General features: G+C 61.8%; 57 protein-coding genes and 2 pseudogenes (2 of these 59 running past the window's edge). 20 read left to right on the top strand and 39 right to left on the bottom strand.

Going from position 1 to position 53,806, the window contains the following annotated elements; all coding sequences use genetic code 11:
* A protein-coding gene (gene pheT, locus CUJ84_RS23755) for a phenylalanine--tRNA ligase subunit beta (RefSeq protein WP_105007960.1) crosses the window boundary here: on the top strand, window positions 1–1,927 show its 3' portion. Its footprint begins 497 nt before the window's first position; the window shows 1,927 of its 2,424 coding nt (coding positions 498–2,424); its start codon lies off the left edge, out of view; its stop codon occupies window positions 1,925–1,927.
* Between the two features lie 54 nt (window positions 1,928–1,981).
* On the opposite strand, the gene CUJ84_RS23760 is transcribed toward pheT, so the two are convergent.
* A complete protein-coding gene (locus CUJ84_RS23760; protein ID WP_105007961.1) occupies window positions 1,982–2,341 on the bottom strand; it encodes a nuclear transport factor 2 family protein in 360 nt (119 codons plus the stop codon).
* 92 nt (window positions 2,342–2,433) lie between these two features.
* Window positions 2,434–3,429: an aldo/keto reductase gene (locus CUJ84_RS23765; RefSeq protein WP_105007962.1), complete on the bottom strand. Its 996-nt coding sequence runs from the start codon at window positions 3,427–3,429 to the stop codon at window positions 2,434–2,436.
* 238 nt (window positions 3,430–3,667) lie between these two features.
* Here CUJ84_RS23765 and CUJ84_RS23770 point away from each other — a divergent pair, with 238 nt between their 5' ends.
* Window positions 3,668–4,576, top strand: a complete 909-nt coding sequence (locus CUJ84_RS23770; RefSeq protein ID WP_105007963.1) for a LysR family transcriptional regulator — start codon at window positions 3,668–3,670, stop codon at window positions 4,574–4,576.
* Window positions 4,577–4,621: 45 nt separating this feature from the next.
* On the opposite strand, the gene CUJ84_RS23775 is transcribed toward CUJ84_RS23770, so the two are convergent.
* Window positions 4,622–5,119, bottom strand: coding sequence for a ferritin-like domain-containing protein (locus CUJ84_RS23775; RefSeq protein ID WP_105007964.1), 498 nt, complete (start codon window positions 5,117–5,119; stop codon window positions 4,622–4,624).
* Window positions 5,120–5,232: 113 nt separating this feature from the next.
* Here CUJ84_RS23775 and CUJ84_RS23780 point away from each other — a divergent pair.
* Window positions 5,233–5,887: pseudogene (locus CUJ84_RS23780) on the top strand (hypothetical protein).
* Here the strand turns inward: CUJ84_RS23780 and CUJ84_RS23785 are convergent.
* Window positions 5,877–6,320 carry a GNAT family N-acetyltransferase gene (locus CUJ84_RS23785; protein ID WP_105007966.1) on the bottom strand — a complete coding sequence of 148 codons (444 nt, stop codon included), beginning with the start codon at window positions 6,318–6,320 and terminating at the stop codon, window positions 5,877–5,879. The pseudogene CUJ84_RS23780 and the gene CUJ84_RS23785 overlap by 11 nt on opposite strands.
* A gap of 13 nt (window positions 6,321–6,333) precedes the next feature.
* Window positions 6,334–7,281, bottom strand: coding sequence for an aldo/keto reductase (locus tag CUJ84_RS23790; RefSeq protein ID WP_105007967.1), 948 nt, complete (start codon window positions 7,279–7,281; stop codon window positions 6,334–6,336).
* 180 nt (window positions 7,282–7,461) lie between these two features.
* Between CUJ84_RS23790 and CUJ84_RS23795 the strand changes: the two genes are divergently transcribed.
* Entirely contained in the window at window positions 7,462–8,448 is a 987-nt protein-coding gene (locus CUJ84_RS23795; protein ID WP_105007968.1) for a Gfo/Idh/MocA family protein, read from the top strand.
* 103 nt (window positions 8,449–8,551) lie between these two features.
* Here CUJ84_RS23795 and CUJ84_RS23800 read toward each other — a convergent pair whose 3' ends face one another.
* Together CUJ84_RS23800 and CUJ84_RS23805 are read right to left on the bottom strand one after the other, a co-directional pair.
* Window positions 8,552–8,929, bottom strand: coding sequence for a GtrA family protein (locus tag CUJ84_RS23800; RefSeq protein ID WP_105007969.1), 378 nt, complete (start codon window positions 8,927–8,929; stop codon window positions 8,552–8,554).
* On the bottom strand, window positions 8,926–9,933 hold the full coding sequence (locus tag CUJ84_RS23805) for a glycosyltransferase (RefSeq protein WP_018447922.1): 1,008 nt from the start codon (window positions 9,931–9,933) through the stop codon (window positions 8,926–8,928). Before CUJ84_RS23805 ends, CUJ84_RS23800 begins: the two co-directional genes overlap by 4 nt.
* Before the next feature lie 160 nt (window positions 9,934–10,093).
* Here CUJ84_RS23805 and CUJ84_RS23810 point away from each other — a divergent pair, with 160 nt between their 5' ends.
* On the top strand, window positions 10,094–11,941 hold the full coding sequence (locus CUJ84_RS23810; protein WP_105007970.1) for a hypothetical protein: 1,848 nt from the start codon (window positions 10,094–10,096) through the stop codon (window positions 11,939–11,941).
* 127 nt (window positions 11,942–12,068) lie between these two features.
* Here the strand turns inward: CUJ84_RS23810 and CUJ84_RS23815 are convergent, their stop codons facing one another.
* Entirely contained in the window at window positions 12,069–12,314 is a 246-nt protein-coding gene (locus CUJ84_RS23815; protein ID WP_018069953.1) for a hypothetical protein, read from the bottom strand.
* A gap of 341 nt (window positions 12,315–12,655) precedes the next feature.
* Between CUJ84_RS23815 and xseA the strand changes: the two genes are divergently transcribed.
* Both xseA and CUJ84_RS23825 read left to right on the top strand, forming a co-directional pair.
* Window positions 12,656–14,236: an exodeoxyribonuclease VII large subunit gene (xseA, locus tag CUJ84_RS23820; protein ID WP_105007971.1), complete on the top strand. Its 1,581-nt coding sequence runs from the start codon at window positions 12,656–12,658 to the stop codon at window positions 14,234–14,236.
* A 2-nt stretch (window positions 14,237–14,238) separates the two neighbouring features.
* The gene (locus CUJ84_RS23825) at window positions 14,239–14,832 is read left to right on the top strand and encodes an NAD(P)H-dependent oxidoreductase (RefSeq protein ID WP_105007972.1); all 594 of its coding nucleotides are present in this window, start codon (window positions 14,239–14,241) and stop codon (window positions 14,830–14,832) included.
* A gap of 3 nt (window positions 14,833–14,835) precedes the next feature.
* Here CUJ84_RS23825 and CUJ84_RS23830 read toward each other — a convergent pair whose 3' ends face one another.
* Entirely contained in the window at window positions 14,836–15,336 is a 501-nt protein-coding gene (locus CUJ84_RS23830; RefSeq protein WP_105007973.1) for a MarR family winged helix-turn-helix transcriptional regulator, read from the bottom strand.
* A gap of 81 nt (window positions 15,337–15,417) precedes the next feature.
* On the opposite strand from CUJ84_RS23830, the gene CUJ84_RS23835 reads away from it, so the two are divergent.
* Window positions 15,418–16,329, top strand: a complete 912-nt coding sequence (locus tag CUJ84_RS23835; RefSeq protein ID WP_105007974.1) for an EamA family transporter — start codon at window positions 15,418–15,420, stop codon at window positions 16,327–16,329.
* On the opposite strand, the gene CUJ84_RS23840 is transcribed toward CUJ84_RS23835, so the two are convergent.
* Both CUJ84_RS23840 and CUJ84_RS23845 read right to left on the bottom strand, forming a co-directional pair.
* Window positions 16,277–17,530, bottom strand: coding sequence for an aminopeptidase (locus tag CUJ84_RS23840; protein ID WP_105007975.1), 1,254 nt, complete (start codon window positions 17,528–17,530; stop codon window positions 16,277–16,279). The two genes, CUJ84_RS23835 and CUJ84_RS23840, sit on opposite strands and share 53 nt — an antisense overlap.
* Window positions 17,531–17,656: 126 nt before the next feature.
* Complete coding sequence (locus CUJ84_RS23845; RefSeq protein ID WP_105007976.1) at window positions 17,657–18,340, bottom strand: glutathione S-transferase family protein; 684 nt, start codon at window positions 18,338–18,340, stop codon at window positions 17,657–17,659.
* Window positions 18,341–18,423: 83 nt separating this feature from the next.
* Between CUJ84_RS23845 and CUJ84_RS23850 the strand changes: the two are divergent.
* Window positions 18,424–18,868: pseudogene (locus tag CUJ84_RS23850) on the top strand (MarR family winged helix-turn-helix transcriptional regulator).
* A gap of 63 nt (window positions 18,869–18,931) precedes the next feature.
* Here CUJ84_RS23850 and ybaK read toward each other — a convergent pair.
* The 4 genes from ybaK to CUJ84_RS23870 form a co-directional block, all read right to left on the bottom strand.
* Entirely contained in the window at window positions 18,932–19,405 is a 474-nt protein-coding gene (gene ybaK, locus CUJ84_RS23855; protein ID WP_105007977.1) for a Cys-tRNA(Pro) deacylase, read from the bottom strand.
* 35 nt (window positions 19,406–19,440) lie between these two features.
* On the bottom strand, window positions 19,441–19,791 hold the full coding sequence (locus tag CUJ84_RS23860) for an ArsC family reductase (RefSeq protein ID WP_105007978.1): 351 nt from the start codon (window positions 19,789–19,791) through the stop codon (window positions 19,441–19,443).
* Between the two features lie 119 nt (window positions 19,792–19,910).
* Window positions 19,911–20,972, bottom strand: coding sequence for a succinylglutamate desuccinylase/aspartoacylase domain-containing protein (locus CUJ84_RS23865; protein ID WP_105007979.1), 1,062 nt, complete (start codon window positions 20,970–20,972; stop codon window positions 19,911–19,913).
* 103 nt (window positions 20,973–21,075) lie between these two features.
* Window positions 21,076–21,675: a 2'-5' RNA ligase family protein gene (locus CUJ84_RS23870; RefSeq protein ID WP_105007980.1), complete on the bottom strand. Its 600-nt coding sequence runs from the start codon at window positions 21,673–21,675 to the stop codon at window positions 21,076–21,078.
* Window positions 21,676–21,955: 280 nt separating this feature from the next.
* On the opposite strand from CUJ84_RS23870, the gene CUJ84_RS23875 reads away from it, so the two are divergent.
* On the top strand, window positions 21,956–22,519 hold the full coding sequence (locus tag CUJ84_RS23875; RefSeq protein WP_105007981.1) for a methylated-DNA--[protein]-cysteine S-methyltransferase: 564 nt from the start codon (window positions 21,956–21,958) through the stop codon (window positions 22,517–22,519).
* Window positions 22,520–22,599: 80 nt separating this feature from the next.
* On the opposite strand, the gene CUJ84_RS23880 is transcribed toward CUJ84_RS23875, so the two are convergent.
* Both CUJ84_RS23880 and CUJ84_RS23885 read right to left on the bottom strand, forming a co-directional pair.
* The gene (locus CUJ84_RS23880) at window positions 22,600–23,334 is read right to left on the bottom strand and encodes an SDR family oxidoreductase (protein WP_105008292.1); all 735 of its coding nucleotides are present in this window, start codon (window positions 23,332–23,334) and stop codon (window positions 22,600–22,602) included.
* A gap of 144 nt (window positions 23,335–23,478) precedes the next feature.
* Window positions 23,479–23,850: an Atu4866 domain-containing protein gene (locus CUJ84_RS23885; RefSeq protein ID WP_105007982.1), complete on the bottom strand. Its 372-nt coding sequence runs from the start codon at window positions 23,848–23,850 to the stop codon at window positions 23,479–23,481.
* 128 nt (window positions 23,851–23,978) lie between these two features.
* Between CUJ84_RS23885 and CUJ84_RS23890 the strand changes: the two genes are divergently transcribed.
* Complete coding sequence (locus CUJ84_RS23890) at window positions 23,979–24,881, top strand: LysR family transcriptional regulator (RefSeq protein ID WP_105007983.1); 903 nt, start codon at window positions 23,979–23,981, stop codon at window positions 24,879–24,881.
* Here the strand turns inward: CUJ84_RS23890 and CUJ84_RS23895 are convergent.
* Window positions 24,848–25,387 carry a hypothetical protein gene (locus tag CUJ84_RS23895; RefSeq protein WP_105007984.1) on the bottom strand — a complete coding sequence of 180 codons (540 nt, stop codon included), beginning with the start codon at window positions 25,385–25,387 and terminating at the stop codon, window positions 24,848–24,850. The genes CUJ84_RS23890 and CUJ84_RS23895 overlap by 34 nt on opposite strands.
* A 78-nt stretch (window positions 25,388–25,465) precedes the next feature.
* Here CUJ84_RS23895 and CUJ84_RS23900 point away from each other — a divergent pair, with 78 nt between their 5' ends.
* The 3 genes from CUJ84_RS23900 (at window position 25,466) to CUJ84_RS23910 (ending at window position 28,099) form a co-directional block, all read left to right on the top strand.
* The gene (locus CUJ84_RS23900) at window positions 25,466–26,392 is read left to right on the top strand and encodes a LysR family transcriptional regulator (protein WP_105007985.1); all 927 of its coding nucleotides are present in this window, start codon (window positions 25,466–25,468) and stop codon (window positions 26,390–26,392) included.
* Between the two features lie 268 nt (window positions 26,393–26,660).
* Complete coding sequence (locus CUJ84_RS23905) at window positions 26,661–27,515, top strand: helix-turn-helix domain-containing protein (RefSeq protein ID WP_105007986.1); 855 nt, start codon at window positions 26,661–26,663, stop codon at window positions 27,513–27,515.
* 38 nt (window positions 27,516–27,553) lie between these two features.
* The gene (locus CUJ84_RS23910) at window positions 27,554–28,099 is read left to right on the top strand and encodes a YbhB/YbcL family Raf kinase inhibitor-like protein (protein ID WP_105007987.1); all 546 of its coding nucleotides are present in this window, start codon (window positions 27,554–27,556) and stop codon (window positions 28,097–28,099) included.
* 107 nt (window positions 28,100–28,206) lie between these two features.
* On the opposite strand, the gene CUJ84_RS23915 is transcribed toward CUJ84_RS23910, so the two are convergent.
* On the bottom strand, window positions 28,207–28,698 hold the full coding sequence (locus CUJ84_RS23915) for a GNAT family N-acetyltransferase (protein ID WP_105007988.1): 492 nt from the start codon (window positions 28,696–28,698) through the stop codon (window positions 28,207–28,209).
* Between the two features lie 541 nt (window positions 28,699–29,239).
* On the opposite strand from CUJ84_RS23915, the gene CUJ84_RS23925 reads away from it, so the two are divergent.
* Window positions 29,240–30,121 (top strand): AraC family transcriptional regulator, encoded by an 882-nt coding sequence (locus tag CUJ84_RS23925; RefSeq protein ID WP_105007989.1) that lies wholly within the window; start codon window positions 29,240–29,242, stop codon window positions 30,119–30,121.
* Between the two features lie 208 nt (window positions 30,122–30,329).
* A complete protein-coding gene (locus CUJ84_RS23930) occupies window positions 30,330–30,860 on the top strand; it encodes a dihydrofolate reductase family protein (RefSeq protein WP_105007990.1) in 531 nt (176 codons plus the stop codon).
* Window positions 30,861–30,939: 79 nt separating this feature from the next.
* Here CUJ84_RS23930 and CUJ84_RS23935 read toward each other — a convergent pair whose 3' ends face one another.
* Window positions 30,940–31,836 carry a LysR family transcriptional regulator gene (locus CUJ84_RS23935; RefSeq protein WP_105007991.1) on the bottom strand — a complete coding sequence of 299 codons (897 nt, stop codon included), beginning with the start codon at window positions 31,834–31,836 and terminating at the stop codon, window positions 30,940–30,942.
* Between the two features lie 276 nt (window positions 31,837–32,112).
* On the opposite strand from CUJ84_RS23935, the gene CUJ84_RS23940 reads away from it, so the two are divergent.
* Complete coding sequence (locus CUJ84_RS23940) at window positions 32,113–32,847, top strand: SDR family NAD(P)-dependent oxidoreductase (RefSeq protein ID WP_105007992.1); 735 nt, start codon at window positions 32,113–32,115, stop codon at window positions 32,845–32,847.
* A gap of 154 nt (window positions 32,848–33,001) precedes the next feature.
* On the top strand, window positions 33,002–33,601 hold the full coding sequence (locus tag CUJ84_RS23945; protein WP_105007993.1) for an NADPH-dependent F420 reductase: 600 nt from the start codon (window positions 33,002–33,004) through the stop codon (window positions 33,599–33,601).
* A gap of 246 nt (window positions 33,602–33,847) precedes the next feature.
* Here CUJ84_RS23945 and guaA read toward each other — a convergent pair whose 3' ends face one another.
* From guaA to CUJ84_RS23960, 3 genes are all read right to left on the bottom strand, one after another.
* Window positions 33,848–35,410 carry a glutamine-hydrolyzing GMP synthase gene (guaA, locus tag CUJ84_RS23950; RefSeq protein ID WP_105007994.1) on the bottom strand — a complete coding sequence of 521 codons (1,563 nt, stop codon included), beginning with the start codon at window positions 35,408–35,410 and terminating at the stop codon, window positions 33,848–33,850.
* 92 nt (window positions 35,411–35,502) lie between these two features.
* Window positions 35,503–36,141 carry a 5'-methylthioadenosine/S-adenosylhomocysteine nucleosidase gene (locus CUJ84_RS23955; RefSeq protein WP_105007995.1) on the bottom strand — a complete coding sequence of 213 codons (639 nt, stop codon included), beginning with the start codon at window positions 36,139–36,141 and terminating at the stop codon, window positions 35,503–35,505.
* Window positions 36,138–36,587: a PaaI family thioesterase gene (locus CUJ84_RS23960; protein WP_003544704.1), complete on the bottom strand. Its 450-nt coding sequence runs from the start codon at window positions 36,585–36,587 to the stop codon at window positions 36,138–36,140. Before CUJ84_RS23960 ends, CUJ84_RS23955 begins: the two co-directional genes overlap by 4 nt.
* 254 nt (window positions 36,588–36,841) lie before the next feature.
* On the opposite strand from CUJ84_RS23960, the gene CUJ84_RS23965 reads away from it, so the two are divergent.
* A complete protein-coding gene (locus CUJ84_RS23965; RefSeq protein ID WP_105007996.1) occupies window positions 36,842–37,918 on the top strand; it encodes a DUF2252 family protein in 1,077 nt (358 codons plus the stop codon).
* Between the two features lie 56 nt (window positions 37,919–37,974).
* On the opposite strand, the gene CUJ84_RS23970 is transcribed toward CUJ84_RS23965, so the two are convergent.
* The 9 genes from CUJ84_RS23970 to CUJ84_RS24010 form a co-directional block, all read right to left on the bottom strand.
* Entirely contained in the window at window positions 37,975–39,054 is a 1,080-nt protein-coding gene (locus tag CUJ84_RS23970) for a DUF1513 domain-containing protein (protein WP_105007997.1), read from the bottom strand.
* Window positions 39,055–39,058: 4 nt separating this feature from the next.
* Window positions 39,059–40,159, bottom strand: coding sequence for an imelysin family protein (locus CUJ84_RS23975; RefSeq protein ID WP_105007998.1), 1,101 nt, complete (start codon window positions 40,157–40,159; stop codon window positions 39,059–39,061).
* On the bottom strand, window positions 40,159–41,697 hold the full coding sequence (locus CUJ84_RS23980; RefSeq protein ID WP_105007999.1) for a di-heme oxidoredictase family protein: 1,539 nt from the start codon (window positions 41,695–41,697) through the stop codon (window positions 40,159–40,161). Before CUJ84_RS23980 ends, CUJ84_RS23975 begins: the two co-directional genes overlap by 1 nt.
* Before the next feature lie 47 nt (window positions 41,698–41,744).
* Entirely contained in the window at window positions 41,745–43,022 is a 1,278-nt protein-coding gene (locus CUJ84_RS23985) for an imelysin family protein (protein ID WP_105008000.1), read from the bottom strand.
* A 214-nt stretch (window positions 43,023–43,236) separates the two neighbouring features.
* A complete protein-coding gene (locus tag CUJ84_RS23990; protein WP_105008001.1) occupies window positions 43,237–44,526 on the bottom strand; it encodes an RsmB/NOP family class I SAM-dependent RNA methyltransferase in 1,290 nt (429 codons plus the stop codon).
* A 143-nt stretch (window positions 44,527–44,669) separates the two neighbouring features.
* Window positions 44,670–45,032 (bottom strand): septal ring lytic transglycosylase RlpA family protein, encoded by a 363-nt coding sequence (locus CUJ84_RS23995; RefSeq protein WP_011650128.1) that lies wholly within the window; start codon window positions 45,030–45,032, stop codon window positions 44,670–44,672.
* 406 nt (window positions 45,033–45,438) lie between these two features.
* On the bottom strand, window positions 45,439–46,311 hold the full coding sequence (locus CUJ84_RS24000; protein WP_105008002.1) for an SDR family oxidoreductase: 873 nt from the start codon (window positions 46,309–46,311) through the stop codon (window positions 45,439–45,441).
* Complete coding sequence (queG, locus tag CUJ84_RS24005; protein ID WP_105008003.1) at window positions 46,311–47,468, bottom strand: tRNA epoxyqueuosine(34) reductase QueG; 1,158 nt, start codon at window positions 47,466–47,468, stop codon at window positions 46,311–46,313. The genes CUJ84_RS24000 and queG overlap by 1 nt, the downstream gene beginning before the upstream one ends.
* Before the next feature lie 12 nt (window positions 47,469–47,480).
* Window positions 47,481–48,173: a glutathione S-transferase family protein gene (locus tag CUJ84_RS24010; RefSeq protein ID WP_003544722.1), complete on the bottom strand. Its 693-nt coding sequence runs from the start codon at window positions 48,171–48,173 to the stop codon at window positions 47,481–47,483.
* 232 nt (window positions 48,174–48,405) lie between these two features.
* Between CUJ84_RS24010 and CUJ84_RS24015 the strand changes: the two genes are divergently transcribed.
* Window positions 48,406–49,203, top strand: coding sequence for an undecaprenyl-diphosphate phosphatase (locus CUJ84_RS24015; protein ID WP_105008004.1), 798 nt, complete (start codon window positions 48,406–48,408; stop codon window positions 49,201–49,203).
* Window positions 49,204–49,448: 245 nt separating this feature from the next.
* On the opposite strand, the gene CUJ84_RS38400 is transcribed toward CUJ84_RS24015, so the two are convergent.
* The 7 genes from CUJ84_RS38400 to CUJ84_RS24045 form a co-directional block, all read right to left on the bottom strand.
* On the bottom strand, window positions 49,449–49,601 hold the full coding sequence (locus tag CUJ84_RS38400) for a hypothetical protein (protein ID WP_003544729.1): 153 nt from the start codon (window positions 49,599–49,601) through the stop codon (window positions 49,449–49,451).
* 285 nt (window positions 49,602–49,886) lie between these two features.
* Window positions 49,887–50,867 carry a complex I NDUFA9 subunit family protein gene (locus CUJ84_RS24020; protein WP_105008005.1) on the bottom strand — a complete coding sequence of 327 codons (981 nt, stop codon included), beginning with the start codon at window positions 50,865–50,867 and terminating at the stop codon, window positions 49,887–49,889.
* 113 nt (window positions 50,868–50,980) lie between these two features.
* A complete protein-coding gene (locus CUJ84_RS24025) occupies window positions 50,981–51,268 on the bottom strand; it encodes a DUF1330 domain-containing protein (protein WP_105008006.1) in 288 nt (95 codons plus the stop codon).
* A gap of 28 nt (window positions 51,269–51,296) precedes the next feature.
* On the bottom strand, window positions 51,297–52,004 hold the full coding sequence (gene pyrF, locus CUJ84_RS24030) for an orotidine-5'-phosphate decarboxylase (protein ID WP_105008007.1): 708 nt from the start codon (window positions 52,002–52,004) through the stop codon (window positions 51,297–51,299).
* A gap of 6 nt (window positions 52,005–52,010) precedes the next feature.
* On the bottom strand, window positions 52,011–52,592 hold the full coding sequence (locus CUJ84_RS24035; RefSeq protein ID WP_105008008.1) for a histidine phosphatase family protein: 582 nt from the start codon (window positions 52,590–52,592) through the stop codon (window positions 52,011–52,013).
* A 1-nt stretch (window position 52,593) separates the two neighbouring features.
* Window positions 52,594–53,193: a phospholipid N-methyltransferase PmtA gene (pmtA, locus tag CUJ84_RS24040; protein WP_105008009.1), complete on the bottom strand. Its 600-nt coding sequence runs from the start codon at window positions 53,191–53,193 to the stop codon at window positions 52,594–52,596.
* A 95-nt stretch (window positions 53,194–53,288) separates the two neighbouring features.
* Window positions 53,289–53,806, bottom strand: the 3' portion of a protein-coding gene (locus tag CUJ84_RS24045) for a DUF72 domain-containing protein (RefSeq protein WP_105008010.1). Its footprint extends 394 nt past the window's final position; only the last 518 of its 912 coding nucleotides appear in the window; its start codon lies off the right edge, out of view — the gene reads right to left on this strand; the stop codon is at window positions 53,289–53,291.

The following is a 53,806-nucleotide window of genomic DNA, read 5'->3' on the forward strand; positions in this document are numbered from 1 at the left end:
GCCGGATTGCACCTCGATCCACGGCATCGCCCGCGATCTCGCGGCCTCCGGCCTCGGCACGCTGAAGACGCGGCCCGCACCGTCCTTCGCCGTCGAAGGCGAGACGCCGGTGAAGCTGACGCTTAATCTCGACGATCCGAAGCTCTGCCCGGGCTTTGCGCTCCGCCTCGTGCGCGGCGTCAGGAACGGCCCGAGCCCGCGCTGGATGCAGCAGCGGCTGATCGCCATCGGCCTGCGCCCCATCAACGCGCTTGTTGATGTCACCAATTACATGACCTTCGATCAGGGGCGGCCGATCCACGTCTTCGACGCTGCCAAGATCAACGGCAACCTGACCGTCCGCCGCGCCGTCGAGGGCGAGACGGTGCTGGCGCTCGACCAGCGCGAATACAAGCTCTCGCCGAACAACGTCGTCATCTCCGATGAGGATGGCATCGAGTCGATCGGCGGCATCATGGGCGGCGAACATTCCGGCTGCGACGAGAATACCGTCGACGTGTTGATCGAATCCGCCCTCTGGGACCCGATGAACATCGCCAAATCAGGCCGCAGCCTCGGCATCATCACCGATGCCCGCTATCGCTTCGAACGCGGCGTCGATCCGGAATATATGGTCCCCGGTCTCGAACGCACGACGGAACTGGTGCTGGAACTTTGCGGCGGCAAGGCCGCCAAGGCCGAGATCGTCGGCTATCAGGGTTACGAACCGAAGATTGTCGATTTCCCCTATTCGGAGGTCAAGCGCCTGACGGGCCTCGACGTCTCGAATGAAGAAAGCGACACGATTCTGACGCGCCTCGGCTTCAAGGTCTCCGGTTCCGGCGAGCGCGTCTCCGTCGCCGTTCCCTCCTGGCGCCCCGATGTCGATGGCAAGGCCGATCTCGTCGAAGAGGTCATGCGCATTCACGGCGTCGACAATATCAAGCCGGCACCGCTCGAAAGCCATGCGGCCGTCAACGGCAAGATCCTGACGACGCTGCAGATCCGCACCCGCCTCGCCAAGCGGGCGCTGGCCGCGCGCGGCATGCTCGAAGCCGTCACCTGGTCCTTCATTCCGGAAGACCAGGCAAAGCTGTTCGGCGGCGGCTCGCCCGCTCTCAAGCTTGCCAACCCGATCGCCGCCGAAATGTCGGATATGCGCCCCTCGCTGCTGCCGGGCCTGCTGACCGCAGCCCAGCGCAATGCCGACAAGGGTTACGGCGACGTCGCCCTCTTCGAGGTCTCCGGCACCTATGAGAACGATCGGCCGGATGGTCAGCGCCGCGTGGCCGGCGGCATCCGCCGCGGCACAGCATCGCTTGCCGGCGCCGGTCGCGCCTGGTCGAACGTCGCCAAGGGCGGCGGCAAGCCGGTCGACGTCTTCGACGCCAAGGCCGACGCGCTCGCCGTCATCGAAGCCTGCGGCCTGCCGATGGGCAATATCCAGATCGAGCAGGGCGGGCCGGAATGGTATCATCCCGGCCGCTCCGGCACGATCAAGATGGGGCCGAAGGTCGTGCTCGGCTATTTCGGCGAATTCCATCCGCTGACGCTGGAAGCGCTTGATGTCTCCGGCGCGCTCTGCGGCTTCGAGGTCTATGTCGACGCCATGCCGGACGCCAAGCGCAAGGCGACGCGCACCAAGCCGGCGCTCGAACTGTCACCTTTCCAGGTGGTGCGGCGCGACTTCGCCTTCGTCGTCGACAAGACGGTGGAAGCCGGCGCCATCGTCAAGGCCGCCACAGGCGCCGACCGCAAGCTGGTGACCGGCGTCAACGTCTTCGACATCTTCGAGGGTGCATCGGTTGGCGAAGGCAAAAAGTCGGTGGCGATCGAGGTTCAGATCCAGCCGGTCGAGCGCACGCTGACGGACGAGGATTTCGAGGCACTGACGCAGAAGATCGTCGCCAGCGTCACGAAATTCACCGGCGGTGTCCTCAGAAGCTGAGTTTCACCCAGCGTCGTCAAATCATGGACCGGTCGCGAATAGCGGCCGGTCTTTTCACAGATGCAGATGGAAGAGTTTGCTGACGATCGTCCAGCGGCCGTCGATCTTCAGCAGCGAGAGATAATCGGTAAAGCGCATGCCGGCGAAATCGTCGGTGACCTTGACGCTTGCCGCATCGCCCTCGACGTCGACGCTCTGAATGTCCATGTAGGGCTGCGTGCCGGGCGGCGCCGGCTCCTCCGCCAGGATCGCGGCGATGAACTCGTCCCGCGTCAGCCATTCGACGGCATTTTCGTAATGGCCGATGATCGAGCTTTTCGGGTGAAAGGCCTTTTTCAAGGCTGCCTCATTGGCGAAGGCCATGCCTTCGACATAGAGATGAACCGTCTGTTCGACTGCCTGCCTGTCCGACATATTTTCATCCCGTTCTCCGAGATGGCGTTAGATAGTTTCGCCAGCCCCGAAGGCAAGCCCGGCCGGTTGTAGCCGACCGGGCTTTTCCAGGTTCAGATGTTCGTCATGGCAAGCGAGGCGTCCGAATAGCGCTTGCCGGCAACCTGCCCGGTCGGGATGACCTCTTCAAGCTTCGCAAGTTCCGCCGGGCTGAGCACGATATCGGCGGCCGCGGTGTTCTGTTCGAGATGATGGAGCTTGCGCGCACCCGGTATCGGCACGATATCGTCGCCCTGGCTCAACACCCAGGCCAGCGCCAGCTGTGCTGCCGTCACGCCTTTCTCGGCGGCAAGCCGCTCGAGCGTCGCGACGAGGGCGGCATTGGCGTCGAAATTTTCCGCCTGGAAACGTGGCACCTGCCGGCGGAAATCGTCCGCGTCGAGATCCTCCACCTTGCGGATCGCCCCGGTCAGGAAGCCGCGCCCAAGCGGGCTGTAGGGCACGAAGCCGATGCCGAGTTCACGGCATGTCGCAAGCACCTCCTCCTCGGGATCACGCGTCCAGAGCGAATATTCGCTCTGCAGGGCTGCGATCGGATGGACCGCATGCGCGCGGCGAATGGTGGCGCTGCCGGCTTCCGAAAGCCCGAGAGCGCGGACTTTCCCTTCCTTCACCAGTTCCGCCATGACGCCGACCGTCTCTTCGATCGGCACGTTGGGATCGACCCGGTGCTGGTAGAAGAGGTCGATGGTCTCGATGCCGAGGCGTTTCAGCGAGGCCTCGGCCACGACTCGCACATGCTCGGGGCGGCTGTCGACGCCGGCAATGGCGGCAGTACCCGGCTTGCTGGCATCGATCTTGAAGCCGAATTTGGTGGCGATCACCACGCGGTCGCGGAACGGCTTCAGCGCTTTGCCAAGAAGAACCTCGTTGGTAAAGGGACCATAGACTTCGGCGGTGTCGAAGAAGGTCACGCCGAGATCGATGGCGCGATGCAGTGTCTTGATCGATTCCGCATCGTCGCTGGCGCCATAGGCAAAGCTCATGCCCATGCAGCCAAGACCGACGGCAGAGACGGTCAGATCGTTTCCGAGTTTCCGGGTTTTCATGATGCGCTCCCTTTTGAGCTGTTTTGAACCGCCAGAGTATGATGCCGAAAAGTGTGAGCGGTTTTCGGACGACATCACGCTCTCTAACTATTTAATTCAGAACAGGATTCAGATTTTGGGCCGACCGGCCTGAAATCATCCTGTTCTGGGGTTGTTGCGGTACGGGCAGACCATATCGCTGCCGCATCAATCAGAAAATACATGCAGCTTCTAACAGGTTGTTCTATCATTTCGATCAATGAACAGAACACAGCTCTCGCAACTCGCCGTTCTCGCCGCCGTCTCGGAGCATCGCAGTTTCCGGGCGGCGGCGAAGGAACTCCTCGTCGCGCCCTCGGCCGTCAGCCATGCGATCTCCAGCCTCGAAGATAGTCTGGGGGTGCGGCTTCTGGCGCGCACCACCCGCAGCGTCGCGCCAACGGAGGAGGGCCGCCTGCTTCTCGAAAGACTTCGTCCCGCACTCGAGGAGATCGATATTGCCTTGGAGGCCGTCCGCGATACGCGCGGCAAGCCGGCTGGAAACCTGCGCATATCAGCGCCGCGCTTCGCCTCCGATCTGCTGCTCGCCCCGCGCCTCGGAGATTTTCTCAATCTCTATCCCGATATTACCCTGGAGATCGCCAATGAGGACGGCTTCACCGATATCGTCAAGGAGGGTTTCGATGCCGGTATCCGGCTGGAGGAGAGCCTGGAGGCCGATATGATCGCGGTCAGGATCTCGCCCAATCTGACGACGGTGATCGCCGCTTCGCCCGAATATTTCGAGCATCATCCAAAGCCCGAGCATCCGCGTGATCTCGTCCATCACCGCTGTATCAAGCGGCGCTTCACCAACGGCTCGATCTATCGCTGGGAATTCGAAAAGAACGGGCAGGAACTCGTCGTTTCGGTCGATGGGCCGCTGATCGTTAGCGAGGACCGGCTGGCCCTGCTTGCGGCGCTGAACGGCGCCGGCCTTGCCTATCTCTTCGACATGCGGGTCTATGACGAACTGGCGGGCGGCACACTTGTGCGGGTGCTGGAGGATTGGTGCGCGCCCTATTCCGGGCCGTTTCTTTATTATCCCACCCGGCGGCAGATGCGCCCGGCGCTACGAGCCTTCATCGATTTCTTTAGATACAGCGCCCAGGATACGGGCGGCCGGTAAGGAATGGGAACCGGGCCGCCCGTTCTCATTAGGGCGCCGTGTGCATCAGGCAGCCTTTGCCTTCTGGTTTGCCGCCGTGGTGGCAAGCTGGGAAAGGGTCTTGTCGGTGGCCGTTTCCTGCTGCAGCGTCTGGTCGAGAAGGCCGACAGCCTCCTTGAGACCGAGCGTTGCGGCCCAGGTCTTTAGCGTGCCGTAACGGGCGATTTCATAATGCTCGACGGCCTGGGCAGCGGAAATCAGGCCGGCATCGAGTGCTGATGTGCCTTTGAATTCCTCCATGATTTCCTCGCCCTCGGCGATGATGCCCTGGATCGCCTCGCAGGTCTTGCCCTGGGCGCGCTTGCCGATCAGTTCGAAAACCTGCTGCAGGCGCTCGACCTGGCCTTCGGTTTCCTCGCGGTGCTTTTCGAAGCCCTTCTTCAGTTCGGGGGATTGGGCGGCGCGCGCCATCTTCGGCAGGGCGCGCAATATCTGCCGTTCGGCAAAGTAGATGTCCTTGAGGGTGTCATAGAAGAGATCTTCCAACGTCTTTTCCTTGGCCATTTTCTCGATCCTTGTTCTGGGGAAAACCGCTAATGCGGCGACACATTAAGAAGAGAAGATCGCGCTAATTGTTCCCGATCGATTTCGGGTGGACTGGTAATCGGTGCTGGGCGATGATTCCTGCCGTCGATATGGGAGGAAGATAAAGTCATGCGAAAGCCGAATTCGATGAAGGGTCTGGAGGACCTTGGCCGCGTGCGGCTGTCGCAAAACTTCTTCCTTCGCGATTTCCTGCATTCCGAAATCGCCGATTTCTATCGCATCCCCAATATCCCCGAGGATCCCGATCTGGCGATCGAGGCGGGCAGGAGGCTCTGCGAGGAATTGCTGGAGCCGCTGGAGGCGACGTTCGGGCGTCTGCATATCCGTTCCGGCTATCGTTCGCCTGCGGTCAACAGGTTCGGCAATGAGAACAAGCTGAACTGTTCGACCAATGCCGCCACCGCCGCGCATCACATCTGGGATATGAGGGACGTTGACGGCTGCATGGGTGCTGCCGTCTGCATTGCCGTGCCGTGGATGGTCGACCATTACCACGATGAAAGCGACTGGCAGCGGCTCGCCTGGTGGATTCACGACCACCTGCCTTATGCCTCGCTCTGCTTCTTCCCGAAGCTCTGGGCCTTCAATATTCAGTGGCACGAACGGCCGAAGCGGGTGATCCAGAGTTATGTCAGCCCGCGCGGCATCCTCACCAAACCCGGCATGGCCAATTGGGAAGACGATCACGCCGCCTTTTACAAAGGATTTCCTGCGCTCAGAAGGTGATACGATAGCGGATGTGGCCGTCGCTTTCGACATAGCTGTCGTAAAGCGCTCGCGCGGTTCTGTTCTGCTCGCTCGTATGCCAGTAGAGCCGCGACCAGCCCTTGGCTCTGCAGGTCGAAACGAGATCGTCCATCAGCGCCCGCCCGACGCCTTTGCCGCGCCCATCGGCAGCGACGAACAGGTCTTCGAGATAGCAGTCCCTGCCGCGGATCCATGTACCCTCATGCGTGAGATAGAGGGCAAATCCCATCACCCTGCCGTCGCTTTCGGCGACACGCATCGCGATTGCCGACGCCGGATCGAAGACCCGGCGCCATGTGGAATCGGTGATATCGGCATCGACCGTGACGTCGTAAAAGGCGAGATAGGCGGCCCAGAGCTCGCGCCAGCGGGCTTCGTCTTCGGGGCGGGCATCGCGTATCGTAACAGTCATTGGGCTCTTTCTTTCAGGCGCCGGCTTCGTCGAGCAGCGCCATCGCCTCATCGGAAAGCGCAAGTGTCGCCGATTTCGCCAGGCTTTCAAGCTGCGAAAGGCTGGTCGCGCTGGCGATCGGCGCCGTCACGCCCTTCTTGCGCAGCAGCCAGGCGAGCGAAATTTCCGCAGGCTTGGCGCCTGTCTCGGCCGAAACCGTGTCGAGCGCGGCCAGGATGCGCAGGCCCTTGTCGTCGAGATATTTCGAAACCCGGCCCTCGCGCGCGCGGCCTTGCGTATCGGCCTTGCTGCGGTATTTGCCGGTGAGGAAGCCGGCGGCGAGGCTGAAATAGGTGATGACGCCGATGTCTTCCTTGACACAGAGATCGGCAAGCGGCCCCTCGAAGCTGGCGCGCTCATAGAGATTATATTCCGGCTGCAGCACATCGTAACGCGGCAATCCGGCCTTTTCGGCAGCGTCGAAGGAAGCCTGGAGGAGTTTCGCATCATAGTTCGAGCAGCCGATCGCGCGGATCTTGCCCTGCTGCTTCAGCTTGGCATAGGCGCCGAGCGTTTCCTCATGCGGCGTATCTTCATCCGGCCAGTGCGAGAGATAGACGTCGATATAGTCGGTCTGCAGCCGGCGCAGCGAATCCTCGACCGCCTTCAGGATATAGGTCTCCTTCAGCGTCTTTCCCTGTCCCATGTCGGAGCCGACCTTGGTGACGATCACGACCTTGTCGCGGGAGACCTTGGCTTGGCCTAGCCAACGCCCGATGATCTCCTCGGAATCGCCGCCCTTGTTGCCCGGAACCCACGAGGAATAGACATCGGCCGTATCGATCGTGTTCAGGCCCGCGTCGAAGAAGGCATCGAGAATGGCGAAGGATGTTTTTTCGTCGGCCGTCCAGCCGAAGACATTGCCGCCGATGACGATCGGCGCGACCGATAGACCTGTTTTTCCAAGCCGGCGCATTTCCATGACGCTCTCCAGAGGTGTGAAGGAATTGAAATTGCGGATACGGCAGAACGCCGCCCCGACAGAACCTAGCGCATTCCGGGCATCGGGGAAGGCAAACTTCCGTGATTTCCGACCGCGCCATTGCGCCGCAGCTAAGGCCTGAATATGGTTCGCCGAACTCAATTTCGGGAGGCTTGGATCATGCTGCGTTTCGGTATCATTTCAACGGCGAAGATCGGCCGCGACAATGTCGTTCCGGCGATCCAGGATGCGGAAAATTGCGTCGTCACGGCGATTGCCAGCCGTGATCTCACGCGCGCAAGGGAGATGGCCGACCGCTTCTCCGTGCCGCATGCCTTCGGCTCCTACGAGGAGATGCTGGCCTCCGACGTCATCGATGCCGTCTACATCCCACTGCCGACCTCGCAGCATATCGAATGGTCGATCAAGGCGGCAGATGCCGGCAAGCATGTACTTTGCGAAAAGCCGTTGGCGCTGAAGGCAGACGATATCGACGACGTGATCGCCGCCCGCGACCGCAACCGGGTGGTGGTCAGCGAAGCCTACATGATCACCTATTCGCCGGTCTGGCAGAAGGTGCGCTCGCTGATCGACGAGGGCGCGATCGGGTCGCTCCGGCATGTGCAGGGCGCCTTCACCTATTTCAACCGCGACCCCGCCAACATGCGCAATGTTCCCGAGCTTGGTGGTGGCGGCCTTCCCGATATCGGCGTCTATCCCGTCATGAGCACGCGTTTTTCCACCGGCAAGGAGCCGCTCTGGATCCAGGCGATCACCGAGCGCGATGCGGATTTCGGCACGGATATCTATTCGAGCGTCAAGGCCGATTTCGGGGATTTCCAGCTGAGCTTCTATATCTCGACGCAAATGGCCAACCGCCAGGTCATGGTCTTCCACGGCACCGAAGGCTACATCGAGGTCAAGTCGCCGTTCAACGCCAATCGCTGGGGCCCGGAAGAGATCGAGCTTGCCGACCGCAGCCACAGTGAATCGCGCATCTTCCGCTTCCAGGACAGCCGCCAGTACAAGCGGCAGGTCGAGGCTTTCGCCCGGGCGGTGACGAATGGCAAGGAAGAGATCGTCACGCTCGAAAATTCGAAGCTGAACCAGAAGGTGATCGACGCGATCTATCGGGCCAGCGAGAAGGACGGCTGGGAAGCCGTCTAGCGCATAATCCCGAAAATCGGAATCGATTTTCGGAAAGGATTATGCGCCACTTCAGAGGGTTAGAGCGTCCTTAGCGCGTCCCGTTGGACGCGCGGCGCTCTAGTCACTCGGCCCGGAAGACGAAGCGCGAATAGCCGAAAAAGCTGAAGATCATCGAGGCGAGGCTGGCGACCACCATGGCCGCAAGCGGCTGAAGCGCCGGCAGCGACAGCAGAAGGGCGGAATAGAGCCCATAATTGACGAGCGCTGCCGTCACCCCGACCGAGCCATAGCGGAAGCCTTCGGCGGCAAGCGAACGGCCGGTGCGATCGAAGGTGAAGCTCCGATTGAAAGCCCAGGTCGCGGCCATGGCGAAGGCGATCGCGATGAGCCGCGCCAGAAACGGCCCGAGCGGCGTCAGATGGAGCAGCGCCGACAGGATGCCGGCGTCGACCAGAAAGCCGATGCCGCCGGCAATGGCGAAGCGGATGAGCTTTCTCATGCCGCATCCGCCTTGCCGGGACGCGCGCGCGATACCGGCCCTGCGTCGCTGAGCGGCGCCTTCAACGCGCTCGGCCTCTCCAGGCCCATATAATGGATACGGAGCTGTTCGGCGCGGGCGCGCGCAACGGAATCAAGGATGACGCCGGCGGTGAACAGCATGAAGGAGATCATCATCAGCGCCGTCGACAGCACCCAGGTCGGCATGCGGCTGACGAGACCCGTCTCGAAATATTCCGCCAGCACCGGCGCCATGAAGCCGAGGCTTGCCAGCATGAAGGTGGCGCTGATCGCGCTGAAAAAGGCGAAGGGCCGGGTTTCCTTCATCAGCATCGCGAACATCCAGAGGATCTTGGCGCCGTCGCGGAACGTCGAAAGCTTGGAGTGTGAGCCTTCCGGCCGACGGCCGTAGTCGAGTTCGAGCTCGCTGACCGGCAGCTTCAACCGGGAGGCGTGCACGGACATCTCGGTTTCGATCTCGAAGCCGCCTGATACCGCCGGGAAACTCTTGACGAAGCGGCGCGAAAACGCGCGGTAGCCGGAAAAGATATCGGTGAAGTCGGGGCCGAAGATCATCCGGTAGAGCAGATTGAAAAGCCGGTTGCCGAGCGCATGGCCCTGACGGCCCGCATCGTCGTGCACGCCGCGGCGGGTGCCGACCACCATGTCGGCGCGCTCCGTCAGCAACGTGCGCACCAGCTCTTCGGCATCCTCCGGCGCATAGGTGCCGTCCCCGTCGGCGATGATGTAGATGTCGGCGTCGATATCGGCGAACATGCGGCGCACGACATGGCCCTTGCCCTGGCGCCGCTCGCGCACGACATGCGCGCCGGCAAGCATTGCCTGCAGCGCAGTGCCGTCGGTGGAATTGTTGTCGTAGACATGGATCGCAGCATCGGGCAGCGTCGCCCGGAAGCCCTGGACGACAGGGCCGATCGTCGCCGCTTCATTGTAGCAGGGAAGCAGGACGGCAATATTCAGATTATCGGTACGCGATCGGGCCATGACTCTACTCGTTACACTGAAAGCCGCGCTCAGCCTAAATCACGCGCCGTTAATAAGACCCTATGACGCAGGCAAAATCAGCGGCTGCCACAAACGGCTTTACACTTTCTTGATCGGCGGCGGCTAAGCTTCGCTATCTGGAAACGAACCGCTAACCACGATGAACGCTGTGCAGCCGATCACCCACGCATCATCCGCGATAGACGCCCATCGGGTCGGGCTACGCGACCTGCTGACGCGTCTCTGGCCTGTTGTCATCGCCTATAGCGTCATCCTTGCCGCCGCCATCCTCATCACCAAGCTTTCCGCTGCGACCGATTACGTCGGCCCCGACAATGACGACGGAATGCGTCTCGTCGAAGTTCGCGATTTTCTGGCTGGGCAGGGCTGGTTCGATCTGATGCAATACCGTCTCGGCCTCGATGTCGGCACGCTGATGCACTGGTCGCGGCTGATCGACCTGCCGATCGCCTCGCTGATCTGGTTCTTCGGCCTGTTTGCATCCCATGAGACGGCCGAGGCGCTGGCGCTCGCTGTCTGGCCGGTATCGCTCATCCTGCCCGCCATGCTCGCCATGGCGGTTGCCGGTCGGCGCATCGGCGGTGTTGCCGCCATGCACATCAGTCTCGGCTTGACCGGTCTTGCGATCTACACCGGAAACCGTTTCGCGCCGGGTGCCATCGATCATCACAATGCGCAGCTGGCTTTGGTCGCGACGATGATCGCGATGCTGCTGGATCCAGAGCGTCGTGCCTGGAGCTATGCCGTCGCCGGCATCGCGGCAGCGGTTGCCATCGCCATCGGCGCCGAGACGACACCTTTCGTCGCCGCCGTCTGCCTGACCATTGCCCTGCTCTGGGCATGGGAGGGTGAAGATTTCGCTGCCGCCGCGAGGACCTTCGGGCTGGCGCTGGCGATTGCGATCAGCATCCTCTTCTTCGCAACAGTGCCGCCCCGGCTTTATTCGATGGTCACCTGCGACAATCTCTCGCTCGGCTATTACAGCCTGGCGGCGATCGGTGGCGGGTTGTTGTTGTTTTCGGCGGTTTTTGCCAGCCACCTGCGCCGGCCCCTGCGCTTTGCCGCGCTCGCCGTCGTCGGCGCCGGTGTTTTCGGTTCGGCGATCGTGATCGCACCGCAATGCCTGAGCGATCCGCTGGCCAGTCTCGATCCGATGCTGGTCGAGCTCTGGCTGAGGAATGTATCGGAAGCGCAGTCGGTTTTCGTTCTCGGGCGCACCGATCCCTTCTCGATCGGTGGCTTCTATGCCGCCGGCCTGTTTGGTATCGCCGTCTGCATCTTCCGCATCGTTCAGCGTGACCGCGTGCAGATCCACCTGATCCTGCTCTTCCTGCTGATGACGAGCTGGGCAATCGCACTGGTCCAGGTGCGCGGTTCCACCTTCTCGAACCTGATCTCGATCCTGCCGCTTGCCCTGCTGATCATCGATATCAAGCGTATCTCCAACGGCGACAGCGAGAATGTCGCCGCCGCCTTCATCTATATCGTGACCGTGCTCGCCAGTGCTCCGGCCGCCTGGGCCGTTGGTGGCGGGCTTATCTCGCTGCAAATGGAGAATGCTGCCCAGAAGAAGGCAGCGAAGCCGGCAAAGGAAATTTCCTGCACATCGCAGGCGGCGCTGGCGCCGCTCGCCGGGCTTCCGGCCGGACTGGTCTCCGCCCCGTCGGAAATGGGGGTGCCGATCCTCCGCTTCACGCAGAACCGGGTTCTCTCCGCGCCCTATCATCGCAATCAGGGCGGCATGCTGACGGAACTGCATATCGGCATGGCGGAGCCGCAGGAGGCGGAAGCCTTCCTCAAGGGGACTGGCGTGATGGCGCTTGCCTTCTGCCCCGGCGATCTGCAGACACGCGAGATCGCCAAGCTGAAGCCGGATGGGCTCTATGCGCAGCTCGGCAAGGGGAATATCCCGCCCTATCTGGAACCGCTTCCGAAGGCGGCGGACGTGGGCGTGCAATTCTTTCGCTATCGGCCAGCAACGAATTGACGCCGGCCAATTTCAGGATGGAATAAAGCATGTCGAGCAAAACTGTGCAGCGGTTTGGCGATAACGACATACGTTTGAGATAGAGGCCTCAAGCGCGAGGAGCGATCTGAAAGATCGCGACGCGCTTTCAGTGCGAGACACGCGTGGCGCGACGAAGGCGCTGATTGGCATAGAGCCCGATCACGAAGAGCATAAGGCCGCCATTATAGCCGAGCACGGCATAGACGAATGCCAGAAGGGACACCGGGCCGGGCGAGGTTATCGCCGCCAGCGCGAATGTCATTCCGATCAACGCGGCGACCAACGCGATCACGCCAGCCGACCGCATTTGCCCGGCGCTGATGCCCAATGCTGCTGCTGTGAGAATAATCATTTCAGCACCTTCCCAGAGATAACGAGGGGAAGCATAGGAAGCGCCAACTAACAAAGATTTACCGGCGGTCCTCGCCGAAAAGCCTTTGTATTGCGGTGGTTAGCAATCCCTTTCGGATAAAACGCATATTCTAACTATCCGTTCCGTGACAAAACAGATTTACTCGATTTTGTTGTTAGTTCGTCCGGCTGCAACGAGTGCATGTGCAGGATGCCAGGAGATGAGCGCTCTTGATGCAAGGGCGACGAACCCCTCCCACAACGATTTCAACGGCTGGGAAAACCGATCCCAAAGCCCGTGCCACCCTTCCTGTTTCCAGCGGATGGACATAGAAAGAGGGGATGAGCAACGTCTTCGACGGCGATTCGCCGACCAACCTTGCCGAATATTCGGTTTCGGAACTTTCCGGCTCGATCAAGCGCACCGTCGAAACCGCCTTCGACCAGGTTCGCGTGCGCGGCGAGATCTCCGGTTACCGCGGGCCGCACTCCTCGGGCCATGCCTATTTCGCGCTGAAGGACGATCGCGCCCGCATCGATGCGGTCATCTGGAAGGGCACCTTCTCGCGGCTGAAGTTCCGCCCGGAAGAGGGCATGGAGGTCATCGCCACCGGCAAGGTCACCACCTTTCCGGGCTCCTCGAAATATCAGATCGTCATCGAGACGCTGGAGCCGGCCGGCGCCGGTGCGCTGATGGCGCTGATCGAAGAGCGCAAGCGCAAGCTCGGCGCCGAGGGCCTGTTCGATGCCGCCCGCAAGAGGCGGCTGCCCTTCATGCCGAGCGTCATCGGCGTCGTCACCTCGCCGACCGGCGCCGTGATCCGCGATATCCTTCACCGCATCTCCGATCGTTTCCCCGTGCATGTCCTCGTCTGGCCGGTGAAGGTTCAGGGTGAGGGGTCCGGTGAGGAGGTGGCGAACGCCATCCGCGGCTTCAACGCGCTGGAGCCGGCCGGCGCCATTCCGCGCCCGGACGTGCTGATCGTCGCGCGCGGTGGCGGCAGCCTGGAAGATCTCTGGAGCTTCAACGACGAAATCGTCGTGCGTGCTGCGGCCGAAAGCGCAATACCGCTGATCTCGGCCGTCGGTCATGAGACCGACTGGACGCTGATCGATTATGCCGCCGATGTCCGTGCTCCGACGCCGACAGGGGCTGCCGAAATGGCGGTGCCCGTCAAGGCGGAGCTCGAGGCGCAGGCCGCCGCTCTTGCCGCGCGCCTGCAGGGCTGCATGAACCGGCAGATGGATCAGCGCCGCCAGTCGGTGCGCGCGCTGATGCGGGCATTGCCGTCGCTCGATCAGCTTCTTGCCTTGCCGCGCCACCGTTTCGACGAGGCGGCGACCGGCCTCGGCCGCGGGCTGGAGCTCAACACCATCAACAAGCGCCGCGGCTTCGAGCGCGCCGGCTCGCATCTGCGCCCCGATCTGCTGTCCGGCCGCATCGCCGAGCGCCGCCAGACGCTGAACGAGCGCATGGCCCGGGCCGAACGCACGGTCGAGCGGTTGATCGACCGCTCGAAATCACGCGTTGACCGCGCCGAAGCAATCCTCGCCTCGCTGCCTGCCCGGTTGAAGACCCAGACCGACCGCGGTCGCGAACGCCTTGGCAATCTTTCGCGCCATGCCGATACGGCGATCCGCCACCAGCTGACCCGTGCGCGCGCCGAGCTTTCTTCGCAGGACCGCGTGCTGCAGTCGCTCTCCTATAAGAATGTGCTGAAGCGCGGCTACGCCGTCATTCGCGACGAGGATAACAGGCCGGTCTCGCAGGCTGCTCAACTCTCCGCCGGCATGGGCATCGCCATCGAATTCGCCGACGGTCGTGTCGGCGCCATGACCACGGAAGGTGGCGCACCGCCGGCCGGTGCCAAGAAGCGCAGCGTAAAATCCGCAGAGCCACCGAAGCAGGGAAGCCTGTTCTGACAATGCGGATCCTGCTGGTGCTTGCCCATCCGTTGCCGGAAAGTTTTGCCACCTCGGTGGCGCGGACGGCCCGCGACGCGCTAGAAGCCTCCGGCCATGTCGTCGATCTGCTCGATCTCTACCGAGAAGATTTCGATCCGCGTCTTTCGAAGGCCGAGCGCAGCGGCTATTTCGATGTGCCCTATGACACCTCAGCCGTCGCCGATATCGTTGTCCGCCTGAAGGCGGCCGACGGCCTGATCCTCGTCTTTCCGCAATGGTGGTTCAATTTCCCCGCCATCCTCAAGGGTTTTTTCGATCGTGTCTTCGCCCCCGGGGTCGCCTTCAGCCATGACGCCGCCGGCGGCCGTATCGTGCCGCAGCTTACCAATATCAGGCTGCTCTATGCGCTGACGACGACGGGCTCGCCGTGGTGGCTGGTGCGTCTCTATATGGGCGATCCGGTGCGCCGGCTCTTGAAGCGCGGCATCGCCGCCTTCTGCTCGAAGCGGCTGCATTTCAAGATGCTCAGCCTGCACGACATGGACCGCGCCACCGATGCAAAGCGGAAGCTGCATCTCGATCGCGTGCGCAAGCTGCTATCGGCAATTCGATAGGCGCTATTCGAAGTCCGCAAGAAACTTGCGCAGCAGCCTGTCGAGTTCCGCCTTGTCGGCCGCGCTCAAATTTTTCGACAGCCGGTGCTGATTGACGACATGCGCATCGACGGCGGTCTCCACCGTCGCAAGCCCTTTTTCCGTCAGCGCGATGAGCACGCTCCTGCGATCCTCCGGATTGAGGATACGTTCGACGTAGCCCGCCTTCTCCAACTGGTCGATGCGGTTCGTCATCGTGCCGGAACTGACCATGGTCATCTCCAGAAGCTCCCCCGGCGAAAGCCGGTGGGGGGCGCCGGCGCGGCGCAGCGTCGCCAACACGTCGAAGGCGGAGGACGAAAGCCCCTGCTTCATGAGCACGGTCTCCACTTCGCGGCCGAGATGGGTACTCAGGCGTTTCAGACGCCCGAGGATGCCCATCGGTTCGACGTCGAGGTCCGGCCGCTCCCGTCGCCATTGCGCCAGGATCTTGTCGACATGGTCCATCTTGCCGTCTTCGCTCATGCTCCATCGATATCATTCATTATCTTGACGTCAAGATAAAAAGGCGTAGAATGAATTTATCTTGAAATAGAGATTCTTGATATGAAGACAAATTCCCGTTACGCCGCCGATCTTGCGGCAACCGCGCTTGCACCCGCCGTCTGGGGCAGCACCTATATCGTCACCACCTCTTTCCTGCCGGCCGGATATCCGCTGACGGTGGCGATGCTGCGCGCCTTGCCGGCCGGTTTACTGCTTCTCTTCCTGGTTAGAAAGCTGCCTTTCGGCATCTGGTGGGCAAGGGCTTTCGTTCTCGGCGCGCTTAACTTCTCGTTCTTCTGGGCGATGCTCTTCGTCTCGGCCTACAGGCTGCCAGGCGGCGTTGCCGCAACGGTCGGCGCCGTGCAGCCGCTGATCGTTATCGCTTTGTCGCAGCTTTTTCTCGGCAAGCCGGTCCGGCCGCTTGCCGTACTGGCCGGTCTCGCCGGCATGGCCGGCGTCGGACTGCTGGTGCTGACGCCGACGGCGGGGCTCGATCCGATAGGTGTCGCTGCCGGTCTGGCCGGCGCGGTCTCGATGGCGTTCGGCACGGTGCTGACGCGCCGCTGGGCGCCGCCGGTCTCAAACCTCACCTTCACCGCCTGGCAATTGACGGCGGGCGGCATGCTGCTGGTGCCTTTTGCCTTTTTCTTGGAACCGGCGCTGCCGATGCCGACCGCCGCAAACATTGCCGGCATTGCCTATCTCGGGCTGATCGGCGCAGCCTTCACCTATCTGCTCTGGTTCCGTGGCCTGGCGCGCATCGAGCCCTCGGCGGTTGCCTCGCTTGGCTTCCTTAGCCCGCTGGTCGCGACCCTGCTCGGCTGGCTGGCGCTCGGCCAGAGCCTGACGCCGGTGCAGATCGGCGGTTTCGCTATGGTGCTTGCCAGTGTCTGGCTCAGTCAGCGCACGATGATGCCGGTCAGGCCCATTCGCCCTGCCGCATCACCGGAACCCGCGAACCATCCGGCTTGATGCCGTCGATATCGACCTTGTCGGAGCCGATCATCCAGTCGATATGGATCAGGCTGGAATTGCCGCCCTGCGCCTTGATCTGCTCCTGGCTCAGTGTTGCGCCATCGAGGAAACATTTGGAATAGCACTGGCCGAGCGCGATGTGGCACGAGGCGTTTTCGTCGAACAGCGTGTTGTAGAACAGGATGCCGCTGGCCGAGATCGGTGAGGAATGCGGCACCAGCGCCACTTCGCCGAGCCGGCGCGCGCCCTCGTCGGTATCGAGCACCTTGTTCAAGACCTCTTCCCCGCGCGAGGCCTTGGCCTCGACAATGCGCCCGCCCTCGAAACGCACCTGGATATTGTCGATCAGCGTGCCCTGGTGCGAAAGCGGCTTGGTGCTCGACACATGGCCTTCGACACGCAGCGCATGCGGCGTGGTGAACACTTCTTCGGTCGGGATGTTCGGATTGCAGGTAACGCCGTTCTTGGCGGTGGACGCGCCGCCATGCCATTCATGCCCGTCGGCAAGGCCGATCGTCAGGTCGGTGCCCGGTCCCTTGAAATGCAGCGAGGCGAAGCGCTCGCCGTTCAGCCAGGCGGAGCGCTTGCCAAGATTGGCATTGTGCTCGGTCCAGGCGGCGACGGGATCGCTGACATCGACGCGCGAGGCGGCAAAGATCGCCTTGGCGAGCTTGGCGATCGCGATCGGCTCCGGATCGTCGGGAAAGACCACCTTGGCCCAGGATGGGTTCGGATAGGAGACGATGTTCCAGTTGATGTCGAAATTCGAGATTTTTTCCAGCGCCGGCTTGTAGGCGGTGGAGTTGGCGCGATTGGCGCGGCCGACCTTGCCGGCATCCTGCTCGGACAGCAACATCGGATTGTCGCCGGCGACCGCAAGCCGGGCCGCCCCGTTGGCATAGGCTTTGGCCATGCCCTCGTAGAGCCAGCCGGAGGCGCGGTCGAAGCTCTCGTCGCTGCCATACTGATAGCGCGCCAGCGTCGTTTCCTCGTCGGAATAGAAGGCAGAGACCAGCCCGGCGCCGGCCTGATAGGCGTGTTTGGTGATCAGGCGAACCAGCGGCAGCGCCACGACAGGCGCGGTGATCACCAGGTCCTGACCTTTTTGCAGCTGCAGCCCGACCTTGATGGCGACTTCCGCAAGCTTTTCCAGCTTGACGGGATCAATTGTGTTCTGGCTCTGGGGCATGAAAGTCATGGTTCAACCTGCCTTCTGTCATCGACGGTGCGAGGCCGGAAGACTTAGACCCGTTTGCGGCGAAAATGAAGCGTATCGCCGCCGAATTGCAAGCGGCCGGATATATGTCCGGCCGCCGGGCGCGCTTCAGGCGGCGACAGGTTGCCTGAGCAGGATCGAGTTATGCTTTTCGAGGAATTCCATCAGCCGCCGCGGGTAGTCCGCGCCGACGGCGGCCTTGACGCTCGCCCGTTCGGAGAGCGCCTTGCGCCAGTGCGCCACCCGCTCGAGCCCTTCGAAGATGCCGCTGTCGCCGAGCGTCTCGAAGAGATCGAAATACCGAAAGACCGGCGCGAAGACGGCGTCGACGAGGCTGAAGTCGGTGCCGGCGAAATAAGGCCCATCCGTCAGCACACCCTCGAGCGTCGCGAATTTGGCGATGAGCGCCTTGCGCTTGGCCTCGAGCTGCACGGCATCCTCAGCCGTCTCGTAACCCCAGAGATCGGAAAGCACGGAGGAGCCGAATTCCATCCAGCCGCGATGGCGGGCACGCGTCAGCGCGTCTTTCGGATGCAGCGCGACGCCCGGCTGCGTTTCCTCCAGATATTCGCAGATGACGCTGCTTTCGAACAGCACCGCCTCGCTGCCGTCCTCCTCCTCGATCCGCAGCAGCGGCACCTTGCCGAGCGGCGATATCTTCAGGAACCAGTCCGGCTTGTTGGCAAGATCGATATTGATGCGCTCGAAGGGCACGCCCTTTTCGAGCAGCGCGATCGCGGCGCGCTGCACATAGGGGCAGAGATGATGGCTGACGAGGGTAAGCTTGCTCATGAGCGCCTCCTTGGCAATGATGATAGATGTAAGTGCATCTAATATCGCTTGCGGCGGAATTCAAGATAGATGTAATTGCATTTATGTCCGAAAAAACATCGAATCCAAGCGAAGCGGTCACCTCTGCCTGGACGAACATCATGCGCGCCCGCGAGCGGCTGCTCGCTGCCATCGAGGCCGATCTGAAAGCGGCCGGCGTGCCGCCGCTTGCCTGGTACGACGTGCTTTGGGAATTGGCGCGCTCACAAGACGGCAGGCTGCGCCCCTACGAGAATCGAAGAGCGGACATTGCTGGCGCAGTATAATCTTTCCCGGCTGATCGATCGGTTGGAAAAAGAGGGCTTGGTCCGGCGCGAGGCCTTCGCTGAAGATGGGCGCGGCCGCTGGGTGGTGATCACAGATGCCGGCCGAAAGCTTCGCGAGCGCATGTGGACCGTCTATGCCAGATCGATCGAGACCCATATTGGCTGCAAGCTTGCCGAAAACGAGGCGAAGACGATCGCCGGCCTGCTCGACCGCTTCCTCTAGATTCGACAGTAAGAGCATGATGTCATCCGAAAACCGCCTACACTTTTCGGCATCATGCTCCGATCAGGCAATCAGCGGTGCGGCGACAGCCTTCAGCGCCTTCAACGCAGCCTTCGGATCGAGCCGCACCTGCAGCCCGCGCTGCCCGCCATTGATATAGACGAGCGGTTCGGCAAGGGCGGCTTCCTCGATCGCCGTCGGGACGGTCTTCTTCTGGCCGAACGGGCTGATGCCGCCGACATGATAGCCCGTCAGCCGCTCGGCATCGGCAGGCTTCATCATATTGGCCGATTTGCCGTGAAAGGCGCTGGCCAGCTTCTTCATGCTGACCTCGCGGTCCGACGGCACGACGACGCAGACCGATTTGCCGTCCACCTCCGCCATCAGCGTCTTCAGCACGCGATGTGGCGCCTCGCCGAGCGCTTCGGCCGCCTGCAGCCCGACGCGCTCGGCATTGGGGTCGTAGTCATAGGCATGAACGGTGAAGGCGACGCCTGCCTGCGAAAGAAGCTGTGTCGCGCGCGTGGTCTTGGACATCTCTTTCCCTCGTGAGCTCAGCGGGCCGCCTGTCGTCAGCCTCCGAACGTACCGGCGTAAATCTCCGGCTTGAAGCCGATCAGCAGCTTGCCCTTCGCCTCCAGCACCGGCCGCTTGATCATCGACGGCTGGTCGAGCATCAGGGCGATCGCCTTCTCCCGGCTGAGGTTCTCGCGCTCGGCATCGGGCAGTTTGCGGAAAGTGATGCCGGCGCGGTTGAGGACGGTGTCGAGGCCGGCTTGGTCGATCCAGGTTTCGAGATGGGCGCGGTCGATACCGAGCGCCTTGTAATCGTGAAACTCATAGGCGACGCTGTGTTCTTCCAGCCAGCTGCGCGCCTTTTTCATCGTGTCGCAATTCTTGATGCCATAGATGGTGACGGCCATGCCCGATCGATCTCCCTGTGATAGCAGCGAGATAACATGCACGAAGGCCAGCGCAAACGCCGTGCGACGTTTTATCCCCGAGCGCGTCGACGATCGCAGCCGGACAAAACCGGCCCCGCTCAATTCTCCAGCGTGCCGGCCTTGCGGGAGGCCTTGCTGGGTTCGTCGCAGGCGATCTTCATCAGGTCGCCGCGCCGCCGCACCAGCCGGTCGGAGGTTCGGGTCAGGATCAGCCCGTCCTGCGGCGCGGTGAGCTCGATGCTGCCGCCCGGCTGCCCCGGCCGGGTGACGATCGTCGCCAGAAGGTCGCCTTCCGCAATCTTCTCGCCGATATTGCGATGGAAAAGCACGGCGCCGCCTTCTGGAGTGCGGATGATCTCGACATTATCGAGCGGCACGGCCGGACCGGAAAATGCCATTGCCGCTGGCTTCCCGTCACTGACGATCCCCCGTGCCGTAAGGAAGCGCCAGAGCCCGTCCGCATCCCTTTTCGCCAGCACCGGATCGACATCGCGCTTGCCGCGCAGCTCGACGGTGACGGAGAGTTTTCCGGGCAGCCGGGATTGGCGCTCGCCGGGAACTTCATATTTCCATGCAAAGCCGACGGCCTCCTCGAAGGCCGAGCTTTCGCCATCGGAAAGCAGCACCGCCTTCATGTCGAGCGCGGCGGCGAGATCGGCCGCCTCCGGCCAGAAGGCCTCGTCGATATAGGCATATTGCAGGGATTCGTCGTCGCAATGCAGGTCGAGCACGAGATCGGCCCCGAGCGCCATGTGCAGCAGCTGCCGCTTCAGCCTGTCGGTAGCCGGATAATCATCGAGGTTTTCGATCAGCGCGGCGCGATCCGCAACGGAGATCAATGGGAAATCCCGGTTGAAATTGGTGCGCGAGCCCAGGTCGAAACGGCCCTGCAATTCGCCGAAATGCGATTGCGCCGCACCGATCGGATTGGCCTGTGGCACGATGGTGATATCGCCGGCGATCGCGCCCTGGCTTTCCGCCTGCCGCAGCCTCTCGCAGAGGAAATGCAGCAGCACCGTTCCAGGCAGCTCGCCGGCATGCAGAGCCGCCTGGATATAGGTCTTCGGCGCCTTCAGGTCGCGGCCCTTAAAGCGCAGCACCGGCAACCGCCACTCCGTTCCCGGCGTATCTCCAGGGATGATGATCTCTGAAACGTCCACTGATGTTGTTCCCCATTTGCAATCCGACGCCCAAACAGGCTTTCCCGAGTCTTATGCGCGGAAATCAGGCAAGCGCAAGCCACGGTCGGGGACATCACTGCCCTCAGCCGAGCAGCGGCCAGCGATCGATGATCTGATATTCGGTTTTTCCGAGAACACTGTGGATGAGCAGGAACTCGGATGCCATCCATGAGACCGGACGGTCGAGGGTCGCCGGCGGCACGGCCCTGCGGTCGTAGAGAAGTGTCATATGCGGCTTGTAATCGCGGCCGACATTGTGCCGCAAGCCGGCATTGTACATGCCGACGCCCAGTTGGACGTGCAGCCGTGTCAGTGGTTTCCGTCCGCCTTCGCCGCAAAGCACAAGCGAACGCGCCTGCGGGAATCGCATGATCCGGTCGAAGCTTATTGCGATCGGGGCACTCTCGACTGTGGCGCCGGCCTGTCGTGCCGCGAAGACCACATCCTCCGGCAGCTTCGGATAATCGCCGACCCAGATGATCGACACATGCAATGTCGTCAAGCGCGGCATCCCGGAAAGGGAGAAGGCTCGACGATAGTCATCGGCGATTGCGGCCGCCTGCTGCTCGACGGCATTAGGAGGGCAGAGCGCAAAGAAAAGTCGGTGTCCGCTGACGTAGCTTTCGTTCCGCCGTCCGCGACCATTTTTGTCGTCTCCGAAGTCGAAGGGCATCTGGTTCATAGAGTTTCAGGTCGTCATGACCCGCCTCGTCGTTTTCAAAACGCGACGAAGATACTCTGCATGGAAGCAACATCAAGAACAAAAAGAGAACATAATTTCCCGATATGCTCGGGGTCACACTTATCCGAAACGTCGCTCAGGACCGGGTGAAGTGGATAGTCGGTCGACAATGCAGGGGTGCATCGCAATATTTCCCGGAAGCCCGGCGCGCGCAAGAAACGGGTTGAAACAGCGGCCGTCCCATACGATTTTGAGGTCATCGAAAACGCGGAGCTGTGTCATGGCTGAGACAACGCACCACTATCTCATCTTCGAAACCGCGGGTGGTTTCTGCGGCATCGCCTGGAGCGATGCCGGCATCACCCGCTTCCAACTGCCGACCAAATCAGCGGAAGCGACCGAACGGCTGCTGTTGCGCCGCCTGCCGGATGCCGAACCCAGCGCGCCGACGCCCGCTGTGCTGGAGACGGTCGCTGCGGTGAAGCGCTACTTTCAGGGCGAGGAGACGGATTTTTCCGGCGTCGAAGTGGATCTTGCCGGCCAGGATGCCTTCTTCAGGGATATTTATGCGGCGGCAAGGCGTGTCGGCTGGGGTCGCACCACCACTTACGGCGCGCTGGCGAAGGAGCTCGGCGTCGGGCCGGAAGCCGCCCGCGACGTCGGCCAGGCAATGGCGAAGAACCCGGTCGCTTTGATCATCCCCTGCCACCGCGTACTTGCGGCCGGCGGCAAGATCGGCGGCTTCTCCGCTCCCGGCGGTTCGTCATCGAAGGCCCGCATGCTGGAGCTCGAAGGCGTCAACCTTGCACCGCCGCCGCCTGCCCAGCAGTCGCTGGGTTTTTAGGCGGCGGCTTTTTCGCTTTCCGCAATTCCGGACGCAAAGCTGCTCTTTTGCTGGAATTGCTTCGGCAAAATCTCGGCCGATCAATGCGGGCCGGCTGTCGGCCGAATGATGACCTCGCTGACATCGACGTCATCGGGCTGGCTGACGGCGTAGAGGATCGAATTGGCGATGGCCTCGGGGCCGATGGTGATCGCCCTGAAAGCCTTCATGGCGTCCCGCGCCGTCGGATCGGTGATGGTGTCGGCCAGTTCCGATGTCGTCGTGCCGGGCGAGATGACGGTAACGCGGATACGATCTGTCTCCTGCCGCAATCCGTCCGAGATCGCCCGCACTGCGAATTTCGTCGCGCAATAGACGGCGGCGGTCGGGGAGACGCTGTGGCCGCCGATCGAAGACAGGTTGATGATCTGACCTGATCCCTGCGCCTTCATGATCGGAAGCGCCGCCGCGATGCCGTAGAGAACGCCCTTGATATTGACGTCGACCATCCGGTCCCACTCGTCGACCTTGAGAGCCTCAAGCAGCGAGAGCGGCATGACACCGGCATTGTTGACGATCACGTCCAACCGGCCGAATTCGGATTTGGCAAAGCCTGCGAAGGCTTCGACATCCGCCCGGTCGGTGACGTCAAGCTTTTGCAGGCGCACCGACCCGCCCTTTGCTGCGATGTCGCCGGCAAGTTCCTCCAGGCGCTCGGTGCGGCGGGCGCCGATCACGATATGGGCGCCTGCGGCAGCCAGCACCTTTGCCGCAGCCTCTCCGATGCCGCTGCTGGCCCCGGTGATGGCAATGACTTTTCCTTTGATATCAGACATTTCAAGCTCCATGTGCACGCCGTTCGCCTGGCGATGCGGCTGAGGGTTTTCTTGGTGGTCAGGCGGGAAAATCGGCGCTGAGCGTCGTCTCCGCCCAGGCATCGAATTTTGCGCGCAGCGCATCGTTGCCTTTCAGGCGGCACATCATTTGCTCCGAAGCACCATGCCGCCATGATGAAGGGTGTTGCCGTCGACGAAATCGCCGTCGGCCGTAAAACCCGTGTCATCCCAGTATTCGATATGGCTTCCGGTGACTTCGTAACGTCCTCGATAGGCACTTTCCCGGTTGCCGCGGGCTTCGTCGTAACGGCCATTTGGCAGAAGTTCGTGGCGGACGCGGCCATCATCCGTCATCCACATGCCGACATAGGGATGTTGCTGCATTCTGTTTTCGCTTGTTTGTTGCTGCTGATCTCGGCGGTTCACGGCATCGGTGGCGGACGAACTGGTCGCCGTGCCAGCCAGAGTGACCGCCGTGATAAACTGCAGGACCGGGCTTTTGAAAATCTTTCGCATTGCCTTGCCTTTCGAAGAAGATCTGCCGATGAGTGCGTCTTGGCGTTGATCTCGACTTGAAAGATAGCGTGCCCATCTGCGATGATTAAGTTGCCAATCCAGGATGCCCTGGTTAGAAATACTAACCAATGGTCGATGATCTCGAAGGCATTTCAGTTTTTCTTGCGGTGGCCGAAGCGCGGAACTTCCGGCTTGCCGGCGAGCGGCTCGGTGTCACCCGCTCGGCCGTCAGCCAGGCCCTGCAGCGCCTCGAGGATAGGGTCGGCGTCGCCCTGGTCCAGCGCACGACGCGCAGCGTCAGCCTGACCGAAGCCGGCGAAGTGTTCTTCGACGCGGTTCGTCCATCGGTCCGCCAGGTCAAGGATGCGATGCAGACGGTAAGGGAGATGCAGGCGCGCCCGAGCGGCCTGCTGAGGATCACCGTTTCGTCGATCGCCGAGAACTTCCTGTCCGGCACGTTGCTGGCCGGCTTCATGGAAGCCCACCCTGACATCAAACTCGATATCACCATCACCGATGACGAATTCGATATCGTTGAAGCCGGGTTCGACGCCGGTGTCCGGCTCGGCGAAGTGATCGAACAGGACATGATCGCAATTTCAGTCTCCGAAGAGCAGCGACAATGCGCGGCCGCATCCCCAGGCTATCTCGAGCGCCGCGGCCACCCCCGCCATCCCCGCGACTTGCAGAACCATGCCTGCATTGGATGGCGGCCGCGCCCGGATACGGCGCCTTATCGCTGGGAGTTCACCGAGAATGATCGCGACTTCGACGTCTCCGTCGATCCCGCCGTCACGACCAACGACATGGGAATGATGATCCGCATGGCCTGCGCGGGGGCAGGCATCACCTTCGGCATGGTGGAAACCTTCCAGCCCTATATCGACCGCGGCGAACTCGTGCCGCTGCTGGAGGACTTCTGTCCACCCTTCCCGGGCTTCCATCTCTACTACCCCAGGCGCCAGCGGCAGCCGCTGAAGCTGCGCGCATTGGTCGATTATGTGCGTAGATTTGACGGGCGCCAGATGTGATCCGTGCCGGCCCGAGCCGCCTTAACCAGAGGACGCATCAGCAAATAGAATGCGAAGACGTGGGTGATCATCAGCAAGGGCACGTAAATGATCGGGATCGCGTATGCGGCGCTCAATTCCGCCGCCCGCGCCGGCAGGCCGGCCTGGATCGCGTGATAGTAGTCGAGGGCGAGGTCGCCCGTTCCCACGAGATTGAAGGCGACGACGAACAGCCAGAAGATCGGACGTATCCTGATCGTGACGAGCGCCAGCATGGCGAGCAGCCCGGCCGCGAGGTCGCCAAAGGCAGCGAAGGTGGCGAAGCTGGCGGGCAGGTTGGGACCGACGACGCCGGGCAGAATGAAGACGAGCCCGAAAAAACGGAAGCTGTGCAGAGTGGCGATCGCGCGGTGCGCCTTGACCCTGTCCATCGATTTGAGCCAGGGCAGAATATACGCACCGAAGCAAAGCAGCCACGTGATATAGCCGAGCACGAGATGGGTTTGAAAGATCAATTCCGTCGACATCGGGGCACTCCTGATTTGTGGGGTCCAGATGTACGGCCGCTTCTCGCGATCGACTATTGGCGATAATATCGATGCGGTATGAAGCAGAACTTCACAGTCAGGCAAGGCGCGCTCGACGGCGTTGAGGCGTTTCTGAGCGTTGCCCATCACCGTAGTTTTCGCAGAGCAGCCGCGGAACTCGGGGTGATCCCATCGGCAATCAGCCAGGCCATACGCGCTCTTGAGGAACGTGTCGGCGCAGTACTCTTCATCCGCACGACGCGCAGTGTCGGTCTGACTGAAGCCGGCGAGCGGTTCCTGACGCGCGCAAAGCCCGCTTTCGAGGAACTGGTCGCGGCAAGCGAGGTTGCGCGTGAACTCGGCCAGAGACCGGCTGGACTGTTGCGTCTCACGGTGCCGCCGGCAGTGGTGCCGATCCTGCTGGAGCCACTGATCGCATCCTTCTGCCAGGCCTTTCCGGAGATCGAGGTGGAGGTCGCCGCGAATGAGGAGCTGGTCGATATCGCCGCCGGGGGATTTGATGCCGGTATCCGGCTCGGCCAGTTCATCGCAGCCGACATGGTCGCGGTCCGGCTGACGCCGTCCTTCCCGCTGGTGGTCGTCGGCAGCCCCGAATATCTGCACCGGAGAGGGCGGCCCGAGCGTATCGACGATCTGCGTCAACATGCCTGCATCCGCATGCGCCGCTCGAACGGCTCAATCGCGCCGTGGTCGTTTGTCAGCGGCAAAAAGCCGATCGAGGCTGTTGTCTCCGGGCCGCTGATCGCTCATGATTTTCCCACCATGCTGGGAGCCGCCGTCGAAGATATGGGGCTTGCGCAAGTGCCGGAGCCAATCGCCGCCGGACCCGTGAAGGCCGGAAAACTCGTCCGCGTCCTGGAGGCATTCGCACCGATGGCGCCGGGTGTGTTCCTCTACTATCCCAGCCGTCATCAAGTGATGCCGAAGCTGCGGGCCTTCATCGATCACGTGAAAAGCCGGGCGGACGCTGCCGGCAAAACCTGAATTCACATCGACGACAAGCAAACACCAGCCACGAAAATGCGTTGAGGTGAGGCGGCTGTTGTTGCGAAGATAATGCCGCATCCATTGATTTCGAACACCTAAATGACGCTCAAGATTGCCCATGACACGCGGTTTTGCTATTCCCGATCCTCAAGGGATCGGTCCTGGCGAGGCGGGCGTCTTCATCCCGGTTCTACCGGTCATGGCCCCAGTATCACGGCCTGGCGGCCGGAGCCCCACGATCATCAATCCCGTTGTCGGAGAACATATGCTGGACGAGGTCTTTCCCATTCCGACCAGGGCCTTGATCCGCCAGGGCGGGCGGGCCTGTTTTTTTCGTCTCGTCAATACGAGCCCCCTGTTGATACAGGTGCAATCGGGAACGAAGATTGTCATGACAGATGACAAGGCTTTGCGCCTTGGGGCGGGCGCCTATGGCTTGCTGCCCGACTATCGACCGTTGACGATGGAGAACATTCCCAAAGCGCCGCAGAAGTATCAGACCCTGGCGCTTCCTGTTCCGCGACAGCTCTTCGAGGAAGCCTACACCAGGATGGGATCGATCGCTGTTCCATCGAGGCCTGTCCCGGCAGGCACCTCGAAGCTGCCGGAGGAAGCCGCGGCATTGTTTGAATATTGCTGTCAGCCCGGCAATCTGACGAGGCTTCCCGGCGCCATTGCCAAGGCGCGTTTGATGGAGCTGATCACCTGGTTTGCGCTCTGCGGAGCGGTGTTGGGCCAATGCCAAAGCCCTCGGCTCGAAGACCGGCTGCGGCAGATGATCGAAAGTGATACGGCCTTTGATTGGACGCTGGGGCACGCGGCGCGCTCGTTCAACATGAGCGAAGCGACGCTGAGGCGTAAGCTGGCCGCCGAGAATACCGGCTTCAGTGAGATCTTGAGCGATACAAGGATGAACCGCGCCTTGGGCCTCATTCAAACCACAACTCTGCCGATGGCGCAGGTTGCGCTTGAGGTCGGTTACGATTCACCGTCGCAATTCGCGGCGCGGTTCAAAGAGCGGTTCGGCGTCAATCCACGCCATGTGCGGGGCGGGGCGGAGCGTTTTGAGCGGATCGGGGCAGAAGTTGAGCATAGCGGGGCAGATGCACTTGCTCCGTGACGATAGTTTTCCTGCATTATCAACCGCAGGAAAACAGAATGCGTTTTATCACAGCAGTACTTCTCGCCACATCCGTCTTTGGCGCGACGGCCGCACAGGCCGAAATGAAGCTCACTTCCAAGGATTTGACCGCCGGCAAGTCCATGGCCGACGCGCAGGTCTTCAACAGCTTCGGCTGCGCCGGCAAGAACATCTCGCCGGAACTGACCTGGTCGGGTGCGCCTGAGGCGACCAAGAGCTTCGCCATCATGGCTTACGATCCGGATGCTCCCACAGGCTCGGGCTGGTGGCATTGGTCGGTGTTCAACATTCCCGCAAATGCTTCGGAGATTGCCACTGGCGCAAGCGGTGACAAAAAGTTTCCCGCAGGCACTGTCGAAGGTCACACCGACTTTGGTACATCAGGCTATGGTGGTGCATGCCCGCCGGCCGGCGATCAGCCGCACCACTACCAGTTCACCGTCTATGCGCTCTCGGTCGACAAGCTTCCGCTTCCCGATACTGCGCCGGCCGCCATGGTTGGCTTCTATGTCAGGGCAAATACGCTCGACAAGGCCTCCGTCGAGGCCACCTACGGCCGCTGAAGCCGGCCGTGATCGAAGTCGTCATCATGTTCCATGACAAAGGGCCGGCCGAGCTAAGTGAACCTCGGCCGACCGTTTCCTGTGCGGGCTTCTCTGGCCTGTAAAACCTAGACAGTCATTGCTTGCCAGCAGATCAACGGACCGTCTTCAGCATCGACCCGCTCGCCGATTTGGACAAAGCCATTGCGTTCAAGGACACGCTGGGACGCGATGTTGTCGACGCCGGTCTCCGCAGAGACCAGAGCCACGCGAGGGTCGTTCCGCGCCCACTGCAGCAACTGCCCTATGGCCCGCGTGGTGCATCCAAGGCCCTGGCGGGAAGGCGCAACCCCATAGCCGATATGGATATTTCCATCTTGTGGAACCCGAACGATGGAGCAGAGGCCGACGATCTCGCCATCCTCCACGATCATCCAGGCGGACGGCGAGAATTCAGCGCCGATTTCAGCCGCGAGGCGGTTCAACATCTCCAATATCTCAGGAAGCGCAATTGCGCTGTCTTGGACAAGGCGCAGATTGCGAGGCGCGATGCCCTTCAGCAGCGCTTCGAAGTCACGAGTGGTTAGTTCGATGATCATAGTCTTCTCGACATTAGACATGCGCCAGCATTGGGCGCGCTAAGGCCGAGCGATAGAGTGAGGATCAGCTCTCGGTCACGATGCCGTGCGCCTTCATCCCTACCGCCGCAGCCGGTGAGTTCTGGATCGTTGCGACGGCAAACAAAGGCATTCTCCTCTAAGACGGAAATGCGAATAACAGTCCTGTGCGAGGATCGCAAGATACTCGGCGACCTCTCGCGCCGACCGATAGATCTGCGCCACCCCGCCCCCCGGAAAGGCCTTCGCGCCTATCAGCTTGAGAGGCATTGGCGCGGTGAGTTCGGAAAACAGCGGCAGGCCTTTGCCCAGCGCCACCGGCACCACGAACTGGTCGACCAATCCCTGGCGATAAGACTGCGGGCGAAGCGGACCAGATCGGCAATTTCCGACAGCTTGCGCTCTTTTTTTGCCGCGTGCCGTAGATAAGACTTGCCTGTAAGCGGTCGTCGGAAGTTTTCGGCTGATCCACGCCGAACCGCAAGATCGGCCGAGCCCGGTATGGCCGCCAGCGATTAGATGGAGCCGCCACGGAGGAGGGACGATGAAGACGGCGCTTCAAAACTATCAGGTCCGGATGCGGCGGGTGCTGGACTATATTGACCGGCATCTTGATCGTGATCTGGACTTGGAAACGGTAAGCCGTGTTGCGGCCTTTTCAAAGTTTCATTTCCACCGGCAGTTTACGGCGACCTTCGGATTGTCCGTGCATCGCTATGTCCAGCTTGCCCGTCTGAAGCGTGCATCGCACCGGCTGGCCTACAGGGACGCCCAAAGCGTCACTGACATAGCGATGGATGCCGGTTACGAAGCACCGGATGCCTTCGCCCGCGCCTTCCGGCAACGGTTCGGGCAATCGCCTTCGTCGTTCCGGAAATCTCCCGACTGGGAGCCGTGGCTTGCGGCCTTCGGGCCTCTCGACAACGCAAGGAGCAAGCTCATGCAGAAAACTTTTACCACTGACGACGTGAAGATTCGCGATGTGCCGCCCACGCCGGTGGCGATCATGGAGCACCGGGGCGACCCGGCGACGCTCGGCGCCACCATTCAGCGGTTCATCGCCTGGCGCGTAGCCGCTGGCCTGCACCCCAAGACAAGTCCGACCTTCAATGTCTGGCGTTCCGAGCGGCGTCCTGCGTCGCCTGCCGATTATAGCGTGGACCTTTGTGTCGGGACCGACCAACCGATCGAGGCGAACGGCGAAGAGATCAAAGCCGGCGAGATCCCTGGCGGACGCTGCGCGGTGCTGCGTGTCGTCGGCAACACCGACAATCTGGAGCCCGCCGCACTCTACCTTTATCGCGACTGGCTTCCGGTGAGCGGCGAGGAAGCACGTGATTTCCCGATCTATTGCCAGCGGCTGAGCTTCTTCCCGGAGGTGGCGGAGCATGAGGCGGTGGCGGAGTTGTTTCTGCCGCTGAAATAGCGCCCTGTGATGACGGCTTGTCCATTCTGATCGTTGGAAGCGGACAGGCCGTTGTCCACCCCAGACCGGCGGTTGGCGACCATCAGGTCGCGGATTTATGCGCACTCAAAAACCAATTGCGATATAAAACCAGTTGAGCTAACTTACAACCGATTGCATAATGCAATCAGGCCTGCGCGGATGTGCCGTTTGAGGAAAGGAAGTGAGTATGGCTAAGCTTGTGTTCGGAATGAACCAGTCCCTGGACGGCTACGTCGATCATATGGCGTTTGCGCCAAGCCCCACACTCTTCCGCCACTTCATCGAGGAGGCTCAGCGGCAGGCGGGCAGTGTGTACGGTCGCCAGATGTATGAGGTCATGCGTTACTGGGACGACGAACATCCTGAATGGGATGCAGAGCGACAGGCCTTCGCGGCAGCGTGGCGGAACCAGCCGAAATGGGTCGTCTCGCGCTCGTTGAAGTCGGTCGGTCCCAACGCCAGGCTCGTTGGGGAAGATCTTGAAGCCGCAATCCGCGAGCTGAAGGCGGAACGCGACGGGGAGATCGAAGTTGCCGGCCCCAATTTGGCGCAAAGCCTCACCGAACTTGGCCTGATCGATGAGTATCGAATCTACCTGCACCCCGTCGTGATCGGTCACGGCAAGCCATATTTCGCCGGACCCCGGCCGCCGCTCCGCCTGATGGCTCATGACCGGATTGGCGAGGATGTGATCAGGTTGACCTACGTTCCGGCTTGATCTCGCATCTCGCCAGATGAAAATCGCCGCTCGGCTTCCGATGGGATGACGGCAGGCGTCGCCGGCGACCCGCCGGGCGTCAGTCGCGCGATATGGAGAGCCCCGCGAGAAGCGGAGCGTAGGCGGAGAGCCTGCTGGATACGAACTCAGTGAAGAGCCGGACGCGCTTCGTCTTGCGTGTCTCCCCCTGTGTGAGAAGCCAGAGCGTTCCATGCATGTGCAGGTCGCTGCCCGGTACCCTCACCAATAGGGGGTCGGCATCTCCGACGAAGCACGGCAGCGTCGTCATCCCGAGCCCTTGCCGTACCGCAACGATCTGCGCCTCGCCGTCCGTGGTCCTGAACGGAACCCCCGTGGTGCGAACCTCACCCTCGCTGGCCCAATCAGGAATTCCATGAATGCTTATGACGATCCACCGGATGGGATCCGGCGCGCCCGCACGCCATGCGGCCAGTCGATCGCGAGACATGTAGACGCCGCTGAAGAGCTCCGGTCCCTTCAGGCCGTGAAGATTGAGCGGCAGGGTTTTGCGGTCGTAAACGACGCGGATCGCAACATCGGCCTCTCGGTTGGTCAGATTTGCCAGCTCGCCGGACGACACGATTTCCATCTCGATATCAGGATGCAGAAGCGCGAAATCGGCGAGATCAGGCATGAGCAGATGTGTCGCAAGGGTCGGCGCCAACGTCACCCGCAGAAGCCCGCGCACGCTCTGGTCGCGCCCGAAGACGCGCGTCTCCAGCTGGTGCGACGACGCTTCCATCTGGTTCGCGAGCTCGAGGACCTCCTCACCCGCAGCCGTCAGGCGGTAGCCCGAAGGCAACTTTTCAAACATCTGCGCCCCGAGGCGTTCCTCGAGCTGAGCGATGCGTCGCAGCACGGTCGAGTGATACACCCCGAGGCCCTCGGCGGCAGCCCGCACTGAGCCTCCGCGCGCCACGGCAAGAAAGTAGCGAATGTCATCCCAGTCGATCATGGTGCAATCCGGCACCGCGCGGTGCGCCTTCCAAAGCCCGTATCTAACGCATTCGTACAGCAGTACAGGCTGTCATCATAGCTTATGTCGACGAGCGCGGCCCAATTCCAAACGGCGGACACCAATCGTCGCGGCTGGCGTCAGTCGTCTAGCCGGATCGATTTTGCACCACCGATGTGCGCGCTTCCGCACTCAACGCCTGACCCCGGCGGACCCATCTTGAGGGTCTCGGGGGCGTCCCCGAACGACCAAAGGCAGAGCCTGGAAGGAGAAGTCATGGGAAAGCTTGAAGGTAAGGTTGCAGTCATCACGGGTGGGTCGAGCGGCATGGCGCTGGCGAGCGCCAAGCGGTTCGTTGAAGAAGGCGCATATGTTTTCATCACGGGCCGCAGACAGGAATCGCTGGACGAGGCCGTCAAGCTGATCGGCCGGAACGTAACCGGCGTGCGCGGCGACGCGTCCAATCTCGAAGACATCGACCGTCTGTTCGACACGGTCAAGCGGGAAAAGGGCAGGATCGACATCCTGTACGCGAGCGCCGGCACGGGCGAAGCCGTCCCACTGGGCGAGATAACCGAGCAGCATTTCGACGCGACCTTCAACCTGAATACGCGGGGCACGCTGTTTACGGTTCAGAAGGCGTTGCCGCTGTTCAACGATGGCGGATCGATCTTCATGACCGGGTCAGTTGCTTCGCTGAAAGGTTTTCCTGGTTACAGCGTGTATGCGGCGAGCAAGGCGGCGCTGCACGCGTTCGCACGCGGATGGCTCAACGAACTCAAGGGCAGGAATATCCGGGTGAACGTGTTGCATCCGGGGCCGATCGCCACACCGATGCAGGACCAAGTTCTCACCGAGGAGGCGAAGCAAATGTTCGAATCCCTGATCCCGCGGGGAAAGATGGGTCGTCCTGAGGAAATTGCGGCGGCCGCGCTGTTTCTTGCTTCAGACGATTCGAGCTTCGTGAATGGGGTGGAGTTGTCTGTCGACGGCGGCTTCTCGGCCATCTGAAATCGCGCCGGATTGCCGGAAGCCGCTGACCGTCCGGCCGCGCCGAAGTCGTTCACGGCGGGACGTCTACGCGAAGGTCGCCACACAGCGGAACGGATAACCCAGCGCCGTTGAAGGCCGGGGAATCAATATCAACACGGATCGGAGAAGCACTATGAGCTATGCGATTGTAGGATTCGGTAAGATAGGCCAGGCTCTCGCCCACGCCTTCGCCCGTAAAAACATCAAGGTGGCCGTCGCGAGCCGCCGGCCGCCCGAGGCGCTGGCGCCGCAGGCTAGGGCGATTGGGCCCACGGTCGTCGCCAAGTCGCTGCGGGATGCACTCGAGGCCGACACGATCATCCTTGCGGTTCCGTTCGGCGAGCATCGCGAGGTTGCGAAGGCCCTGCCGAGCTGGAAAGGCAAGACGGTCATCGATGCGATGAACGCATTTCCCGTCCCTGAAGAGCTGGACGGCCTCCCGTCCTCCGCCTTCGTCGCGAAATCGTTCACCGGCGCCAAGTTCGTGAAAGGGTTCAATCACTTGATTGCAGCTACCCTGGCTACCGATCCGGTCGTCGAGGGCGGCCATCGGGTCGTCTTTCTGTCGAGCGATGACGAGGACGCGATCGCTCCCGTGGCGGATTTGGCCAAACAGCTCGGGTTCGCACCGGTAAAGCTGGGAAAGCTCAACGAGGGTGGCGCGCTGGTGCACGCACGCGGCCGCACTTGGGGCCAGCTCATCTTCCAGGATTTGTTCAAGAAGGAGCAGTAATCGATCTACGGCCGTGTGATCGGCGCTGAGAACTGGTCGCGCGCGCTAACGTCTTCGAGCAGCGCGCGACCGAATACTTGAAGTCACAAAGTCGCGAAGGTTGGGGTGGGCTGACGGCGTATAGGCGCCGTTCGAAGAGCGGGGAGACGCCCGACAGGGTCGCATAGAATCTATCGACTGCTATCGATGACCTAGGACTCGCGCGAGTGTCCTCTACTATCCGATACTACTCCACGGTATTCCCCTTCACTCCCACTCGATCGTGCCAGGCGGTTTCGACGTAACATCGTAGACCACGCGGTTGATGCCGCGCACCTCGTTGATGATACGGGTCGCGGCGCGGCCGAGGAATTCCATGTCGTAGTGGTAGAAGTCCGCCGTCATGCCGTCGACGGAGGTGACGGCGCGCAGCGCACAGACGAATTCATAGGTGCGCCCGTCGCCCATGACGCCGACGGTTTGGACGGGCAGCAGCACGGCGAAGGCCTGCCAGATGGCGTCGTAGAGGCCGGCCTTGCGGATTTCGTCGAGATAGATCGCATCGGCCTCGCGCAGGATCTCCAGCTTTTCGCGGGTGATGCCGCCGGGGCAGCGGATCGCAAGGCCGGGGCCTGGGAAAGGGTGGCGGCCGATGAAGCTGTCGGGCAGGCCGAGCTCGCGGCCGAGTGCGCGCACCTCGTCCTTGAAGAGCTCGCGCAGCGGTTCGACGAGCTGCATCTTCATGCGCTCCGGCAGGCCGCCGACATTGTGGTGCGATTTGATCGTCACCGACGGGCCGCCGGTGAAGGAAACGCTCTCGATCACGTCGGGATAGAGCGTGCCCTGGCCGAGGAAGTCGGCGCCGCCGAGCTTCTTTGCCTCTTCCTCGAAGGTTTCGATGAACAGCCGGCCGATGATCTTGCGCTTGGTTTCCGGGTCGCTGACGCCTTCGAGTTCGCCGATGAAGCGATCGGCGGCATCGACGTGCAGCAGGTGCAGATTGTAATGCTCGCGGAACATGGCGACGACGCCGGCCGCCTCGTCCTTGCGCATCAGGCCGTGGTCGACGAGGATGCAGGTCAACTGGTCGCCGACGGCCTCGTGGATCAAGAGGGCTGCGACGGAACTGTCGACGCCGCCCGAAAGCGCGCAGATGACACGCTTGTCGCCCACCTGCGCGCGGATCTGCTCGACCGCCTTCTGGCGATAGGCCGACATCGACCAGTCGCCCTTGATGCCGGCAATGTTGTGAATGAAATTGCCGATCAGCTTGGCGCCATCAGGCGTATGCACGACCTCGGGATGGAACTGCACGCCGTAATATTTGCGCTTCTCGTCAGCGATGAAGGCGTAGGGCGCGTTGGAGGAGGTGGCGACGACCTCGAAACCATCCGGCAGCGCGGTGACGCGGTCGCCATGGCTCATCCAGACCTGGTGGCGCGAGCCGGAGGACCAGAGGCCCTCGAACAGCTGGCAGTCCCTGTCGACCTCAAGGAAGGCACGGCCGAATTCGCGGTGATGGCCGCTCTCGACCTTGCCGCCGAGCTGCATGCACATCGTCTGCTGGCCGTAGCAGATGCCGAAGACCGGCAGGCCGCTGTCGAAGATGATCTGAGGCGCTCGCGGCGATCCCTCGTCCACTGTCGAAGCCGGGCTGCCGGACAGGATCACGGCCTTCGGCTGCAGGCGCCGAAAGGCCTCTTCGGCCGATTGGAAGGGGACGATCTCGCAATAGACACCGGCCTCGCGCACGCGTCGTGCGATGAGCTGGGTCACCTGGCTGCCGAAATCGACGATGAGAACGGAGTCGGGATGTGCTGTCTGGGTCATGGCGAGGCTTTAATGAAAAGCGCTTCGCCTGGCAATCCGGGAAATCGGCGGTATCGGGTTTTTATTGTTCCAATTGTCCCGCATTCAAGGGCTCAGAACCAGAAAACCCCGTCCTCCAGCGCCGTGAAAAGGCTGTCGACGCCGTAGGAGAGCTTGCGGTCGACGATGTGCAGATATTCGGTCCAGCCCGAAATATGCTGCAGCTCGACGGCGCCGTCGGATATGCCGCGAAGGCCGATCAGCGGCAGCTTGTATCCCTGGCAGGCGCGCAGCACCGCATAGGTCTCCATGTCGACCATGTCGGCGTCGATATTGGTATAGGCGGCGCCCGAGATGATGTTGCCGCCGGTAGAAAGACTTGCTTCGGCAATGCCGGGAATGCGCAGCGGCAGCTCGAGCGTTGCGGGCAGGTCGAGAAAGGGTGTCTTGCCCTTTTCGAAACCGAGCGGCGAGGCGTCCATGTCGCGGTAGGAAACCGAGGTCACCTGATAGACTTCGGTCTGCTCCAGCTTCGCGGAGCCGGCCGAGCCGAGGGACACGACGAGATCGGGCAGCTCATCGACTGCATCCAGCCGCGCCAACGTCTTGCTCAGCGCGATGGCTGCCTCGACCGGACCGACGCCGGTCATCAAAGGTTCGATGCGCGAACGCAGGAACGGACCGTATTCGGCCTCTGCCGCCATGACGAAAAGGATGGATTTCCCCGCGACCGATTTCAGTTCGAACTTCATCCCGTAATGCCCTCTCTACCGCGGATCACCATCATCGTTCCGGTCATGGAGGCGATGAGTTTCGCCGGCCCGTCGCTGATCGCGTAGCCTCGTCCGTCGGCGACGATGATGGTGGAGCCGGGTTTGGTGATTTCCCCGCGAAACAGGAAACGATCGCCACGCCCCGGCGACATGAGATTGACCTTGAACTCGATCGTCAGGATCGAGGCTTCCGGGTCGATGACGCTATAGGCCGCAAAGCCGCAGGCCGAATCGAGCGCTGCGGAAATGATGCCTGCATGCAGGATTCCGTGCTGCTGTGTCAGTTTGACGTCGAAGGGTAGCTCGATCTCGACGACGCCGTGCTCGACGCGCGTCAGCTCCGCGCCGATCGTTTCCATCGCCGCCTGCCGCGCAAAATTACGGCGGATTCGCGCGCGGAAATCGCCCCTGTCAGTCTCGCTCATGTCTGCCCCTCTTGCAGCCGCGAAATTGGCATGGCGCGCCGCATTCGACAAGCTGGACATTGCTGAAATCGGTCTGGGCGGCGATGGAAACCCGGGACCGTGTCGCCGGGGCAACCTTTCACCTTTCCGTCGCCGTGCACGCTGGTACCGCTGGCCAGTACCGGCGGATTGTGGCGATCCGATGCGAAGACGATTGCAGCTTCGCGCGGCGCGCGTATTCTCCGCATCGCGTCGCGAAATGATGGAGTGCCGGCATGACGACGATATCGCAATCGGTCCGGAATTTCGAGACCTGGCTGGCCGGCGAACTCGGCGACGATCTCGTCAAGGACGATCTGCGGGAGAAGCACGAGAAGATGCGAAGCGGCGATTTCGTCTTCCTGCGCGCCACCTATTGGCGCTGGTGCGAGATCATCCTCGATATCTGCCCGGAACTGTCAGGCGCGCCTGAGGTGCTGGCGATCGGCGACACGCATCTGGAGAATTTCGGCACATGGCGCGATACCGAGGGCCGGCTCGTCTGGGGCGTCAATGATTTCGACGACGCGGCGATGATGCCCTATGCATTTGATCTCGTCCGCCTTGCGGCAAGCGCCATCCTGGCGCGCGGCGACGACGGTCCCTCCGTTCGCATGATCGGCGAATTGATCTTGAGCGGCTATCGCCGGGGCCTTGAAAATCCGTTGCCCGTCATCCTCGAGCGCGACCACAAATGGCTGCGCAAGGCGCTGATGCTGCCGAATTCCGAACGCCGGGAATTCTGGGAGAAATACGAAATGTTGCTTCCCGGCAGCAAGCCGCCGCCATCAGCCTATGTCCAGGCGCTCGCAGACGCTCTGCCGTTGGGGTCAGGATCCTTCGTGGCGAAGCCACGCAGTGGCGGCACCGGCAGCCTCGGCCGGCCGCGTTTCGTCGCCTATGCCGAATGGCAGGGTGGGCCGGTGCTGCGTGAGGCAAAGGCGCTGCTGCCGTCCGTCTGGTCGCTTCGCCACCGGCCGCAGGACGTGGCGATCCATGCAAGCGAGATCGCCAATGGGCGGGCGCGCTCTGCCGATCCGCATTACCGGGTCTCCGGCCGCATCCTCCTGCGCCGGCTCTCGCCGAACAGCTGCAAGATCGAAATCGACCGGCATCCCGAGATCCTGCTTTCGCCGACGATGCTGGAACTGATGGGCTTTGAGATCGCCAATTGCCATTGCGATGATGCAGTGGCGGTTGCGGCGATCCTGAAGGATTTGGCGGCGCGGGGAAACGACTGGCTGCACGAGGCGGCAAGGGCCGCGGCATCGAGCGTCAGCGCCGAGCAAAAAGCCTATTCCCGCGCCGGCTAAAGCAATTCCAGCAAAAGTGTGCAGCGGTTTTGCGTCCGGAATTGCGCTTCTCTGATTTAGATCCGTACGATGTGCTGATCCCAGGCGACGTCGCTGCGGGTCGACAGGAAATCGCCATCATAGGAAGAAACGGCAAAGCCGCTTCTTGCCGGGGCGATGCCCGCCGCATCCGGAACGGAAGTCTCGGCCAGCATCTTGCCCGTCCTTGCGTCGATGGTCACCGAGGCGCCGCCCTTCGGCGAGGTGATGCCGACGAGACCTTCGCTGCGATTGACGGCGATCGCCCCGACGTAATTGGCAAGCCGGCGCGTCGTTTCCTCCGGCAGGTCGATGAAGGAGAGATCTTCGCCCCTGGCGAAATGGCCGACAAGCGGCGGCAAATCCTTGCGGTGGCCTTCATACTGGCAGGCGAACCAGATGCGACCCTCGCCGTCGAGATCGACGTGGCGGGTGGAGAGTTCCGCCCATTCCGCCGGCAGCACATGTTTTTCGACCAGCGCACCGGTTGCCGCATCAATCAGCGCCAGCGACGGCTGCATCTCGCCGAGATTGAGCTTGGTACGGCCGAAATCCGGATGCGTCTCGATGCCGCCATTGGCGACGATGAGCAGGCGTCCGTCATCGGACACCGTCATGTCGTGCGGACCGATGCCGTAGGTCTCGAATTCGCCGATGCGGGTGAAGCGGTCAGTGGCGTCGTAGAGGCCGATCATACCGCGATTGCCGTCGAAGTTGTTCTCGCTGGCGTAGAGCAAACGGCCGTCAGGAGAGAAGGCGCCGTGACCGTAGAAATGCCGGTCCTCCCTGGAGTTGATGACGATCGGCTCGCTTTTGTTCCAGGGATCGAAGATCATTGCATAGGTGCCGGGCCGGCGCGCAAAGGCGACAGTCTTGCCGGTGGCGGCGCTGAAGGCCATGCCGTGGGCGCGGGCAGGGAGCGCTACCTGATCGACGATCTCGCCACGCTCGGTCACGGTCGCAACGGCAAAGGAGCCGTCGGCTGCACGAATGCCCGAGGCATAGACCGCATCGGCCCGCTCCAGTGCCATCAGCGACCTCGGCGTCAAGGCAGCAAGGAAGCCAAGGCCGGCCGCCTTGACGAAACTGCGTCGGTCGATCGCGGCACTTCGCATCATCGTCTCAGTCTCCGTCCGAAAAGGAAAAGCCGGCCGAAAGGCCGATCGCCGCGCCATATTCGTCGCTGATCCGGGTGATCAGGTCGCGGCTCTCGGCAAGCAGCGTATCGAGCTTGGCCTTCTCCGCATCGCTTGTGGCGACGTCGATGTCGGGATTGAGCTTCGGCACGCTCTCGAGCAGCGATTTGAAGTCCTCGTCGATCGAAGCGGCAATCGGCTGCTTGTCCGGCGGCAGAAGCTCGGCCATGCCGGCCTTCTGCCAGAGCGTGCGCAGGCCCTCCAGATTGGCGGCCATCGATTTCCAGGTATTTTTGGAGCGCCAGTAGATCGCCATGCGCGGCCGTGGCGCGGTGTCCTTGCCCTTGTAGAACTGCTCCAGCCGCTGGTCGCGGACATTCTCCGCACCATGGACGAGAATGCCGAGCAGCGCCGTCACCGCTTCCTTGTTGTCCATGAAATCGTTGCTCTGCGGGCCTGGATGTTTCCAGCTCGCCTGCACGCCATCCGGCTTTTCCCAGGCGGCGACGACTTCGCCGGCCTCACGCTGGATATTGCCGGCGACCGCCTGGCCGAAAAGGCAGCGGAAACTGCCCTTCTGCCCGACGAGATCGTCGGAGCCATTGCCGTAAAGCACGTATTCCAGCGCCGTCAGGCCTTGCAACGCAACACTCTTGCCGGCGATCGCATCAACGGTCGCATCGTTCGGATCGGCCTTGGCGATCAGCGCCTGCACCTGCTTGAGGCCGACGCCCTTGCGGTCGGGATAAAACAGGATGTGCTCGAAGAGATTGTCCTGGATAACAGGTCCGGTCTGGACGATCTCGATGATCGACCAATAGCGGATCGTGTCGTCGAAGGTGGACTTCGCCTTGTCGAGCGTCTGCTGCGTGCCATCGGCGCAAAGATCCTTCATCGCCGTCGTCAGCCGGGCGGCCGATTGCTGCATGTTGCGATAGCCGGGACGGATCACCTCGTCGACGGCGCGCTGCATGACGGCGGGAACGGCATCCTCGTTCAGCCCTGCCGGGGGAGTGGCCGTCTGGGCGGCCGCTGATGTAGCGAGGCCGATCAGAGTAAGGCAGAGCAGGGGGTGCCAAAGGCGCATCAAAGTGACTCCAGGAATGTAATCAGGGCCGCCCTGTCGTCTTTCGGCAGGGAGGAGAAAGCTTTGCGGGCCTTTTCAGCTTCGCCGCCATGCCAGAGGATCGCTTCGGTGAGGCTCCGCGCACGGCCGTCATGCAGGAAAAAGCTGTGTCCGCTGACAGTCCGGGTCAGTCCTATACCCCATAGCGGCGGCGTGCGCCATTCACGTCCGCTTGCAAGACCGACCTGCTGCCCGTCGGCAAGGCCGTCGCCCATGTCGTGCAGAAGAAAGTCGGAATAGGGCCAGATCAGCTGGAAGGACTGTGCCTTGTCCGGCGTATCCCGCCGGGTGACGAATTTCGGCACATGGCAGGAAATGCAGCCGGTTTCGTAGAAGATCCGCTTGCCCCGCAGGGTCTCGGGGAAGCTTGCCTTGCGGCGCGAGGGAACGGCGAGATTTTCGGAATAGAAGGTGACGAGGTCGAGAATAGGACCCGGCGCCTCTTGCCTGCCCAGCCGTTTCTGCACCCCGGTCGGCATATCAAGGCATTTTTCTTCCGCCTTGGTGCAGTCGCCCTGCGCATTCGGCTGATCGGGCGTCGAGATGCCGATATCATTGGCGAAGGCATCGGCACTCTGGTCGCGCACAGTGGCATTCTGTGCCTTCCAGCCGAATCGTCCGAGCGCGATCTTGCCGCTGCGGTGGTCGCGCACAATCGCCGCCTTCCCCGAAATGCCGTCGCCATCGGCATCGTCCGGATCGGCATGGGCGAGGATATCGGCTTCGGGAATGGCCTCGATCAGTCCGAGGCCGATCATCGCCGAGGCGACACGCGGCGAAATCGTCGTCGCGGGATCGAGCGGTCCATAAGCGGGATTGACAACTGCATAGCTCGGCCGGCGCAGCGGCACGGTCTCGCCGTCGCCGAGCGTCACCCTCTCTTCGTGGTAGCTGATCGCCATCTTCCCCTCGGCAGCAAGGCCGGGAACGGCGAGGTCCTGCAGCTGATGGCCGTAAACCGGATCGGGAAAATTGACGACATCAGCCTGCGCGATCGCCTTTTCTTCCTCCGGCGTCCTGGCCGCACGGGAAAGCCGCAGCAACATCGAGGTGGCGCTCGGGCCTCCCTCCGGCGGTCTGCCGCGGCCATCATTGACATGGCAGCTCATGCAGGAGCGGGCGTTAAACAGCGGCCCGAGACCATCGGAGGCCTGCGTCGAGGAGGGAGCAGAAACCCAGAGCTTGCGGAAGAGCGCGTTGCCGAGCTTGAAATTCTGCTCTTCGTCGAAGGGGATGTTGGCCGAAATATGCGAGAAGCTGTCCTCGGTGACAGGGTCGATCGAGGTCGTAGCCCCTGCCTGCATCGCTTCGTATTGTTCTGCCTTGGAAAAATCCGCCGTCGGCCGGGTGACGTCGGCGACACGTTTCAAATCGGCCTCGGAAAGGTCGGTGCGTTTCGTCGGCAGATCGAAACCGGCGGCGATGCTGACGGAAAAACCGGCAAGCGTGGCGCAGAGCACTGCGCTGGCGATCAATCGGCGGGCCGGGGCATGCGACATTTTAGGGTCCGGGCCGCTCCGGCTTTCGAAGCGGCCCGCCTTTTTGCTTATTTGAAGACGGCGTTAGGATTATCCAAGCTGTCGGAACCTTCAAGCTGAACCGTGCCGAGATCGAGTGCGGCAATAACGCGCTGCACCGATTTCGTCTGGTCGATCAGCCCGTCGATGGCGGCCTGGACGACGGCATTGCCTTCCTTGTTGCCCTCGGCGATCATCTGGTCGTACTTCTCGACCGTCTCGCCGCGCTTAGCCATGGCATTCATCGCGTCGAGCGTCTTGTTGAGCTTGCCTTCCACTTCGGCATCGAGCGCCTTGTCCTTGGCGGCCACCAGATCGTGCAGCGACGGGCCGCTGAGCTTAGTGCCGTCGACGCGGGTATAGTTGCCGGTATAGGCGGCGGCGATGCCGATCGCGTCGTTGAGATGTGAGTTGTAGGTATTGTCCGAGAAGCAATCATGCTCTTCTTCCGGATCGTGCAGCAGCAGGCCGAGCTTCATGCGCTCGCCGGCAAGCTCGCCGTAGGAAAGCGAACCCATGCCCGTCAGGATCGCGACGAGGCCGGCCTTCGGATCGGCTTCGACGTTCTTCGTCGCAGCACCGTTCGGCGTCCAGTTGTCGGTCATTTCCTGCAGGTCGGAAACGAGCAGGGTGGAGGCGGATTTCAGATATTCGGCGCGGCGGTCGCAATTGCCGTGCGTGCAGTTCTTGAGATCGTAATCCGTTGCCGGACGGTCGCCGGCGCCAGGCCCCGTGCCGTTCAGATCCTGACCCCAGAGCAGGAATTCGATGGCATGATAGCCGGTCGCGACATTGGCTTCGATGCCGCCGGCCTCGGCCAGTGTGCCGGAGAGAAATTCCGGCGTCAGCTTGGAAGCGTCGACATCCTTGCCGTCGATCTTGATCGTCTTGTTGGCGATGACATTTGCCACATAGAGGGAATTTTCGTCGCTCTCGGTACCGTAGGAGGCATCGACATAGTCGATCAGGCCTTCATCGAGCGGCCACGCATTGACCTTGCCTTCCCAGTCGTCGACAATCGGATTGCCGAAGCGATAGACTTCCGTCTGCTGGTAGGGAACGCGTGCCTTGATCCAGGCCTCCCTGGCGGCTTTCAGCGTCGCGTCGGTCGGCGCTTTCAGGAAGGCGTCGATCGCGGCGTCGAGCGCCTTGGCCGTCGTCAGCGAGTCTTCGTATTTTGCATGCGCCACGTCGGCATAGTGTTTCACCACGCTAGCAGCATCGGCCGCGGCATGCGCGGGAAGGACGAGCAGGGCGGCGGGGGCGATCGCCAGCACGGCTGCGCGGAATTTGCGGTTGAGCTTCATGATCCTCTCCTGTGACGGGATTTTCCGTCTAATCGGGCTCCGTCTCTTCGCGCAAAAGCAAACTGGTGTCAAACACTCTAGTTTGGAATGATTTTAAGAATGGACAGGCGTGGCTAACCGGTCATTTTTGAACGGCATCTGCTTGAAAAATCGGCAGCAACCGCGCCATTTCGCCGCGGCATCGCTATCCGTTGCAGGCCTCCGCTAAACCGCGTCAGCCCCTCCGCTGCATACGGCAGAAGAAGAAGCCGTCCGTGTCGGTGGAGGCGGGCGTCAGCGTCACCGTCAGGCCGTCGGAAGAATGCGGACGCGGGGCGTCTTTCCCGAAAAGCTGATCCCAGGCAGGCAGGGCGCTGACGATTTGAAAATCAGGATTGTCAGCCGTGAAGCGGCGCACCTGTTCCTCGTTCTCCTGGGGCAGGACCGAGCAGGTGACGTAGATCAGTTCGCCGCCTGATTTGACGAAGCCGCTCGCCTGCGCCAGCGCGTCCTGCTGCTGGGTGGTGCGTTCGTCGAGGTTCTTCGCCGTCAGCCGCCATTTCGTATCGGGGCGCCGCCGCCATGTGCCGGTGCCGGTGCAGGGCGCGTCGACCAGCACCTTGTCGCAGCGTCCGGCAAGGGCGGAGAGCGCCCTGGCATCGTCATGCACCTGGACATTGCGTGTTCCCGCCCGCTTCAGCCGCTCGATGATCGGCGCCAGTCGTTTGCGATCGGCGTCATAGGCGTGAACCTGTCCCTTGTTCTGCATGGCCGCCGCCATGGCGAGCGTCTTGCCGCCGCCGCCGGCGCAATAGTCGAGAACCTGTTCGCCATCATGGGCGAGCACCAGGTCGGCGACGATCTGCGATCCCTCATCCTGAACTTCGAACCAGCCTTTCTGGAACGAAAGCTCGGCTGTCACGTTGGGAAGACGCGAGGCGCCTTCGCCGGCGGCAATCCGGATGCCGTGGCGGGCGATCTTCGCAGCATGCGCGTTGGCTCTTTCGAGTGCCTTGACGACCTTGTCGCGGGAGGCCTTGAGCAGGTTGGCGCGCAGATCGAGCGTCGGTCGGGCGGCAAGTGCCTGTGCCTCGGCAAGCCATCCGGCGCCAAAGGCCTGTTCGAAGGAGGGTTGGACCCATTCGGGGATATCGCCGCGAATATGCAGCGGCGCATCGTCGAGCGAGCGGCTTTGAAAGGCCGCAACAGCGTCGGCTGAAAGCGGTGCTGGCGCAAACTTGTCATCCGCCAACTCACTGCCAAGACTGTCAGGTGTGAAACCCCATTGGCGGAACATGACGGCATGGGCAATGGCAGCAGGACTGTCGTCATCCATCAGCCAGGCATGGGAAAGCCGCATGCGCAGTGCGTCATAGACGATGTTGCCGATCGCAGCACGATCGCCGGAGCCGGCGAAGCGGTGCGCAAGGCCCCAGTCCTTCAGCGCGTCGGCGACAGGCCGCTTGCGGGCATCGATGTCCGCGAGCACAGAAATCGCCCCTTCGAGGCGGCCGCCCAGACGCATTCACATGTCTCCTATTGCCGTGGCGTGTGAACGATCAGCGCAAACGCGAGTGTCACGTAGTCGTTTGTTCACGAGTCTCAACCGGGTGGTAACCGCGATTGACGGCAAGAGCAAGCGCCGCTTCCGGCGCAGTCAGTGTGGCCTCAGCTGACGACCTGGTAGCAGACCTTCGCAGTGCCGGAGCTCACCATGCCGATATTCTGCGCGGCGGCGCGCGACAGGTCGATCACACGACCACGGATGAACGGACCACGATCGTTGATACGAACGACGACGGTGCGGCCATTGTTGCGGTTGGTGACCTTCACCTTGGTGCCGAAAGCAAGCGAACGATGTGCGGCAGTCAAGATGGCAGGGTTCATACGTTCCCCGGAAGCAGTTTTGGAGCGAAGTGCGTACCATGAAGCACCGCCACAACCATTGCCAGCAAAACCCTCCGCCGGAAGCATGGAAGAACAGGCTGCAATAGTTACAGCGGCGATAATAGAACGACGAATGTTCTTCAAAACAGAGTATCCCTCAACTATTGAACTCACGCCCTTGCAGGCGGCGGGGCTTAAATCTGTGAAAAAGTGGCGAAAAAGTGCCGCTGCTGTTCACGGAATATTACAATCGGTAACATTCGTGAGTGTGATGTCGGGATTCCAGGAATGTGCGCGACGCCGAAGCGTGGAAAAAACCTAATAAAATCAGTTAAAATCCGAACGAATTTTCCGAAGGGATAGTTAACGTCATGGCGTTCACGAAAATCGCGAAAATATTTTTCCGGTTTTGCCATATTTGCTGCCACATTTGGGCAAATTCAAGGGCCGTTAACCATAAGATATGGCGAAAATTGTCCGCCCAAAGCGGGAAAGTAGGAATTTCCTACTCATTTTGGGTGAACGTATCCGTCGCAAACAGGACTGAGTTCTACTCCCCACGCCAGCGTCCATCCCGCCATAATTGCGCAAGCGACATGGGATAGTTCGGGAAGGAGAATTCGAATCCGGCGGCCTTCAGTTTCGCGTTCGAAACCCGTTTGTTCTCGCCGTAGAAAGTGCGCGCCATCGGCGTCAGTTCGGCGGTCTCGAACGCCTGCTCCGGCGGCGGTTCGACGCCCATCAGCCGGGCTGCCTCGACGATCACATCCTGCGGCGGGCCGGGCCGGTCGTCGGTGACATTATAGATGCCGCCGAGGCTGTGCTCCGACAGAAAGCGTGTCGCAGCGCCAATATCCTCGACGCGGATGCGGTTGAACACCTGGTCCTTCTTGATCAGCCGTCGCGCCGTGCCCTTGTCCAGATTGCAGAAGGCGTTGCGGCCCGGCCCATAGATGCCGGAAAGGCGAAGCACCGCCGCCGGCAAGCCGCGCTCCCGGCCCATGGCCAGCCAACCCTCTTCCGCCTCGAGCCGTTCGGTGGACCGTCCGGAAACCGGCAGGCACGGCGTTTCCTCACTCACCCAGGCGCCCTGGTGATCGCCATAGACGCCGACGGTGGAGAGATAACCGATCCATTCGAGCTTCGGCAGCAGGCGTGCGCCGTCTTTGTCAAGCAGCCGCAGCAGCGGGTCGGCCTTTCCAGGCGCGATCGACTGGACCAGATGCGTTACACCAGTCAACGCTCGGCGCAGTTCCTCATCCATGTTCTCGCCGTCGAAAAGGAATGCTTCGATGCCGTTCCGGCGGAGCGCTTCGACTTTGTCTGGCGAACGCGTGGTGCCGGAAACCCGCACGCCGTCGCCGGCAAAGGCCTTGGCGATTGCTGTGCCGGAATAACCGCAGCCAAAGATCATCACATGCATCAACCCACTCCCGCCAATCGCCATTCGTTCAGGACGTCGTCATCTCTCTCATTCGCCCTTTGTGCGGCAAAGGCCGCAAATTCGCCAGCCTCCATCAGCCGGGAAAGCGCCCAGACCGCCATGCCGCGCACCACGGGCGAGGGATCGGCCGAAAGCGCGCGACATTGCCCGATGAGCGCCGTCTCGCCGGAATTGCCGGCGGCGATCAGCACATTGCGGACGAAGCGGTCGCGGCCGATCCGCTTCACCGGCGAGCCGCTGAAAAAGCCACGGAAGGCGGCATCGTCGAGCGTCAGCAGAAAGGCGATCGACGGCTCCTTCAGATCTTCCCGCGCCTTGAGCTTCATCTCCGAGGCGGAGCTTGCGAACTTGTTCCAGGGACAGGCGGCAAGACAGTCGTCGCAGCCATAGACGCGGTTGCCGATCAGCACGCGCAAATCGGCGTCGATCGGTCCCTTGTGCTCGATGGTGAGATAGGAGATGCAGCGCCGCGCGTCGATCTGGTAAGGCGCCGGGAAGGCAGCCGTCGGACAGATGTCGAGACAGGCGCGGCAGGAGCCGCAATGATCGCTCTCCGGCGCGTCGACCACAAGATCGGCGGTGGTGAACATCGTGCCGAGGAACAACCAGGAACCATGCATGCGGCTGACGAGATTGGTGTGTTTGCCCTGCCAGCCGAGCCCGGCCGCCGCCGCTAAGGGCTTTTCCATCACCGGCGCCGTATCGACGAAGACCTTTACATCGGCGCCCGCCCGCGCCGCGAAGCGCGTGGCGATCTCCTTCAGCCGGCCCTTGATGACGTCGTGATAATCGCGGTTGCGGGCATAGACCGAAATCGCTGCCTTGTCCGGCTTGTCGAGGATAGCGCGGGGATCTTCCTCCGGGGCGTAATTGAGGCCGAAGACGACGACGGAGCGCACCTCGCTCCAGAGTGTGCGGGGATCGCCGCGCCGGTCGCGCGTCTCCGCCATCCAGTCCATCGTCCCGTGGCGCCCGGCATCGATGAACTGGCCGAGACGCTCTTTCGCTTGCGGGATCGCGTCCGGTCGCGTGATGCGGCAAAGATCGAAGCCCTTGGCGGCAGATTCCGCCCGGACGAACTCGGTCAAATTGTCGCGGCGACGGCGCTCTTTGTCGGCATTGTCAGGTTCGGGCATGAAGAGCCCTCGTCAGAAATCCAGATCGGCATAGTGTGAAACCGGTGTCAGGCCGCGCACGCGCTCGGTCAGCATCGGCCGGAAGGAGGGACGCGACTTCAGCCGCTGGTACCAGTCCTTGACGACCGGCGAATCCGCCCATTCGATCTCACCGAGATAATCGAGGATCGAGATCGAGGCTGCTGCGGCAAGGTCGGCATAGCTCATCCGCTCGCCCGCCAGCCATTGACGCGAGCCGGCAAGCCAGGTGAGATAGCGCATATGCTGGCGGATATTCGCGCGGGCCGTGCGCAAAACCTTGGAATCCGGCGCTCCGCCGCCCTGATCGGCGGTCATCTGCAACTTATAGACACGCTCGCGGGCGAGCGGCTTGGTCACGTCGTTTTCCATCTTCTGCATGAACCATTCGGTCAGCCGGCGGATTTCCGCCCGCTGGAAAGGGTCTTCGGCGAGCAGCCGCCGGTCGCGTTTCAAGACGCCGTGCGTCTCGTCCAGATATTCGGAAATGACGCTCGCGCCGCAGAGCGCGCGCATGCTGTCGTCGACATAGACCGGCAGCGTGCCGGCCGGATTGAGCGCCAGGAAATCCCGGCGCTTCTCCCATGTCTGCTCCTCGATCAGATCCGCCTGATAGCCGTATTCCGCCAGGATCAACCGGACGAAGCGAGATGCGGATGACATGGGATGATGATAAAGCGTGGGCATCGATACTCGGGCGTTGTGATTGCTGTTACAGGACTGTGTGGCAGCTCAATTGTAGCGCCCTAGTCATGACTCATTGGTTGAAGCTATAGGAGCTTGGTCCCGCCAATACAAGCGAATCGGATTTTTCAGGCCATCTGATAATGGCGAAACACGGTCTAACGAACGAATGGAAGCGGCAGCCTGATCGGCCCAAGCGCTCAGGCCCGACCGAACTTTAAACCGGAGACAATGTATGGATTATATAAATGCTGCAATTCTCGGTGTCATAGAGGGGATCACCGAGTTCCTGCCGATCTCGAGCACCGGCCACCTGATCATTGCGGAGCAATGGCTCGGACATCGGTCGGATATGTTCAACATCGTTATTCAGGCGGGCGCCATCCTCGCCGTCACCATCATCTACTGGCGTCGTCTGCTGGATCTGGTGCTCGGCTGGCGCGATCCCGTCAACCGCGATTATGCCGCCAAGCTGATCGTCGCATTTCTGATCACCGCAATTCTCGGACTCGTGGTCAAGAAGCTTGGCTTTGAACTTCCGGAGACCGCAACACCGATCGCCTGGGCGCTCATCATCGGCGGTATCTGGATGATCTTTGCCGAATGGGCCGCCGCCCGCAGGCCGCCTCATAAAGAGATCACCTGGCTTGTCGCCATCCTGGTCGGCATCGCCCAGATCATTGCCGGCGTCTTCCCGGGAACGTCGCGCTCCGGCGCCACGATTTTCGTCGCTATGCTGGCAGGCACCGGCAACCGCGCCGCGGCGACGGAATTCGCCTTTCTCGTCGGCATCCCCACAATGTACGCCGCCAGCGGCTATGAATTGCTGAAGACGTTCAAGGATGGCGGAGCGGCGGGCGAAGACTGGACGGCGCTCGGCATCGCCTTCGTCGTTTCCACGATCGTCGCTTTCATCGCGGTCAAATGGCTGCTTGCCTATATCAGAAGCAACCGGTTTACGCTGTTTGCGATCTACCGCATCATTCTCGGTGTCTTGCTGCTCGGCATGGCCGCGACCGGCTTGATTGCCTGAGACATCCGTCCCGCATTGCATTCGCGCAACTCCCGGCGCGAATGCAAATGTCCCGTCGGACTTCGCGAATAGATACTCGATTACCGGCAGGGCGCCGATTTTTCAGATTAGCAATATTGAGAGGATAAGCGTCCGCCGCCGTTTTTGATGCAGGCGAGACTAAACATTCATTGTGGAGCGCCTCTTTCAGGCGTTCCGATCGCTGCTTGCTTGGAGCAGGATGCCGGCGCAGGGCCGGGCTTTCGTCAATGGATGATCGAGGCCGTAGAGCAAGGATCGACGCCATAGGCTGGCGAACAATCGCCCTTTACCGCCGCGACCGAACCGGGCGCAACGAAAGAGCCTGCAAGGATAACCAGCGCCGCACACGCAAACAGGAGCGCGATTGACTTGCCCATTGAGAATTGCCTTTCACAGTGATTGCCGCACGCGACCGCAGGCGTTGAGTCCGTTGGAAGACGCGCGGGTTTGGTAGTCAGTGGAATGGCAAATAGCAATAAACGTTCCTGCTAAATTTCGCGTTAATTCCACAAAAATTCCGATGCGTCTTTTATGCAACGCAACTCAATGTGGTGGACACCAAAACATCCCAGACTTGCGCCGGGCTTTGCATGACACGGCAACGTCAAAAGGCCGCCCACGGGATCCGCAGACGGCCAAGTCGCATCGGTTGGAAAAGATGGTCAGGCAGCCTTGCCGGTGCCGGTGTACTGGCCGTGCGGACGATAGTGCACGAGGTAGGAGCCAAGCACCGATGCCACCATGGTGGGCGCAATGCCGAGGCCCTTCAGCGTGCGGCCTTCCGCCTCGGCTTCCCTGGAGACGATGTTGTCGCGCTTCAGCAGGCGCACCTGATCGGGCGTGATCGGCGGCGTTATGAAGGGGACCAGCGAAGCGATGCTGCCGATCATCGAAGCGATGCCGAAGGGCAGGGATACCAGCGGGTTCTTGCGGCACGTTACCTTCAGCATCGTCTCGAGACATTCGCGGAAGCTGAGCAGCTCAGGCCCGCCAAGCTCATAGACCTTGCCGCCGGCAACCTTTCCGTCGACGGCGCGGGCAACGGCCTCAGCGACATCCTCGACATAGACAGGCTGGAATTTCGTCTTGCCGCCGCCGACCAGCGGCAGGATCGGCGACATGCGCGCCATCTCGGCGAACTTGTTGAAGAAGCTGTCCTCCGGTCCGAAGACGATCGACGGACGGAAGATCACGGCATCGGGCTTGACCGAGAGGATGGCCGTTTCGGCGCGACCCTTGGAGCGGCCATAGTCTGAATCGGATTTCGCGTCGGCGCCGATCGCCGAAATATGCGTCAGCGTCGCACCCGCGCTACGCGCCGCTTCGGCGACCGCACGGCCGCCGAATTCCTGCACGGCGTCGAAGGTGTTGCGGCCGGCCTCGTGCAGAATGCCGACGCAGTTGACGACGTGGCTCGCCCCGTCGACGGCGCGGTCGATCGAGCTGCGATAGCGCAGGTTCGCCTGCACGAAGGAAATCTGGCCGACATTGCCGAGCGGCTGCAGGAAGCCGGCGAGATCGGGACGGCGCACGGCGACGCGGATGTTATAGCCGCGCTTGGCCAGCGCCCGAACCACGTGCCTGCCCACGAAGCCGGACCCTCCGAACACGGTGACGAGCGGCGGCAGGTTGGCAAGGGTCATGGCAGGCTCCTCGAAAGGCTGTGCGGGATGCTTGATTGGCTCTCGTCTTAGCCGAATCCCGGCGCGACGGGAAGGCCCATCAGGCCGTCAGTTTTTTGGGATGTGACCGCGCTCTAGACGCCTTCGACGACGACCATTTCCGCATCCGCCACTTCCTGGCGGATTTTCGCGGCGATCTGGTATTCCGGCGAATTATAGCAGTCGACGGCATGTTGCATCGACGGGAATTCGATCACCACGTTGCGCACACGCGCCTTGCCCTCGAGTTCGGTAAAGGCGCCGCCACGCGCCAGGAAATTCGCGCCATATTTTTCGAAGGCCGGCTTGGCGGCGGTCACATAATCCTTGTAGCGCTCGACATCGCGAACATCGACGCGGGCGATCCAATATCCCTTGGCCATGGTCTTCTCCCTTTTGTCGTTGAAACTATTAGCGGTTTGCCGGCCAGAGTGCCGTCACCATCTCGCTGAGGATCGCACGGGCGGCATCTCGGGGATCCGGCGCCTTGACGACAGGCCGACCGACAACGAGATGCGTCGCTCCCGCCTTCAGCGCGTCGAAAGGCGTCATCACCCGCTTCTGATCGCCCTTGTCGCTACCATCAGGGCGAATGCCGGGGGTGACGATCGCCATCTCGGGTCCGACGATCTCGCGCACCGCAGCTGCTTCCTCCGCCGAGCAGACGATACCGCCCATGCCGGCTGCGCGCGCCTGTTCGGCGCGGCGCAGCACCAGGCTGTGCGGATCCTGGCTGTAACCGGCCTCGGCAAGGTCATCGGCATCCATCGAGGTCAGCACGGTCACGCCGAGCAGGCAGAGGCCGGAGCCGGCCGCGGCCTCGACCGCCGCCTTCATGGCTTTCGGATAGGCATGCAGCGTCAGCATCGACATGCCCATCTTGGCGATGTTCTCGACGCCGGAGGCAACGGTGTTGTCGATGTCGAGCAGCTTCATGTCGAGAAAGATCTTCTTGCCGCTGGCGGCAAGATCGCGGGCGAATTCCAGGCCGCCGGCAAAGACCAGCTGATAGCCGATCTTATAGAAGAGAATGTCGTCGCCGAGCGTGGAAACCAGTCTTTCCGCCTCGCCGATCGTTGGAACATCCAGGCCGACGATCAACCGCTCGCGTGCGTCCATCTGAAGTCACCCTTGCCAGTCTTCGATGGGTGTCCAGTCGCATGATAAGCGGCGATCCGCAAGACCGAAAGCATAGAGATTGCCGCCGCCGCCGGGCTGGTCGCGGTCGCGCGCGATCGGGCTGCCCGCCAGATGGCATTTGAGCAGCGTGCCGACGCCGCCATGGCCGACAAAGGCGATCGGCGCCGTCGCATCATGCGTGGCAAGAACGGCGTTAACAGCCTCGACGATGCGGGCCTGCGCGTCGACGGCGCGCTCCCAGCCCTTGAAGCTTTGTTCCGGATGGGCGAAGAACCAGTCGGCCGCCTCTTCGAATTGCGGCGGCGGCAGGAAGCCAGTGGCCGAGCGGTCGTTCTCGTGCGTCGCGTGGACGATCTCGACGGTCACGCCGGATGCCTCCGCCAGGATTTCGGCCGTCTCGATCGCCTTCGTCTCGTCGCTGGAGACGATGCGCCGCAATTGCTTGGCCCAGCCGCTCTCAGCCGCTTTGCGGGCCCGCGCCGCGCCGACATCGGAAAGCCCCCATTTCGGCACCGGCACGTTGGCGTCGATCCTGACCTGCGGATGGGTGATGTAGATCCCGAACATCTCAGCCGCGCCTGTAGATCCAGAGCTGCGCCGGTGGAATGTTGCGCATGACGAAATCGAAATGCTGGATATGGTAGCGGTCGGGATTGGCGGCGATCGGCGAGATCGCGCCATAGGAAATCTGCACCATCGGCCGGCCGGCCGGCAGCCGATCGAGCAGGCTTTCGAGCAGCGAGATGCGCTTCGCCATCGGGAAATTCAGAAGCGGAATGCCCGAGACGACGGAATCGAAGGTGAGACCACTGAAATTGCCAAGGGTGGTCTGAAGATCGAAAGCGTCGCCGTTGATGAAGTGCACGCCGGGATAGGTCCGCAGCAGATGTTTATGAAAATCTGTCGAATATTCGATCGCAACGAGATTTTCCGGACGAACGCCGCGGCCGAGGATGGCCTTGGTGATGGCGCCCGTGCCCGGACCGAGTTCAAGCACCGGCAGCCCGGAATGGATATCGACGACGCTTGCCATGCGCTTCGCCGTGATCGAGGAGGTCGGCACGATCGAGCCCACCGTCTTCGGCCCCTGCATCATGCCTCGGAAGAAGCGGATCTCGTCGTCGAACCTCTTGCCCAGCCGTTCCTTCACCTTGACCCGTAAGCTCATTCTCCACCCATCCGCATGTTGATCGAATGCCTTAATATGCCGCTTGTCGCTTAAGGGACAAGGATTTTCGCAACAAGGACATCGGCATCAACAGGTCATGCAGCTTCGGGCGCTGAATGAGGCATGAGATCGGCGAGCCTATGGCTCAGGTGATCGGCATCGATAGGCGCGCGCAGCTTCACGTCGGTATTGTCGAAGTATAGATAAACGTCTCGGCTCTTGTTGCGCACTGGCACGGGCGCCAGCACTCGCGTCGCATTCTCAGGTTCTCCGCCCGTTGCCCAAGCGCGGATACGTTGCGCCCAGATGTCGAGGGCTTCGTCCTCGTAGCCGCTGACATAGAGCTTTTCGGAGCCATGCAGGCGGCAATAAACAAAGTCGGCGGTGATATCCATGAGCAGCGGCCATTTCACCGTATCGGCGCAGACGAGAGCGACCTTGTGGCGCCTGAGCATCTCGATGAAGGCGGGGGAGCGGAAGCTCTCGTGGCGAATCTCCAGCGCATGCCGGATCGGCTGATGCCCGTCGCATTTAAGCCAGGCCGGTCCCTTGATATGCCAGTCGTGCCGCTTGGCAAGCGCTATCGCTGCGTCGCGGTCATGCGGCAGCAGCG

Origin of the sequence: Rhizobium leguminosarum, from assembly GCF_002953715.1 — a bacterium.
GTDB lineage: Bacteria > Pseudomonadota > Alphaproteobacteria > Rhizobiales > Rhizobiaceae > Rhizobium > Rhizobium leguminosarum_V.

Excerpts from the sequence above, each read along its gene's own strand:
- CUJ84_RS23760 (WP_105007961.1), bottom strand. The coding sequence starts at position 2,341 with ATGTCGGACAGGCAGGCAGTCGAACAGACGGTTCATCTCTATGTCGAA.
- CUJ84_RS23765 (WP_105007962.1), bottom strand. The coding sequence starts at position 3,429 with ATGAAAACCCGGAAACTCGGAAACGATCTGACCGTCTCTGCCGTCGGT.
- CUJ84_RS23770 (WP_105007963.1), top strand. The coding sequence starts at position 3,668 with ATGAACAGAACACAGCTCTCGCAACTCGCCGTTCTCGCCGCCGTCTCG.
- CUJ84_RS23775 (WP_105007964.1), bottom strand. The coding sequence starts at position 5,119 with ATGGCCAAGGAAAAGACGTTGGAAGATCTCTTCTATGACACCCTCAAG.
- CUJ84_RS23785 (WP_105007966.1), bottom strand. The coding sequence starts at position 6,320 with ATGACTGTTACGATACGCGATGCCCGCCCCGAAGACGAAGCCCGCTGG.
- CUJ84_RS23790 (WP_105007967.1), bottom strand. The coding sequence starts at position 7,281 with ATGGAAATGCGCCGGCTTGGAAAAACAGGTCTATCGGTCGCGCCGATC.
- CUJ84_RS23795 (WP_105007968.1), top strand. The coding sequence starts at position 7,462 with ATGCTGCGTTTCGGTATCATTTCAACGGCGAAGATCGGCCGCGACAAT.
- CUJ84_RS23800 (WP_105007969.1), bottom strand. The coding sequence starts at position 8,929 with ATGAGAAAGCTCATCCGCTTCGCCATTGCCGGCGGCATCGGCTTTCTG.
- CUJ84_RS23805 (WP_018447922.1), bottom strand. The coding sequence starts at position 9,933 with ATGGCCCGATCGCGTACCGATAATCTGAATATTGCCGTCCTGCTTCCC.
- CUJ84_RS23810 (WP_105007970.1), top strand. The coding sequence starts at position 10,094 with ATGAACGCTGTGCAGCCGATCACCCACGCATCATCCGCGATAGACGCC.
- CUJ84_RS23815 (WP_018069953.1), bottom strand. The coding sequence starts at position 12,314 with ATGATTATTCTCACAGCAGCAGCATTGGGCATCAGCGCCGGGCAAATG.
- xseA (WP_105007971.1), top strand. The coding sequence starts at position 12,656 with ATGAGCAACGTCTTCGACGGCGATTCGCCGACCAACCTTGCCGAATAT.
- CUJ84_RS23825 (WP_105007972.1), top strand. The coding sequence starts at position 14,239 with ATGCGGATCCTGCTGGTGCTTGCCCATCCGTTGCCGGAAAGTTTTGCC.
- CUJ84_RS23830 (WP_105007973.1), bottom strand. The coding sequence starts at position 15,336 with ATGAGCGAAGACGGCAAGATGGACCATGTCGACAAGATCCTGGCGCAA.
- CUJ84_RS23835 (WP_105007974.1), top strand. The coding sequence starts at position 15,418 with ATGAAGACAAATTCCCGTTACGCCGCCGATCTTGCGGCAACCGCGCTT.
- CUJ84_RS23840 (WP_105007975.1), bottom strand. The coding sequence starts at position 17,530 with ATGACTTTCATGCCCCAGAGCCAGAACACAATTGATCCCGTCAAGCTG.
- CUJ84_RS23845 (WP_105007976.1), bottom strand. The coding sequence starts at position 18,340 with ATGAGCAAGCTTACCCTCGTCAGCCATCATCTCTGCCCCTATGTGCAG.
- ybaK (WP_105007977.1), bottom strand. The coding sequence starts at position 19,405 with ATGTCCAAGACCACGCGCGCGACACAGCTTCTTTCGCAGGCAGGCGTC.
- CUJ84_RS23860 (WP_105007978.1), bottom strand. The coding sequence starts at position 19,791 with ATGGCCGTCACCATCTATGGCATCAAGAATTGCGACACGATGAAAAAG.
- CUJ84_RS23870 (WP_105007980.1), bottom strand. The coding sequence starts at position 21,675 with ATGAACCAGATGCCCTTCGACTTCGGAGACGACAAAAATGGTCGCGGA.
- CUJ84_RS23875 (WP_105007981.1), top strand. The coding sequence starts at position 21,956 with ATGGCTGAGACAACGCACCACTATCTCATCTTCGAAACCGCGGGTGGT.
- CUJ84_RS23880 (WP_105008292.1), bottom strand. The coding sequence starts at position 23,334 with ATGTCTGATATCAAAGGAAAAGTCATTGCCATCACCGGGGCCAGCAGC.
- CUJ84_RS23885 (WP_105007982.1), bottom strand. The coding sequence starts at position 23,850 with ATGCGAAAGATTTTCAAAAGCCCGGTCCTGCAGTTTATCACGGCGGTC.
- CUJ84_RS23890 (WP_105007983.1), top strand. The coding sequence starts at position 23,979 with ATGGTCGATGATCTCGAAGGCATTTCAGTTTTTCTTGCGGTGGCCGAA.
- CUJ84_RS23895 (WP_105007984.1), bottom strand. The coding sequence starts at position 25,387 with ATGTCGACGGAATTGATCTTTCAAACCCATCTCGTGCTCGGCTATATC.
- CUJ84_RS23900 (WP_105007985.1), top strand. The coding sequence starts at position 25,466 with ATGAAGCAGAACTTCACAGTCAGGCAAGGCGCGCTCGACGGCGTTGAG.
- CUJ84_RS23905 (WP_105007986.1), top strand. The coding sequence starts at position 26,661 with ATGCTGGACGAGGTCTTTCCCATTCCGACCAGGGCCTTGATCCGCCAG.
- CUJ84_RS23910 (WP_105007987.1), top strand. The coding sequence starts at position 27,554 with ATGCGTTTTATCACAGCAGTACTTCTCGCCACATCCGTCTTTGGCGCG.
- CUJ84_RS23915 (WP_105007988.1), bottom strand. The coding sequence starts at position 28,698 with ATGTCTAATGTCGAGAAGACTATGATCATCGAACTAACCACTCGTGAC.
- CUJ84_RS23925 (WP_105007989.1), top strand. The coding sequence starts at position 29,240 with ATGAAGACGGCGCTTCAAAACTATCAGGTCCGGATGCGGCGGGTGCTG.
- CUJ84_RS23930 (WP_105007990.1), top strand. The coding sequence starts at position 30,330 with ATGGCTAAGCTTGTGTTCGGAATGAACCAGTCCCTGGACGGCTACGTC.
- CUJ84_RS23935 (WP_105007991.1), bottom strand. The coding sequence starts at position 31,836 with ATGATCGACTGGGATGACATTCGCTACTTTCTTGCCGTGGCGCGCGGA.
- CUJ84_RS23940 (WP_105007992.1), top strand. The coding sequence starts at position 32,113 with ATGGGAAAGCTTGAAGGTAAGGTTGCAGTCATCACGGGTGGGTCGAGC.
- CUJ84_RS23945 (WP_105007993.1), top strand. The coding sequence starts at position 33,002 with ATGAGCTATGCGATTGTAGGATTCGGTAAGATAGGCCAGGCTCTCGCC.
- guaA (WP_105007994.1), bottom strand. The coding sequence starts at position 35,410 with ATGACCCAGACAGCACATCCCGACTCCGTTCTCATCGTCGATTTCGGC.
- CUJ84_RS23955 (WP_105007995.1), bottom strand. The coding sequence starts at position 36,141 with ATGAAGTTCGAACTGAAATCGGTCGCGGGGAAATCCATCCTTTTCGTC.
- CUJ84_RS23960 (WP_003544704.1), bottom strand. The coding sequence starts at position 36,587 with ATGAGCGAGACTGACAGGGGCGATTTCCGCGCGCGAATCCGCCGTAAT.
- CUJ84_RS23965 (WP_105007996.1), top strand. The coding sequence starts at position 36,842 with ATGACGACGATATCGCAATCGGTCCGGAATTTCGAGACCTGGCTGGCC.
- CUJ84_RS23970 (WP_105007997.1), bottom strand. The coding sequence starts at position 39,054 with ATGATGCGAAGTGCCGCGATCGACCGACGCAGTTTCGTCAAGGCGGCC.
- CUJ84_RS23975 (WP_105007998.1), bottom strand. The coding sequence starts at position 40,159 with ATGCGCCTTTGGCACCCCCTGCTCTGCCTTACTCTGATCGGCCTCGCT.
- CUJ84_RS23980 (WP_105007999.1), bottom strand. The coding sequence starts at position 41,697 with ATGTCGCATGCCCCGGCCCGCCGATTGATCGCCAGCGCAGTGCTCTGC.
- CUJ84_RS23985 (WP_105008000.1), bottom strand. The coding sequence starts at position 43,022 with ATGAAGCTCAACCGCAAATTCCGCGCAGCCGTGCTGGCGATCGCCCCC.
- CUJ84_RS23990 (WP_105008001.1), bottom strand. The coding sequence starts at position 44,526 with ATGCGTCTGGGCGGCCGCCTCGAAGGGGCGATTTCTGTGCTCGCGGAC.
- CUJ84_RS24000 (WP_105008002.1), bottom strand. The coding sequence starts at position 46,311 with ATGCATGTGATGATCTTTGGCTGCGGTTATTCCGGCACAGCAATCGCC.
- queG (WP_105008003.1), bottom strand. The coding sequence starts at position 47,468 with ATGCCCGAACCTGACAATGCCGACAAAGAGCGCCGTCGCCGCGACAAT.
- CUJ84_RS24010 (WP_003544722.1), bottom strand. The coding sequence starts at position 48,173 with ATGCCCACGCTTTATCATCATCCCATGTCATCCGCATCTCGCTTCGTC.
- CUJ84_RS24015 (WP_105008004.1), top strand. The coding sequence starts at position 48,406 with ATGGATTATATAAATGCTGCAATTCTCGGTGTCATAGAGGGGATCACC.
- CUJ84_RS38400 (WP_003544729.1), bottom strand. The coding sequence starts at position 49,601 with ATGGGCAAGTCAATCGCGCTCCTGTTTGCGTGTGCGGCGCTGGTTATC.
- CUJ84_RS24020 (WP_105008005.1), bottom strand. The coding sequence starts at position 50,867 with ATGACCCTTGCCAACCTGCCGCCGCTCGTCACCGTGTTCGGAGGGTCC.
- CUJ84_RS24025 (WP_105008006.1), bottom strand. The coding sequence starts at position 51,268 with ATGGCCAAGGGATATTGGATCGCCCGCGTCGATGTTCGCGATGTCGAG.
- pyrF (WP_105008007.1), bottom strand. The coding sequence starts at position 52,004 with ATGGACGCACGCGAGCGGTTGATCGTCGGCCTGGATGTTCCAACGATC.
- CUJ84_RS24035 (WP_105008008.1), bottom strand. The coding sequence starts at position 52,592 with ATGTTCGGGATCTACATCACCCATCCGCAGGTCAGGATCGACGCCAAC.
- pmtA (WP_105008009.1), bottom strand. The coding sequence starts at position 53,193 with ATGAGCTTACGGGTCAAGGTGAAGGAACGGCTGGGCAAGAGGTTCGAC.